Here is a 55,458-nt window from a genome sequence, read left to right as displayed (position 1 = left end):
AGAAATTGCCCCCAAGCCGCCAAATATTGAGATTACCGACGCGGTGGTACTGTATATAGCTAGCCTTTGATTCAAATCCTTGAAAGAAAGGAAATCCACGCTGGAACAATGTTGCGAAATTAGGCCGTAAATAATTACCAGGAATCCAGCGAGCAGGTAGTCAAACCAAGTTTTTTCTGACCAGAGCCCTCTAAGCGTCCTCACAGCATCGAACCACCTGGCCATGCGCTCACCGCCTCAGTCACGCAGCCCCAGGTCACCCAGCCTCAACGTCAGCTGCGCGCCTAAGCTCTGCTTCATGCTGATCTGCTACCTCCAGTATGGCGCCCACCGCTGACAAAATCCGCACGGAGTTGCCGTCCTCATCCACAGCAGGAACACGACGCTTCGCTGTGATGTGGTGCTCCACTAGTTCAACAAGACGTCTTTGTTCAGGACTCCCCTCCTCAGCGTATACCAAGGTAGCTTTTGCCTTCTCTGCCGCCTTCGGCATAACTTCTTCGAGGTCTTGGAGGTCGTTAAGCAGCCGCTGTCGATCTTCGGTTCTCGACTTGCCGCGAGGAACGCTGATTATTAGAGTTACCGATATATCCCCATAGTCTTCCCTGGCCTTCTTTAGCATATTCGCGAGGCGGCCGTTCTTTTTACTCAAAGCTTCGCTTTTGCTTGCACCAATACGAATCTCTATTCGATTTGCGCCGCTTGCTTGCCGAAGACTATCAACTTGAGCCTGAGATACTAGCGGCCGAACAACGACATTTGTCCTTTCGAATACTTTGATTCCATTTATCCATTTTTCGAGCGACTTGTGTGTAGGCGAGGATGTTGCCCCTTGCATTATCCCAACGATGTTCCCATAGGATAGAAAAGAAATTACAGAAGTGTCGAGATATCCCTCGCTGGCTTTTGATTCCAACTCCTTCCATTCTCCTGTTTCCCAATTCATAACCGAAAGCCATTCAGTTTGGCCCTTTACTCGATGCAAAAGCAAGTGGTCCTCTTCGTCGACTGGAACGATACTTCCCACAAAAGTTTCGTCTGCATCCAAAGTGAGCTCGGCAACTTTTGCTCGCGTAGCTTCGGAAAGAAACTCCTTCCAATTCACTTGCTCACCACGAACCTCCTCTCCATTTTTGCGAAACACAATCTCATAAAACGACACTGTACGCTCTCTGTAAGTGTTCTTTTGAGCCATTGTAAGAACTCGATTCGACTGGACGATCGTCTCTAGCGTTGCCGAATTTGGCTATGTGAGATCAAGGCGACGGCGCGGAGCGCCGTCACTGCGGCTTGCTGGGGCGTGCTCGGGCTGCGGGCTGGCGCCCGGTCCCGAGCACGCCCCAGCCGCCGTTGAGCGCATGTCGTGTGCTCGTTCCTATGGTGACGCGCCGAACCGGCGATCCGCTGCCTATTGGAGTAATTCGGGCACCCGACGTCCTAGTCTCCCGAGCCACTCGGTCGCGCGACCCTGTCTGTCTTGGGTTACCGGCCCCAGCGCGACCAAGCACCTCGGCCCGGGACCGTGGCTGAGCGCTACCGTGGTTGCTGGCCCCACGTCGCGTTGGCTTTCAGCCATCCCTTGCGCGTGGCTGAGGCCCGGTGCAGGTAGGTGCCCCGATTCTTGCTAACGCGGGTGCTAACAACGACTGTGGACGGGCCGGGACGCCGAGGGAATTGCGGAGGCCGGAACCGCGCCCGGCAGCGGGTCGACAAGCCACCCCGGACGGAGCTGGACACCCCCACGCCTACTACGGATCAGAAGGTTGGGGGTTCGAATCCTCCCGAGCGCGCAGAGCTGAGACAGCTGAGAAAAGGCCCGACCTGCACAGACAGGCCGGGCCTTCTTCGTTGTGCGGGGACGTGCGGGAGGCTCCTGAGAGGCCGCGTCGCACATGCCTCCGGTACCGAGGTGGGCGGCTACGCCGCCGACGAGCGGCGGGGTTCCGACGGGCTCAGTCAGCAGCGATGCCGAAGGAGAACACCGCCCTCTGCTGCGCAGGGATTCGCCGGCAAGGAGCCGGGGTGGGCATTCCGGCGGACACCGGGTGCGCGACACCGGAACGGACCTCTGGACTTCCGCGCAACACCGCGGCCCTCACGCGGCGCGGTGGGCCCGGATGCCTTCCACGAGCAGATCCAGCACCTGGTCGAAGTAGGAGTCGGGCAGGGTGAGGGCGTTGGGCGCCGCCGTGGACGCGACCACGGCCTCTTCGGCCTGCCCGCCTCGGAACTCCGCCTCGCTCGTCCGCATCGCGACAGCCGATGTGGCCGCGCCGAGGATCTGGTTGGACACCGCCCGGACCGCGACGGCCTGACTCTCCTCGTCGCCGCCGAGCTCCCCTAGCGCGGTGATGATCCGTCTCGCGAGGACGACCGCGTTCGGCCCGACCAGCGGCCGCGCGCCGGCGAACTCCGCCGCCCACGTGTGCGCGGTCAACGCCGCATAGTACCGCCGCGCGGTCTCCCTCACCGCGGTGTCCCAGGGGGCCTCAGGGCCGGGCAGGTCCGCGGCGGCCTCGGCCAGGATCGCGTCGACGGCCAGGTCGACGAGGTCCTCGCGGCGCTCCACGTACCAGTAGAGGCTCGTCGCGTGGACGCCGATCTCGGCGGCGACCTTGCGCATCGTCAGCGCGGTCGAGCCTTCACGGTCGAGCAGCGCGATCGTCGCGGCGACGATGCGCTCGCGGCTCAGCGCGGGCTGGGCCCTGCGCCGGCGCTCCGGCCGGTGGAACACGCTGCCGAACTGCCGGTCGGATCCCTCTTCAGCCATGCCCGACAGCATACAAGGGGACCTACGTTGTTGGTTTCTATCCAACAGTGTATGTTTCGAGTATGAGCAACCCTTCGTCCGCTACGCGGCCCCCCTCTCCAGACTCCGCGAGCGCATCCGCACCCGAATCCGCCTCTGCCGCCGCCGACCCGGCGCGTGCGACGACGCTCCCGCCGCGCGGCCTCGCCGCCTACCTCCTAGTCGCGTTCGCCTTCTCCTGGTCGGTCTGGGGAGGCGGTACCGCCCTCACCGAGGGCGGCAATCCGATGGCGCTCGTGATCATCGGCAGTTTCGGGCCGGCCGTCGCGGCGGTGGCCGTCACCTGGGCCCTCCAGGGATGGTCCGGCGTCGGCGCCCTCTTCCGGCGGTACTCGCCGCGCCGACGGGGCGGAGCAGCGCCCTACGTGATCACCGCGGCCGTCGTTCTGGCCATCGCGGCTTCCGCGGCGATTCCGGTGCTGCTGGCGGAGGCGTCGGTGAACAGCGCAGAACTGGGGGCCGCGGCGGCGCTACTGCCCGCCAACGTCCTGCTCATCGCCTTCGCCGGAGGCGGCAACGAAGAACTGGGCTGGCGCGGATTCATGCTGCCCCGGCTGCAGGGGGCCATGCCCCCGCTGGCCGCGAACGTGATCCTCGGCGCGGTCTGGGCGGTGTGGCACGCTCCTCTGTGGACGATGCCGGGAACCGTCCAGTCCCAGATCGACTTCCACGTCTACACCATGCTCGTCGTCGGCCTCACGGTCGTCTTCGGCTGCGTCTTCAACTCCTCCCGCGGCGGCCTGATCGCCGTGGTGGTCGCCCACACCGCCGTCAACGCGGTCGCGGGACTCAAGGTCGCGGCGTTGGGCGAGGCGAGCGGAATGGGCGAGGCGGTGCTGGTCGCGCTGGTCGCGGTGATCCTCGTCCTCCTCACCCGCGGGCGGCTGGGGCTGCCCCGGGGGACCGGAGCCGACCGCCGGTAGTCCCTGTTCGTCGAAGGGACCCGCCGGGCGCCACCCGCCACCGGACACCCCCGGACGGCTCGGGCGGCCCTGGCCGCCCTCGGCCTTCCGACCATCCTCGGCACGGCCCCATTCGCAGGTGACCGCGTCCTCGGCTCCGCCCTCGACCGGGACCACGTGCACCTTGTCCATGTCGCGGCGCACACCGCTCCCCAAGGGAACCGCCCACGGCCGCCTCGCAGGTACTCGCCGACGATGAACCGGAGTACCTGCGGGGGCCGGAGACCCGTGAACCGTCTCGGTGACCTAGCTAGCGGACCTCGCTGAAGAGAGGCGCCTCCCAGGCTGAGAGGCAAGAGCGGGTCATAGTCGTGTGGCCGTGCGGATCAGCCCGGCCAGGGCGAGGGAGCGGCTGTGCGCGGGCCAGGCGATGTGGGTGACGACGGGGGGCGCGTCGGCCAAGGGGACGGCGGCGTGCTCGGCCCATAGCCATGCGCGGGCGGACTCGGGGAAGACGGCCACGGTGCGTCCGAGGGCGATCAACTGGGCCAGCTGCGTCTGGTCGTGGATCTCGGGGCCCGGGCCGGGTGCGGATGTGCCGTGGCGGGACCAGCGGGCGAGCGGAAGATCGGGAATGTCGCTGACGTCGGCCAGAGACAGAGTCGTGCGCGCGGCGAGGGGGTGATCGGCGGGCAGGATGGCGATCTGCCCCTCGGTCAGCAGTTCCTCGCTGTCGAACCCGGCGAGGGAGTTGAACGGCGCGTGCATGAGCGCCACATCGGCGCGGCCGTCGCGCAGCATCTCCTCCTGCTCACACGTGCCGCTCGGGAGCACCTCGATTTCGGCGGCGTCGGGCTCGGCCGCGTAGGCGTCGAGGAGCTTCTGCAGCAGTTCGTGCGACGCGGCGGCTTTCACCGCCAGTACCAGGCGGTTTCGGGAGCCGCCCGGACCGTCGGCGCCGCCGGCGCGACGGGTGCGGCGCGCGGCAGCGGTGGCCGCGTCGAGGGCTGCGCGGCCTTCGTCCAGCAGCACCTCTCCGGCGCCGGTCAGGGAGATGCCGCGGCGGTCGCGTTCCAGCAAGGAGACGCCGAGGCGCCGCTCAAGCTGCTGGATGGCCCGGGACAACGGAGGTTGGGCCATACCGAGGCGCTCGGCGGCGCGACCGAAGTGCAGTTCCTCGGCGACGGCCGTGAAGTACCTCAACTCGCGGGTTTCCAAGGCGTCCACAGCGACAGCATACCTCCGTGATACCTGCCGGGTATTGCAGTGCACCGCATCGGTGTTGGATGCGCCGCTCGTCCGCGAGCGAGGATCGAGGGCATGAGCGAAACGAAGACCGCACTGGTGACCGGCGCGAACAAGGGAATCGGGTACGAGATCGCGGCCGGGCTGGGCGCCCTCGGGTACCGCGTGGCTGTGGGAGCGCGCGACGAGGCCCGGCTCGAAGCCGCCGTCGGGAAGCTGCGCGCCGCCGGGGCGGAGGCGTTCGGGGTGCCGCTGGACGTGACCGGCGACCAGAGTGTCGCCGATGCCGTGGAACTGGTCGAACGGCAGGCCGGGCGCCTGGACGTGCTGGTCAACAACGCCGGTATCTCAGGAGAGACGGGATCGGGGTGGGGGCAGGACCCGACCACGCTCGACCTCGACGTGGTCCGCACGGTCGTGGAGACCAACGTCATCGGTGTCATCCGGGTGACCAACGCGATGCTGCCGCTGCTGCGGCGCGCGACATCGCCCCGCATCGTCAACGTCTCCAGTTCCGTCGCCTCCCTCACCCGGCAGGCGGACCCGGCCGTCGACGTCGGTCCCGTCATGGCGGCCTACGCGCCGTCGAAGTCCTACCTCAACGCGGTCACCGTGCAGTACGCCCGGCAGTTCGCCGATACGAACATCCTGATCAACGCCGCCTGCCCGGGTCTGGTCGCGACCGACTTCACCGGCTTCCGCGGGCCCCGCACTCCTGAGCAGGGCGCAGCGACAGCGATCCGGCTCGCCACGCTGCCCGACGAGGGCCCGACCGGTTCGTTCGTCGAGGACGCCGGCGCCATCCCCTGGTGACCGGGGACCCGTCGAGAGCATGCTGCGAGGCCCGGCCGCGGCTCGACGCGACCGCGGAGACCGAAGCCGGCGGCGGGGAGGGCGGGGAGGAAGTACCGCTCCCCGAATGGCCGTCCTCCGCACGCCGGCCACCCGATCGCACCGCCAGCGGCGTGCCCGCGCGGGCACGCCGCACGGCTGCGGCCGAAGCCGGCGGCTCCGTCTCGGCCCACGTGCTCGAGCCCCACCGGCCGGAACGGGGCATCCGCGCATACGCGGCCGAGCGAACCGGTGCGGGCGTGCGTAATGTGAAACGATCGTGCGATGGAGTACTCAGAGCTGCGCGGAGATCTCGACGTCGAGTTCCACCGCCTGCGCGAGGTGGCGAGCGGCGCCGACCTCGCAGCGGACGTTCCGAGCTGCCCCGACTGGACGCTGGCGGATCTGGTTCGCCACGTGGCCGAGGTCTACCTGCACAAGGCGCAGTGCATCCGCTTCGCCCGCGAGCCCGACCCGTGGCCGCCGGAGGGCATCGAGGACGAGATGCCGATCGCGCTGCTCGACCGGGCCTACGCCGCGCTGGCCGGCGAGCTGGACACCCACTCGCCGACGGAGCGGTCCTATACCTGGTACGACCCGGACCAGAGCGTCGGCTTCTGGTACCGCCGCATGGCGCACGAGACCGTCGTCCACCGGGTCGACGCCGAACTCGCGGCCGGAGTTCCGCTCACCTCGATTCCCGACGATCTCGCGAACGACGGCGTCGACGAGATCCTGGTCGTCATCGCCGAATTCTCCACGGTCTACTGGCCGGACTACTTCTCGGATGCCCTCGCCGGCGCCGACCGCCGCACGGTGCGTCTCAGCACCCCGCAGCGCTCCTGGGACGTCCTGATGACGCGGGAGAACGTACGGGTGCGGGAGTCCGGTCCGGGCGAGCCGACCGCGACGGTTGCGGGTGCGCCGTCGGACGTGCTGCTGTGGCTGTGGGACCGGCGTCCCGACGCACCGGTTCCGCAGGGCGATGCGGACACCCCTGACACGCTGCGGCGGGTGCTGGCGATCGCGACCCGGTGACATCCCGCTCCCGCGGGCCGACCCGAGGAGAACCTGCATGGCATCGCACCCGCGGCCACGCGGGAGGGTCCGGTACGCGTCGTAGTGGGGGCCGGCCGTCACCGGGTCGATCACCGCATCGCTGCACGGGTCGATCATCCTCGGCCTCGCGCCCGGCGATTCCGACGCCGACTTCTTCACCTGGCTGTGGGTCTTCAACGGGGTCATGTTCGCGAGCTGGGGCATCGCCGGCGTGCGGAACCATCACCGGGCTTCCGCGCGCGGGAAGTCCGCGGATCGCTGAGCGCCCCGGAGCCGGTCGGCCAGGTCGGCATGCGTCCGCCGGAGGACGGCACGGCGTGGTGATCGCGAGGTCGTCGACCGCTGCGGCCCCGGCCGGTGAGCGGGGTATGAGGGGACACGCTCCGGACCGGTCAGGAATCGAGAAGCGGCCGCGCACCGCCGCCGCCTAGCGTCAGTGGCATGAAACTGGAGCTCAGGTACTGCAACATCACCGTCACCGACGTGGACGAATCGCTCGCCTTCTACCCCGACACGCTCGGACTCGAGCAACGCTCGGACGTCGGGGCAGGCGTGAACCGCTGGGCGACTCCCGGCAGCGCGACCCGGCCGGGCCTGGAATACGTGCTCTCCGTACCGCGCGCCGGCCGTTCCGAGGCCGACGGCGACGCCCTGCAGGAACTGCTCACCCAGGGTCTCCTGCCGCAGGTCGTCTTCAGCACCGACGATGTCGGCGCGGCCTTCGAGCGGGTGAAGTCCTCCGGAGCCGAGGTGCTGCAGGAGCCCGTCGACCGCCCGTGGGGCGTCCGCGACTCCGCATTCCGCGATCCCTCGGGCAAAACGGTGCGGATCCAGCAGACGACCGGAGCATAGCGCTCGGCCGTTCGAGCGCTGCGCGGCGCCGCCCGGTGCCGCGAGAGGGATGGACCGACTGGAGGCAAGGCATGACACACGAGCAGCAGGAAAGCGGCCGCGGAGGACGCAAGCCCGGTACGCCGGGACCGGTCTCTCGGTGGATACAGCGGAAGATGAACGCCAGGATGGCCCGCAAGGTCCAGAGCGGCCGCGGCCACTTCATGGGCATGGACGTGCTGATCCTGAACACGGTGGGCCGCCGCAGCGAACAGCCGCGCCAGACGCCCCTGGCGTGGTTCGCCGACAGCGACGACGCCTGGTTGATCGTCGCGTCGGGCGGCGGGAGTCGGCACCCGGACTGGCACGCCAACCTGATGGCGCACCCCGACCGGGCGTCGATCGAAATGCCCGGCCGCGGCGCCGTCCCGGTGACGCCGCACCGGCTCGACGGCGCGGACCGCGAGCAGGCGTGGCAGCGCATCACCGCCGCCCAGCCCCGATACGAGAAGTACCAAGCCAAGTCCGACCGCCGATACCCGGTGATCCGACTCACCCCGCGGTGACCGCACAGCTCCTCAATCGCAGTTCAGCGGATCAACGCCCAGCCACACCGGCGGACCCCGCTCGACGGGTCCGCCTCTGCCGGTTCGCGGGAGGGGTGCCGGCCGCACCGGGCGTCGCTCCGGTGTGGTCGGGTAGGCACTCGACGCCCCCGGCGGTAAGGAGGCCCCGTGGCGCCGAAACGGCGGATCACCACCAGAGGCGAGTACGCCGGTGTCTGGGCCATGGTGGTCCTCACCACGACCGTCGCCCTGTGGCACGCGAGCGTCACCGTGCGCCTGTGGCTCGACGGCTCGAAGGTGGAGATCCTCCACTGGGGGCCCATTGTCAGCATGTCCCTGTTCGCCGTCTGGGGCATCGCCCACGTGCTGCGGTACCACCGGGCCTCTCCGGACCTGCCGGAGGAAGAGGCCTCACCCGCCATATGGGCTCCGCGCGAGCGCTGACCGCTGCATCCCGGTACACGGGTTCCGGGCTGCGTTCCCGCGGAGCCTACGGGCGGCGCATGCGGCGAAGCGTGGATGCCAGTGTCCAGCCGTAGACGACGTGTGCTGCCGCGAGGGTGGTCGTGCGGCCGGGGCTGTCCTGCGTCAGTGGCGGAAGGGCGCCGACCTTGGGAGCCCAGCCCTGGTAGCCGACGAACATGACGGCGAGCGCGTAGGCGACCCCCAGGCTCCGGGCCGGCCTGCGGCGCCCGGTAACGGTTCCGAAAAGGGCTCCCGTTGCGATTCCGAAGCCCAGGTGAGCCGCCCCCGTAGCCGCGTTCTCACCGGTGCGGGGCTTCTCGGAGCGGCCCCGGCCGGGCAGGTGGGCTCGAACCATGTGCTTGGGCGGGTGCCGGTGCGACGCCTGGCGGCTCCCCGCCTCGAAAACCGTCGTCATCGCCCCGGTCGCGAGTGCTCCCGCCACTGCGCCCTGCAAGGCCGGTCGGATCAGCATGGAAACCCCTCTCGGCACTGCGTCCCGTTCCCCGATCACTACCGGTCCCGGACGGCGGCAAACATCCGCCGGGCCATGGCCGCCGTTTCGGGGCGCACGCGTCAGCGGAACGGCTTCGTCGCCGTTTCCGCTTCCTCGACTCCCATGCCCGTGCCCGCGAGGTCCTGGCGGATCGGGAGCACCGGGGTGGAGCGGGCGGCGTCGCCTGGCCTCGAAGGCCGACGACGGGTATTTCCCGGCGACGACTGCAGCCGCATCCGGCATCCCCGCTCGGAGCGCCGCTTCGCCCTGTGTGCGGACGATCGCGCCGATACACTGGCTGCTCCGGCGGCGTCGCCCCTCTCACCGCGGCGCCGGATGCCTGCCTGCGGATCAAGCACGAACCGTCCGCCCTCGCCCCTCTGCACAGGGAGACCACCGCATGCACGACAGCGACTCCGCCGCCGCCGATTCGGCCGCGCCCTTTCCTCCCGAGATCGATCTGACCCGCCCTTCCATCGCGCGGATGTACGACGCCGGGATCGGCGGCAAGGACAACTTCGAAGTGGACCGCGAAGCCGCCATCGCGCTGGAGGAACTGGTACCGGGGACCTTCGCGATGGCCCGCGCCAACCGCGCCTACCTGTCGCGTGCCGTCGACTATGTCGCCCGCTCCGGGGTGCGCCAGTACATCGACCTCGGATCCGGCCTGCCGACCATGGAGAACACCCATGAGATCGCACAGCGCCACCATCCCGATGCCGGTGTGGTCTACGTCGACAACGATCCCATCGTCCTCGCCCACGGCCGGGCGCTGCTCGCCGAGAACGAGTCGACGACGGTGATCACCTCCGACCTGTGCGACGTCGACCGGGTGCTGGACGACGAGGCCACACGGCGCATCGTCGACTTCGACGAACCCGTGTGCGTGATGCTGGTGTCACTGCTGCACTGCATCCCCGACGCCAAGGACCCCTTCGGCGTCGTCCGCGCCTACTTCGAACGGTTGCCGCCCGGGTCCTGCCTGGTCTTCAGCCACATCGTCTCCGACGACGAGGAGGCGGCGCGCTCCTTCACCGACCGCGTGCACTCATCCGGTGCCGAGTGGGGCCGGGTGCGCGCTCCCGAGGAGGCGGCGCAGGCGTTCGAGGGCATGCGCCTGGTCTCACCGGCGGAGAACGACGGTTTTCCCGCGGTCGCCGTCGACTGCTCGACGTGGCGGGCGCCCGGGACGGAGCCCCAGCGCCGCCCGGCCGACCCGCAGGTCCTCATCTGGGAGCACGCCGGAGTCGCCTACACCTGATTCCGGGAGGGTCCGGCGGCGCACGTCGTCTCCTGCTGTCACTCCCGGAATCTGGCGGCCAGGGCGCGCAGCGCGCGGACGCAGCGGGTGTGCCGGGCGGAACTGCCGCGCTTACAGCCGCTCCATGACGTGCGTGAACTCGTCGGGGGTGAGGACTCCGCGGTCGCGCAGGGTGCGCACGAGTTCGGACGAGGGCACCTGCGGCAGCGGATCGGCGGGCGCCTGCGGTTGCGGCGGGTACTGCTCGAAACTCGCCGGCGGGGGCGCGCCGGCCTGCCCCGACGGCGGCGGCCCGCCCGCGATGGCGCTGTCGACCGCGTCCGCCATCGCCTTGCCGTCCTCCTTGATCACCTTGTCGATCCCGGCCTCGGCGCCGGAGGCGCGGACGGTGATCTCACCCGACATGATGCCGCTCTGCCACTGCACCGACGAGATCTCCTGCAGGCGGAACGTCTCCGCGGCCCCGGGCCCCCACGCCTCGCTGATGAACAGCAGCCGCAGGTTCGTCAGGGCGAGCAGCCCTGTGACCTCGGCATACCGCCCTCCCGCGAGGAGGGCGACCTGCTCGCCTTCCCCGAGGTGGTCGGCAAGCGCGCGGATCTCCCAGCTCGGCCGGTAACTCATCCGCTCCCGCGCCGCATGGATGTCCGGGCGCAGTTCCTCGTCGTCCATGGTGTGGCTCCTCATGAAGTGGGGGGATGCGGGCAAGGTTACACACACCGGGCCCGGCCCCCCGCTCGCATCCCCGCGGCCCGCGTGGAAGACGAAGGGCGGCGCCGCCGCGCGCCCCGGCGGCGCCGCGGCCCGCACGCGACCGGGTGGCCCGGTCCAGACGCCCGTCATCTGCGGTTTCACCGGAACATGTGCGCGGCCCCCCGGCGGAATGCCAAGGTTTTCGCATGTCACAGGTCCACATCATCGAACGGTCGGAGTGGGGGGCACGCGCTCCGCGCGGCCGGGACCACGTCTCGTGGGACGCCCGCACGGAGTTCGTCGTCCACCACTCCGCCGGGCCCACCACGCAGACGGTCCGCTCAATCCAGGACTTCCACATGGACGGCCGCGGCTGGTCCGACATCGGCTACAACCTGCTCGTCGACGACGCCGGAAACGCCTATGAGGGGCGCGGGTGGGAGATGGTCGGCGCGCACGCGATCAGCCACAACACCTCGGGGATCGGTGTCTGCTACATCGGCCAGGACAGTCCGACCTCCGCCGCGAAGGCCGCCATCCGCGCGCTCTACGACGAAGCCGGCGCCCGCGCCGGTCGGCGGCTGGAGCCCAAGGGCCACCGCGACGTCAACGAAACCAGCTGCCCGGGCGACAACCTGCACACCTGGGTCCACAACGGCATGCCCGCGGACGGGCTCGGAGGAGACGACGACATGTCCCTGATCAACCTGCGCAAGGGCGACGGCGAGTCCACGGGCAAGAAGGAGCACGTGGTCGCACTGCAGGCCCTGGTCCTCAAGGCGGGCGGCGACCTGCCCGGGTACGGGGCCGACGGCGAGTACGGAGACGAGACCGCCGAGGCGCTGCGCCGGGTCCGCGCCGGTGTGGGTAGCGAGGCCAAACAGGGGTGGGGCGACCGCGTCAGCGGGTGGGCCTACGCCCAGCTGATGCAGGCTGTGGCCCGCCACCAGGACTGATTCCCACCGCGCTGAGGCGCCCGCGGATCGACAGCGCCGCTCCGTCCCCGCCGACCCCCACCGTGCCGCCGGGGGCGGTGCGGTGCGGGCCGACCGGGCGGCGGGAAACACAGCCGTTCCGCGGGTGCCCGGCGGGAGCGCGTGGGAGGACCGGTCCGCTCGCGGTCCCGCGGGCGGACCGGCACGTCCATCGCGCGGGTTTCGCCACGATCCCGGGCCGGATCCGGCAGAATCCGCGCGATAGACAGCCCCGGCGGGCCATACCGGGTACACGGGCGCACTTCCGTAGGCGCACCGACCAACCGGGGCCGAATTACCCGATTCGTACCCGCGCCACCGCCCGTCGTGGCGCTCCGGTCCTGCGAGTATGACGTGCGCTCATCGGCACGCACGGACGACGGGCCGGAGCGAGTCACTCGAACAGCGAGTCGTGGCCCGGTCCCCGCTGCCGGCGCCGCCGCAGGACGACGACGATGTCGATCACGCCCACGACCGCGAGCGCCCACAGGACGATCGCCAGGACGGTGAAGTCGATCGCCCACGCGGTCGCGCCCAGGCCGACGCAGAGGGCGATGCCCAGTGCGGCCAGGACCAGACGCAGGTTCAACGCGCTGTAGGGGCGTTCGAGGCTGCCTTTGGGGGGCTTGTTCTGTCGGCGACGTATCATCGGTTCCTCCTGCACGCGCCGCTACCCGCTGCGACGGCCGCGATACGGGTGCGCGCCCCCTTCGGCGAGCGGTTCACCTCACACGCCGCTGGAGTGGGTATCGGGCTCGCGCGGAGCCGCATCGGTTCGGCGCAGCGGTGTCGGCCCGTTGGTGCGGTCGTCATGGACGAACGCGTCGTAGCGCCGCCCGCGGCCGCGGTCCACCTTCGGCACGGCCCGGCACGACGCTCCTTCCATTGACACCGCCGCCCGCGGTCATGCGTCAGGGGGCGAAAAGGATCGCGGCCGCAGCGCTGCCGCCCAGGCGACCGCCGCGCCGGTCGGCCCGCCGCTCCGGGCGGCTGTGCTTAGAGTGGGTGGCATGCTGCTGGAGGAACTGGCCGCCGAGGCGCAGGGGATGGCGACACGGGCCGCGTCGCGGGAGTTTCTGGGACTCGCCGGCCCGCCGGGGGCCGGCAAGTCGGCACTGGCGCGGTACCTGGTGCACGAGGTCTGCGAAGGGCTGGGGCGGGGCGCTGCGGCGTATCTGCCGATGGACGGGTTCCACCTGTCCAACGCGCAGCTCGACCGGCTCGGCCGCCGCGATCGCAAAGGGGCACCCGACACCTTCGACGTGCGCGGCTACCTGGCGCTGCTGCGCCGCCTGCACTCCGTGGGCGCCAGCTCTGTGTACGCGCCGGACTTCGACCGCACCCTCGACGAGCCCATCGCGGCCCGGCTGGCGATCGCTCCCGGCGTCCGCCTGGTGGTGACCGAGGGCAACTACCTCGCCGAGGACTCCCCGCTGTGGCGCGAGGTCCGCGCGCTGATGACCGACATCTGGTACGTCGAGGCCGACGACGAGATCAGGGAAGCCCGGCTGATCCAGCGCCAGCTCGACGGCGGCCGCACCCCCGAGGACGCACGGGAATGGGTGCGGCGCAGCGACCGCGCCAACGGGGAGATCGTCAAACCCACCCGCGAGAACTGCTCCCGCATCGTGCGGCTGCAGGAGAGCCCGCAGCTGCGGTGAACGCGGACGCCGGCGCACCGCCGGCGTTCCCGTCCCGCTCCGGAGCGGCGCCGAACCGGTCTCCGGAACCGAACCGCTGTCGGCGGTCCAGCGCCGCACCCGTGAACAGCCGCACCGGCCTTTGTGAGCGCCACCTGCGATTTCCCGTCGACGCCATCAGGCGCCACCGCGAGATGGCGGCGTACCCGCACAAGTACGCCCCGCCGCTGTGGACCTGCGAGTACCGGCCCCCGCCGCGCTTCGGCGGCTCGCGTCCCGTGCATCGGGTCTCCTCGGTCCGGTCACTACCGATTTCGGCCAGGCTCCTGAGCCCGGTTCCGGTCGCCGGTATGCCGCACGGTCCGGAGCGCCCGGGCCTGTGCGTCGGCCGGCTTGGCGACGAGGGCTGAACGTTCGGCTGCCAGCCGCTCCAGGCAGGCGTCGACCTAGGCAGGCTTCGGTCGCGCCGTGGCCGCCCCTCGGAGCCGATGACGGGACGTTTCCATCCCTTTACACAGCGCTTCCGCTCCTTTAAGGTCCGTCGGTAAATGGGAGCGCTCCCAGTCCCCCAGGAGCCTCCTTGTCCACGGGGGCCGCTGCAACGCCAAAGGACTTCGTGCAATGTTCCGAAAATCCGTGCGCCCGCTCGTCGGCGCCGCGCTCGTCATGGCCGCGGCGGTGGCGGCCGGCCCAACGCCCGCTTCGGCCGCAGAGTCGGAGTTCTACGTCAATCCGGACATGGCCTCGGCCCAATGGGTCCGCGACAACCCGCAGGACTCGCGTGCCGACGTCATCGCGAACCGCGTCGCCGACGTCCCGCAGGGCACCTGGTTCACCTCATACAACCCGAACGAGGTCCAAGGCCAGGTGGACGCGCTGGTCGGATCCGCCGAATCGGCGGGCAAGACCCCGATCATGGTCGTCTACAACATCCCCAACCGCGACTGCAGCAACCACAGCGGAGGCGGCGCGCCCGACCACTCCTCCTACCGCGACTGGGTCGACCAGGTCGCCGCCGGACTCAACGGCCGCCCGGCCACGATCGTCGTGGAGCCCGACGTCCTGTCGCTGATGGACAGCTGCATGGATCAGAGCCAGCAGAACCATGTCATGGACTCCATCGCCTACGCGGGCAAGACCCTCATGGCCGGCTCCTCGCAGGCGCGGGTCTACTTCGACGCCGGCCACTCCGGCTGGCACTCCCCCGGCGAGATCGCCTCGCGGCTCAACGGCGCCGACATCGCCAACAGCGCCCACGGCATCGCCACCAACACGTCCAACTACAACTGGACCGACGACGAGGTCTCCTACACCCGGCAGATCATCGACGCCACCGGCCACTCCGGCCTGCGCGCGGTCGTCGACACCAGCCGCAACGGCAACGGCCCGCAGGGCTCGGAATGGTGCGACCCCGAGGGTCGCGCGATCGGCACCGAAAGCACCACGAACACGGGCAGCTCCCACGTCGACGCGTTCCTGTGGGTGAAGCTGCCGGGTGAGGCCGACGGCTGCGCCGCGGGCGCCGGCGAATTCGTGCCGCAGCTCGCCTACGACATGGCGGTGGCCGCGGACCCCGAGCCGGACCCGGAGCCCAGCCCCGATCCCGAGCCCACACCCGACCCGGAGCCCACTCCTGAGCCCGGCGAGGGATGCGAGGCCGCGTACTCGGTGGCCAACGAGTGGTCCGACGGCTTCCAGGCCGAGGTCACGGTGACCGCCGGGGCCGATCTCGACGGCTGGGAGGTGGCCATCGACTTCCCGGACGGCCAGGGGATCGAGCAGGCGTGGAACGCGGAGGTCTCCGGCAGCGGAGGGGCCTACACGGCAAGCGACGTCAGCCACAACGGCTCCCTGTCGGCCGGTGAGAGCACCGGGTTCGGGTTCACCGGTACGCACAGCGGCGCCAACGGCGAGCCCGAGCTGACCTGCTCCGCGGCTTAGCCGATACCCGCCCGCGGGGGCACAGGTTCCGCAGAGATGTGGGGAGGGCGCGGTCCGCGCCCTCCCCACATCCGCGTGTGCGGTACAACCGAGCGGGACAGGCCCCGGTCAGCTCTCCTCGAAGTCGTCGCGCTCGGTGCCGGTCTGCTCCATCGCGTCCTCCAGCTCGGCCTCGATCTCCCGCCGAGTGTCGGGCCCCCGCTCGCTCTCGTCTTTCTCGTCCGGAAGGAGCTGGTCGGTGTCCTGAGTCTTCTTTCCGGACTCCTCGGGCATCGTCATAGGACTCTCCTTGGGTGTCGTGCGGCGGGTGAGCCGCTACCCGCGCCCCTACGGGATCACACGGGCGCCGCGCGCTCCCCCGAGCCGCCGCGGCGGCGGCTGACCTGCGCCGACGGGTGCACCGAAGGGAATCACACCCGGGAATCCCGCAGCGGGCGGAGCCAGGAGCCGACGAGGACGATCATGACGAGGACCACCAGCAGCAGCGCTGCGGGCACATGCAGGGCGAGCATGACGTGGCTGCCGAAGTAGGCCTGGGCGAAGCCGGTGCCGAAGGCCGCGGCGCTGACGACGGCGGGCCAGGCGGGGCCGTTGCCCGGGCGCATGAGCAGGACCGCGGCCAGCACCTGCGCACCGCCTGCGACGTGCACCGCGAGGGCCGTACCCGCATGCAGCGGCAGTGCCGAGAGTTCCTCCCCCAGTAGCTCCTGCATCAGCAGGTGGCCCGCAGTGAGGAACTCCACCGCGATCAGCGCCGCCTGAATCAGGGCGGTGATGCGCAGCGCCCACAGGTAGGGCGACGCGGATTGCTGTTGGACCACGCTGCTGCCTCCGGTGCCCGACGACCCCGGGCCGCCGTGCCCGGCGGCCCGGAGCGCATGCTACTCATCCCGCACGCGGTGCCGGACATCCACACCCTGTGGAAAACCCGGCGGGTTCCGGGGGCCAGGTCAGCGGGCGAAGGAGATCTCCACACGGCGGTTCTCGGCGCGCCCGTCCGGGTTGTCCTCGCCGTCGACCTCGTTGGGCGCCACCGTGTCCGCCGAACCGTGCCCGGCCGTCTCGAAGGTGATGTCGGCGCCCTCGATCAGCGAGGCGAGCTCTTGCTCGACCGCCTCGGCCCGGTCCTCGGACAGGGAGCGGTTGTAGGACTCCTCGCCCTTGGAATCGGTGTAGCCGTCGACGCTGACCGTCCTGCCCGGCGCATCGTCCTGAAGGATCTCGGCGGTGTCCTCCAGCGTCTGCTGGGCGTCGCCGCTGAGTTCGGCCTCGTCGAACGCGAAGAGGACGTCGGCGTCCAGAGTGACGATCCGCTCCTCGGCGTTCTCGGAGTCGGTCATGGAGCCGTCCTCGGTGGACGTGCTCAAGGTGAGCTCGTCCACGCCCGCCGCGAGGTCCTGAGCGGGGAGGGTGAGGTCGCGGACCGGGGCGGAGTCGACCTCGGTGCCCGCCTGCTCGGGTACGTACTCCTCCGCGGCGGCCGAAGCCGGGACGGCGGCGAGCGCCGCAGCGAGAGCGCCGGCCGCGGCCGCGGCGCTAGCTGAGCGGGACATCGTTGAAGGTCCCGGCGCGGGGGATGCGCACGCCCATCGTCTCGACGCCCTCCGGAGGGGCCGCGAAGGTCGCACTCAGCAGCGCGGAGTCGTCCGGGTACAGCGTGATGCCCTTGAGACCCGAGGAGCATACGCAGCGGTCGTCCCCGTCGCGGGCGACGGTGTGCACCTTCGCGTTGCCCGGGTCGATCAGTTCCACGGTCGACAACTCGTCGTCGAGCACGGAGGGCGGAGTCAGAAACGCCAGGTTGGGGTCGCTGCCGCTGTCGTTGGTGCGGGTGACGGAGAGGGTGAGTTCGACGGTCTCCCCGCGGCGGGCCAGTTCGTGAATCGCGATGTGCATGTCCGCGCCGCTGGCGCTGATGTCCTGGCTGGCGAGGGTCTCGCGGGACTCGCTCTCGCCGGGCTCGACTTGGCCGGCGTTCACCGGATCCTGGGCCCCGCCCGCGTTTCCGCCGCCGTCCGCGCCGTTCTCCCCACCGCCGAACAGCCCGCAGCCCGTGAGGAGGAGCACGCCGACGACAGCGACGAGCGGAATACGTATCGCCCTGGGGGGATAAGCCATATCCCGCACCGTAGCGATGCGGCCCCGAGTTGGGGGGCGTCGCCGCCGACGCGGGGTGGCCGGGTCCGGCCTGATTCACCGCGTCCGGATCTCCGCGCAGGTATTCGACTACTCGATCCGAATCCGGACCCCGCCGCCGACGGCCGATGCACGACCGAATCTCCTCCCGAGCGCCCGGCGTCCGGGGCTCGACTCGGTTATCTCCTCCCCCTGCCGGAGGCGGACCCGGCACCCTTCGGCCCCGCGTCCGCGGGGCGGCGGGACCAGAAGGAGGCGACCGCGGCACCGGAGATGTTGTGCCAGACGGAGAACAGCGCCGCAGGCAGTGCGGCCAGCGGCGCGAAGTGCGCGGTGGCCAGCGCGGCGGACAGCCCCGAATTCTGCATGCCGACCTCGATGGAGGCCGCGCGCCGCGACGACTCCGGCAGCCGCAGCACCTTGCCCGCCGTGTACCCCAGGGTCAGACCGAAGAGGTTGTGCAGGATCACGGCGAGCACCACCAGGGCGCCGGTGGACATCAGCGCGTCGGCGTTGGCGCCCACCACGGCGAACACCACGATCATGATCCCCGCGACCGAGATGAGCGGCAGCAGCGGAAGCACCTTCTCCACGGCACGGGACAGCAGGGCCCGCACCACGATGCCCAGCACGACCGGCACCAGCACCACCTGCAGGATCGACACCAGCAGGTCGCCGGCGTCGACCGGCAGCGTGGGACCGGCCAGCCACAGCACCAGCAGCGGGGTGAGGAAGGGGGCCAGCAGGGTGGAGACCGACGTCATGGCCACCGACAGCGCGACATCGCCGCGGGCCAGATAGACGATGACGTTGGAGGCCGTGCCTCCGGGCGCGGCGCCGACCAGCACCATGCCGACCAGCAGCAGCGGGGGCAGTTGCAGCAGCTCCGCCAGCGCCCAGCCGGCCACCGGCATGATCGTGAACTGGGCGACCAGTCCGAGCAGGACCGCCTGCGGCCGGACCAGGACGAGCTTGAAGTCGGCGGGCCGCAGGGTGAGGCCCATGCCGAACATGATGACCCCGAGCAGCGCGCTGATCCAGGGGGTGAGCTGGGCCGCCTGGTCGGGGACGAGCAGGCCCAGCAGCGCACTCGCGAGAATGAACAGGCCGAACCAGCGTCCCGCGAACGCCGCGGCCGTGGCCAGAGTTCTCATGGCCGACATTCCAGCACCCCGGGCCCCGAACGCCAACACCGGGGCCGCCGCAGCGGGTGGCGGCGAGAACGCGGTCGGTACCGCACGCGGCTGCGAAACCGCAGCCGGTCGGTCCCGGTTCAGCCGATCTCGGCGGCCGCCTCGCGCAGCGTGGAGAGCGCTGCCGTGATGGCAGGGCGGCGTGCGGCGTCCGTGCGCCAGAACGCGAACACCTGGCGGGCCAGCGCCGGCTGCACCGGCACCAGCCGCACCCCCTCGGGCACCGGGCCCAACCCGAGCCGCGGTATCACCGCCGCGCCCAGCCCCACGGTGATCATGGCCAGCTTGGTCTGGTGCTCCTCGACGCTGTGGGCGATCGTCGGCTCGACGCCGCGGGCACGCAGCACCCCGTGCAGCCAGTCGTGGCAGATGGACCCCTTGCCCCAGCTGATCCACGGTTCGCCGACGACCTCGTCGAGCTCCAGCAGCTCCCGGTGGGCCAGCGGGTGGTTCACCGGCAGCGCGACGTCGGCGACGTCCTGCATGATCGGGGCTTTGACCATGGACTTGGGCAGTTCGATGGGAGCGCCCTCCCAGTCGACGGCCAGCGCCATGTCCGCGTCGCCGCGGGCCACGGCCGGGATGCTGTCGTCGGGCTCCAGCTCGCTCAGCTGCACCCGCAGCTTCGGGTGCTGCTGCGCCAGGAGGCCCAGCGCAGGGGTGACCAGGCCGCGCGCACCCGAGGCGAACGACGCGAGCTCCAGCGTCCCGCTGATCTCGCCGCGGTGGGACTCCAGCGCCGCCTCGGCCTGCTGCACCAGGGAGAGGATCTGCCCGGTGTGCTCGACGAGGATCTGCGCCGCCTCGGTCAGCCGCACGCCGCGGCCGTTGCGCTCCACCAGCGCCTGACCGACCTCGCGCTCCAGCTTCGACAGCTGCTGGGAGACGGCCGAGCTGGTGACGTGCAGCGCTTCGGCGGCCCCGTTGAGGGACCCGTTGGCCGCGATCGCGTGCAGGATCCGCATCCGGTCGACGCTCAGCATGTAAGGAAGCCTAATAGGCGCCCGAATCCTCTATGAAGCCGCGCTAACACCCGGGTCCGCGACCGCACGCCGGGAGGCGGGCGGCGATGGCGGGCGCCGACCGGCGCGCCCGGCCCCTATCCGGAGCTGAACGGCAGGTTCCGGTAGGTGTGCTGGACGCTGACCCAATGGTCGCGGGTGAACTCCTCGATGGCCCACTCCCCGCCGAACCGGCCGATGCCCGACGCCTTCTCACCGCCGAACGCGGTGTTGGGCTCGTCGTTGACCGTCGTGTCGTTGACGTGGGTCATGCCCGCCTCCACACGCTGCGCGAAGCGGACGCCCCGTTCGGCATCACCGGTGTAGACGGCGCTGGAGAGGCCGTACTCGGTCGCGTCGGCCAACTGGAGCGCGTGCTCCTCGCCGCGTGCCCGCACCACCGTGGACACCGGACCGAACACCTCCTCCGCGGCCGTGGCGACGTCGTTGCCGCCCAGCACCAGGTGCGGAGGGATCACCCGCCCGGCCGGCCCTGTCGGCTCCCCCGACAGCACCAGTTCGGCGCCGTCGTCCACGGCCCGGGAGATCTTGTCGAGGATGTCGTCGCGCTGGCTGTCGTTGACGACCGGACCGATCTGCGTCTGCGGGTCGGAGGGATCGCCGACGCGCAGACCGCGGACGCGCTCGGTCAGCCTGTCCACGAAATCGTCGTGGACCGCGTCGTCGACGATCACCCTGTTGGTTGCCATGCAGATCTGGCCCTGGTGATAGTAGGACCCGAACAGGGCGGCCTCGACGGCGCGCTCCACATCGGCGTCGTCGAGGACCACCAGCGGCCCGTTGCCGCCCAGTTCCAGCGCCCGCCGCTTCAGCGGCGCCTTGGCGGCGATGCTCTCGCCCACGGGAGTCGACCCGGTGAACGAGATGAGCCGGGATGTCTCGTGGGTCACGAGGGGGTCGCCGATCTCGCTGCTCTTGCCGATGACGACGCTGAGCAGGCCGGGCGGCAGACCCGCCTCCTCATAGATCCGGGCGAGCAGGGTCCCGCCCGTCACCGGCGTGTCGCCGGCGGGCTTGAGCACTACAGCGTTGCCCAGTGCGAGCGCGGGCGCCAGCGAGCGGTGCGAGAGCTGCATCGGAAAGTTCCACGGGCTGATGACCGATACGACGCCCAGCGGTTGGCGGTACACCCGGTTCTCCTTGCCGGGCACCGTGCCGGGCAGGATGCGCCCGGACACCCGCGCGGGGTAGGAGACCACCTCGGCCATGCCCGCGCGCACCAGCCCCCATTCGAACTCGGCACGCTCGCGGATGCCGCCGGTCTCGGCCACCAGCCAGTCGACGATCTCGTCCTTGCGCGCGTCCATGACCGCCATCGCGCGCAGGAACAGCTCCGCGCGCTCGGGCGCCGGGGTGTCGGCCCAGGAGCGCTGCGCCTCCTGCGCGGCGCCGAAGGAGCGTTCGACGTCGCCGGCGTCGGCGAGCCCGAACTCGGCCACGGGCCGGTCGTCGTAGGGATTCACATCGGTGGCCGTGGTGCCGGAGCTCCCGGGGCGCCATGCGCCGCCGAGCGGCATCCGGTCCGACACGGTATAGGGATCCGGCAGCTGACCTGCGGGCATGAGGTGCTCCTCGGAGCGATGCAGAGGCTGTCGAGGCCGCGCCTACCCCCGTCTGGAGGCTGAAAACGAGCCGGAAACGCGCCGAAGCGTCCGCCGTACCGGGAAGCTCAGCGGCGGTCCGCCGGAGGCGTCGGTCCCGCCCGGGTGAAGGCTGTGGGAAAGGCGGCCCAGGTGACCATCGGTCCGAACGACGCATCACCGGGCCTCGGGGAATCGAAGCCGGCGCTAACGGGGGGACTCATGTCATCGCGCAGGGACGATGAGGGGGCTTCGGCAGGCAGGCGGCCCCACTCCTTGCTCAGTGCCGCGGCCAGGAAGAGGCCGCGGCCGCGGTCCCACCGGCAGTCCGCTCCGGGCGCCATCACACGCGCGACGGTCTCGGGCCGGGCTGCGAGAGGGCCGTCGTCGACCACTTCCAGGTGGATCGTGCCGTAGACGAGCCCGACCAGGCTGACGAACACCGAACCGCCGGGGCGCCCCGAAGCCGAGTGCCGGATCGCGTTGCTGAAGAACTCGCTCAGCACGAGCTCGACCGCGTCGGCCGCGTCGGGGAACGACCGCAGCAGCACGCGCGCCCAGATCCGGGCCTCGCGGCACTGGTCGGCCCGGCCGGGAAAGGTGTGTCCGGCGGTGAGCGTGTACAGGTTCGTCTCGCCCCGCCCCATCAGGCCACCGCCGAGAGGCGGGCGCCGGCACCGGGTTCGGCCCGGGGCCCACGGGCGCGCGGGCGACGGTCGAGCAGGGCGGTCACCGTCGCGCGGGCCCCGCACAGAAACCGCGCGGCGAGGTCGGGGCGCTCAGCCGGGGCGTGCTCGTGCCCGCCCCACAGCAGGCACCAGCGCTCGCCGACCTGCACGGCGACCACGGCGACGCGGCGCCCGCCGCGGACGGTGTAGAGAACGGGGTGGTCGGACTCGGCGAGCGCGATGAGAGCCGGAGCACCGAGCTTGCGCAGCTCGGCAGCGAGGGAGGCGAGGAGGGAGCGGCGCGTCGCCCCTGTGTGTGTACTGAAAGGCATGGTGGAGACCTCCGGTCGGATTCCCGAGCACACCGTCGTCTCGGCGTGCCAGACTCCAGTCACACACAGTTATACCTAAACTTGAACTATTTCATAATGCATTATTGCAAAGTAAGGTCCATGCAGCTCTTCAGTAAGGACAGATAGGGGGCAGGGACGTGAACCGACGCAGCCCGACGGCCCGCCACCGCAGGCTCATCAGCGAACTCAACCGCCTACGCGAAGGCAGCGGGCTGTCCCGCGCAGAGGTCGCCAAGCGTGTCGGCACTACCGATACGACCATCTGGCGCTATGAGACCGGTCTGACGCGCCCCAAGGTCTCCGACGTCAACACGCTGCTGGAGGTCTACGGCGTGACGGGCGCGGCGCGCGACGAGTTACTGGAGGTCGCCAAGGACGCGCGCAAGCGCGGCTGGTGGCACCGCTACCGCCAGACGCTCAAGCCCGGATTCGACTCCTACATCGGCCTGGAGGCCGAAGCATCGGTTGTGCGCACATATCAGGCACAGGTGGTGCCCGGACTGCTCCAGACGGCTGAGTACACACGTGCTGTGATCGAAGAGACCGCAGTCGACAGTGAGTCCGCTGGTGTGGACGAAAAGGTTGCAGTACGGCTATCGCGGCAGGCGCTACTCACTCGTGAGACCGACCCCCTCAGCGTGGTGGCGGTCCTGGACGAAGCGGTCCTCCACCGCCGGGTGGGCGGCGCATCGGTCATGGCGGAGCAGCTCCGGTACTTGGTCAGGTTGAGCGAGCTCAGCCATGTGACGATACGCGTCCTGCCGTTTTCCGCGGGGGCGCACGCCGGGCTCGATGGCGCGTTCTACCTCCTGGAGTTTCCCGATCAGGAAGATCCCGACGTCGTCTACCTGGAGCAAGCGACCAGCGGACTTGTCCCGGAGGCTCCCGAAGAGGTTCGCCGCTATACGCTCATGTTCGGCAACCTGCTCGCCAAGGCGCTTCCGACAGCGGAGTCGACCGCGCTGCTGTCCTCGATGGCAGAATGAATGTCGACGTATCCCCTCAAGAGAGGAAGCGCGGGATGAGCGAGCCCAGAGCCCGCGCCGGTTGGCGCACGAGCAGCTACAGCACCAACGGTGGTGAATGCGTCGAATGCGCCGTGCTCGACGAGTCCGCAGCCCTCCGTGACTCCAAGCACCCCCACGACGGGCACCTCTCGTTCACTCGGACGGAGTGGGCCGCCTTCCTCACCGCCGTGAAGCACTCCGCGCTCGGGGCCTGACCCGCGACAACCGCCTGAACTCCGGCCCCGTGCCTGACCTGGCGCGGGGCCGCCACCGCTGTGGCGCAGTGGTGCGGTGCCGATCCGCGACTCCGACCCGGGACCGCGCGCAACGGTGTGCGGTGGGTCTTTTGCCCGCCACCACGGTGCTGGAACCGGCAGCCCTGACGCACACTCGCCCCAGCGGAACCCGCCGACACGGGCATCGGGCGGCGCTGGCTATGCTGTCGCGAAAGCCGGTGCACCGGCCGCCCGGTGCCGATCGCTCGCCCGTCCGGACCGTGCGCCCCTCCCCTCCCCCTCCGCGGCGCCCCGGAAGGATCCGCGCGGCGGTCGCGGGAGCCCTCTGCCGCCGGCCGGACGGCGCCGGAACCGGCCGCCCTGACGCACACTCGCGCGCACAGCGCGGCGGCCCTCCCCGGCCGCACGATCACGTGAACGAGATCCGACTCTGCCAGACTCGCGTGGGTTCAGTGCTGTGTGCCCTGATTCGGGAGTTGAGACCTGATGCCTGCGTGGACCTCCCAAGTGCCGTGGTGGGTGATCGCCGCGGCCGCGCTGCTGCTGGTGATCCTCGCGATCTCCGGCCTTCGCACCCTGCTCTCCCGGCGGCCCCCCGGGACCGCCACCGGCTCGGGCCTGCACAGCGGCTACGTCGTGGCCACCGTCCTCATCGCCACCTCAGCGCTGCTGCTCATCACCGTCGCCTTCACGATGAGCTACGCCGCCCTGTACGAGTCGGCGACCTGGCTGGCCGACACCCAGCTCACCGCGATCAACGGCGGCGACCTGCGCTTCCTCTTCCCGCTGGGCATCGACGCCGTCATCGTCTACTTCCTGGCGATGGACCTGGTCATGGAGTGGCAGGGGCGCCGCCACCCGCTGAACCGCTGGTCGGCCTACGGGCTCTCGGCGATCACCATCGTGCTCAACGTCTCCCAGGGAGAGGGGACCACGTCCTCCTACCTCGGCCACGCAGGGCCGCCGGTGGTCATCATCCTCATCGCCGAAGGGGTGGCCGCCTGGGTCCGCCACTTGGCCGGGCTCGCCCACGGCAAGACCGCCGACCGCATCCCCGCCGGGCGCTGGATCGCCCACCCGGTGTCCACGCTCAAGGTCGCCCGGCTCATGCTCGGCTCGGGCATCACCTCCTACCCGGATGCGCTGGAACGCGAGCAGCAGCGGCAACTGGCCTACGCGATGCTGCGCGAGCAGCACGCGCGCCGCTGGCGGCGTGCCACCCCGCGCCATTTGAAGTGGATGCTGGACAACGGCTACGACCTGCCCACCGCATTCCGGATCATCCGCGCGATGACGGCCTCCAGCGTGGCCATGACCGCCGAGGAGGCCCGCGCCCTGCAGGGCGATGCGCCCGCACCCGTTCCGGCCGCGCCGCCGGCCGACGGCGGGCGGTGGCGGGCCGTGGCCGTTTCCGAGCACGAACACTCGATCGCCGACAGCCGCCCTGGCGGTGACCGCTCCGCGGAGGGCGACGCCCCCGCCGACCGAGAACAGGACAGCGGCGTCGAGGACGGCGCCGCAGCCGGTGAGGCACGCGGCGAGCGCGCCCACACCCCGGTGTTCCAAGAGCCGGGACCGGTGCGGTCCGAGCGGCCGGAGGGCGGGGACACGGCGGCCACGACGCCCGCGGACGAGGCGCCCGACGAGTCCGGACGCGCGGCAAGCGCCGGTCCCGAGGAGCAGGCCGAGCAGCCCGGGCGCGGCGAGGCACAGCGCGGTGGGGAGTCGGTTCAGCACCGCGGAGGACCGCAGCCGGAGGGACCCGCGGACGCGGCGGAGCAGGCCGCCGAACCGGCCCGCGCGGCCGGTGCCGAACCGGCCACCGAGCCCGAGGACCCGGCCCAGCCCGTACCGCGGCGCACCTCCCGCCCGCTGTCGCGTCCCACCGCTCAGGAGCGCAAGCAGCAGGTGCGCAACCTCATGGAGACGGTCCCCGACATCAGCGAGGAGGAGATCGCGGGTTACCTGGGCGTGGGCACGCGGACGGTGCGAAAGTACCGGAACGAGATCCTCGCCACCGCCTCGGACAACGGCTACCGCGTAGAGGAAGGCGAGGACGGACATCCGCGGCTGGTGCAGACCGCTTACGAGGGCTGAGGATCGATCCGGCCGGTCCCGGTCAGCGCCGGGGCTGCGTGCCACCGCGCTCCCCGCGGCGTGCGCTCCGGCGCCGTCCGCCCGCGCCCCTGCACCCGCCGAGTAAGAGGCACTAATCCAACGGTTAAGCAGAACCAAGTAGACCTAACGGCGGGCGCGGCGATACCCCTTGAGGCATGAGCCTCGACCCGTCCCAGCGCGACGCCGCCGGAACCGCCCCCGCCCCCGACTCGCCCTCCTCCGCCGCGCCCGCTCCGCAATCTCCGGTCGAGGAGGCCGCGACGCGTCCCGCGATCGACTGGCGGCTGAAGTTCCTGCTGCTCGCGCTGGTCTGGGGCACCAGCTTCATGTTCATCGGCATCTCCGGGCAGTACCTGGCGCCCGTCCAGATCACCCTGGGCCGGATGCTCACCGGCCTCATCCCGCTCGTCGGCCTCCTGCTGCTCAGCGGCGGGCGCCTGCCGCGCGGCGGGCGGATGTGGTTCCACCTCTCCGTCACCGCCTTCATCGTCAACCTGGTGCCGTTCACCTTCTACGGCTACGCCGGGCAGCTGATCCCCTCGGCGGTCAGCGGGATCGTGAACGCGGCCACGCCGCTGTTCGTCGTGCTCTTCTCGCTCCTGCTGCTGCCCGACGAGCGCCCGACGCGCACCCGTATGGCCGGACTCCTCGTCGGATTCCTCGGCGTGCTCGTGGTCTTCGGGGTGTGGACCGGATTCGCCGGCGCGAGCGCCGTCGGCATGCTCATGGCGCTGGGCGCCACCGTCGGATACGGGATCGGCACCCCCTACCTGCGGCGCTTCGTAGCGGGCAGCGGGTACTCGTCGCTGGAACTGGTCACCGCCCAACTGCTGACGGGGACCGTGCAGATCGCGATCGCCGCTCTGCTGTTCACCGAGGCGCCGCAAGAGCTGCCGCCGCACGCCTTCGCCGCACTCGTGGCCCTGGGCGTGCTGGGCACCGGCCTCGCGTTCCTGCTGCAGTACGGAGTCATCCGCGAGGCTGGGGCGACGGTGGCCTCCACCGTCACCTACGTGGCCCCGATCGTGGCCATCGGCGCGGGTGTGCTGTTCCTCGACGAGATGCTGACCTGGAACGAGCCGGTCGGCGTCCTGCTCATCATCGCCGGCGCCGCGCTCGCCCAGCACCACCGCCGCACCGCCGCACGGCGGCCGGCCGCGTCGGGAGAGGCGGCGCTCGGCTCCCGGGCGCCGGGACGCTGACGCACCGCGCCTACAGGTCCTCGGAGCCGTCGCCGACCTCGCCGACCTCGCCGTCCTCGACATCCTCGCTGTCCCGGCCGTCCCGGGTGCCTTCGCGCTCCTGGCGCTCAAAGGACTCGCGCAAGGCGTCGCGGCGGATGCGTTCGCGGTAGCTGAAGGCGGCTTCGCGGACGGTGTCCTCGGTCTCGAACCCGGACCCGATGGCTCCGGCGACCGTGCCCGCCGCGGTCACCAGCAGCGGCACCATCAGGTAGTCGGTGGGGTCGAGGGACCCTCCGACGTAGTTGGACAGGACTTGGGGAGCGAGCACGACAGCGCCCGCGACCAGGTTGACGGCGTAGAGTCCGACGAACATGCAGCCGACCCCGATTCCCAGGGTCAGCACGGTCGAGGCGTTGAACAGCACCGCCTGTTCGCGTTCGCCCGACCGGCGGTTGCGGGTCGGCTCCCACAATCTGTGGTAGATGATCAGCCACGCGACCATGACCACCACGGACCCGACCGCGGCGGCGATCAGCCGCGGCAGGCCCATGGCGGTCGCCAGTTCCCACACCGTGGCGTTGATCGTGTAGAACGCGCTGAAGGCGAAGGCGCCGACCAGCGGCCCCGTCAGGCCGAACACCAACTGCCAGGGGCGGTTGGTACGCACCATGCCCACCAGCAGCCGCGCATCGCCCCGGGAGGCCAGGATGCGCGTATCGATGCCGGGCTGCTCGGGTACGACGCGGCTGAACCGGCGCGACAGCGCGGACAGCCGGTGCTCCTTGGGCGGATACCGCCGGTGGAGCTTGACGCGGGTGTCCGCGTTGATCATGTCGGCGATGAGCTGGGCGATCACACCGCGCACGTTGCGGCGCAGCGACATGCCGCCGAGGGCCGGGAGCGAGACCACGATGACGCAGCGGTCGTGGCTCGCGTCGGCCACGATCGGATGGCCTTCCGAACGCAGTACCACGTCGGTGATGCACACGGCGATGTCCCAACCGTGCTCCTGTATCCGCTCAGAGGCCACCTCCATCATCGCGGTGTGGGACTCGTCGCTGGGCGGCAGCTGCTCGCGCCGCACGTCGACCTGCCAGTCGCGGTCCGGATCGACCTGCTCGGACAGCAAATCCGGAAGCGTGCGCGCCACATGCCCGGCCACCTGGGCGGGGGCGGCCACAGGATCGGCCACGACGCCGACGGTGGCCGCCGTCTTCGCGCCGGTCCGTTCGGGCCCGTCAGCTGCCATGCGCGACTCCCCTTCCGCTGCGCCCCCGCCTCGCGGCCTGTTCCGCGCGGCAGTCCCCGTCCCGCTCCGTGGCGGCATCGGACTCGTCCCTCGACTAACCGCCCCCGCGGCCCGTATGTGTCGAGTTCCGAGCGCCGCGCAGCGTCGTCCTCGGGTCGGCGATCGGGCTCGGAGCAGGGCACCACCGCGTCGGATGAAGCGGATTCGCTCCGGTGGACTCCGTGCCGGGTTTCCGGGTTCGTCCCCCACAGCATGCGAGGCACATGAAGCGGCCGCCGTCCGCTGCAGTGCAGGCGCGGACGGCGGCCGGACACGAGACCTCGTTCACGCTTTCCGCGGCGAGCGCCGGGCTCAGCTTCCTTCGGCCTGAAGGCGCTGGAGGAGCATGCGCTTGCCCTGGTCGCCGGCCTTCTGGTTGTTCTCCTGGATGCGGCGCAGCCAGGCGGCGACCTCCTCGTCGCCGTCGCGCTCAGCGTCCTCGATGTAGGTCTGCAGCCGGAAGACGTTCTCCAGAGACTGCTGCACGGCCCACACCAGGTTGTAGTTCTTGTCCTTCATCGGTGCGTTCGGCGTGCTCTCCGCCATGATGTCTCTCCTCCCGTCGAAACGGCGTCCTTGTGCCCAACCGGCCCGCTGCCCGAAGACCCCGCGAACATGCCGACTCCTCGGGCGCCGAACGCGGACCGGTCGGCCGACGCTCGCTGTGCGCGGGCACGGCGGGCGGCCGCGGCGATCACGACGGCGGGTGTGAGCCACGCCGTGGCGCCGCGCGGGGGGCGAGGCTAGGGTTCCTCGCGGCCTGAGGGCGGTCGGAGCACTCGGGCGCCAGGCGAGGGGCAACCGGGAGGAACGCCGTGACCGGGGTCGTGATCGGGTTCGGCGTCATCGCCAGCATCGTCGCCCTCGGCTACATCCTCGGCAGGTTGGACGTGCTCGGCGACAACGGCCGCCACGTCCTGACCAGCCTCGCCTTCTACGTCGCCACCCCCGCTCTGCTGTTCGAGATCCTGTCCGACGCCGACCTGTCGGTGCTGGTGAACGCCCCGCTGCTGGTGAGCGCGCTGAGCATGGCGGCCGTCGCCGCGGTGTTCGTCACCGTGGCGGCACTGCGGCGCTGGGACGCGGGCACGACCACGATGGGCGCGCTGTGTGCGACCTACGTCAACTCCGGCAACCTGGGGATCCCGATCTCGGCCTACGTGCTGGGCGACGCCTCGCTGATCGCGCCCGTGCTGCTGTTCCAGCTGGTGGTGCTCGGGCCGATCGGGGTGACAGTGCTCGACCTGCGGGGACGCGCGCCGGGTACCCGGGCCCGACCGCTGGGCATCCTGGCCGCGCCGCTGCGCAACCCCGTGGTGATCGGGTGCCTGGCGGGCGTCGCGGTCGCCGCGAGCGGCTGGACGGTGCCCGAGGCCCTCATGCAGCCGTTCGAGCTGGTGGGCTCGATGTCGGTGCCCTCGGTACTGCTGGCGTTCGGGATCTCGCTGCACGGCAGCCCGATGCCCGGGCGCGGCCCGCAGCGGGGCGCCGTGGCGCTGGCTGTGCTGTTGAAGTGCCTGGTCCACCCCGCGGCAGCGTGGGCGATGGGCGCCTACTGGTTCGGTCTGGACGGCGCCGACCTGTTCACTGTCGTGGTGATCGCCGCGCTCCCGACCGCGCAGAACATGTTCACCTACGCCGTGCAGTACCGCGCGGCGACGGAGATGACGCGCGAGACGGTGCTGCTGACCACGTTGGTGACCCTGCCGGTGCTGGTGGCGATCGCCTTCCTGCTGGGCTGACCGGCAGGTCCGGCGGCGACGTGCTCGCCCGACTCCCTGACCGCGGCGACGCGGCGGACGCGAGTCGGCCCCCGCCGCGGGGCGGCGGGGGCCGGGGCCGGGACGGCCGGAATGGGGGATGCGGACCGGCCGGCCCGGCGGTCTCCGTGCCCGGCCCGGGCGCCGGTCACCACCGGTGCCCGTGTGGCCTGGAAGGGGTCGAGGCTAGGAGACCGAGCAGGATTCCCCGTTGAGGGCGAAGGAGCCGGGTTCGGGGTTGCTGCCGCTGTGGGAGGCGTTGAAGCCGATGTCCACCGAGCCGCCGGCCGGCACGCTGCCGTTCCACTCCGTGTTGGAGGCCGTCACGGTGGAGCCCGACTGGGACCAGTCGGCGTTCCAGCCGTTGGTGATCTGCTGGCCGCCGGAGAAGTCGAACTGCAGGTCCCAGCCGTTCAGCGCGGAGCTTCCGCCGTTGGTGACGGTGACCTGGCCGGTGAATCCGGAGTTCCACTCGTTGGCGACGGAGTAGGAGACCTCACACGGTCCCGTGGGCGGTGGATCCTCGCCTCCTCCGTTGTCGTCGTCGTCATCATCGTCGCTGCTTCCGCCCAGCGCCTCGTGGACGGCGTCATAGGCGGGCTTTGGCTGATAGTCGTCGTTGAACAGCAGCGGGGCGCCCTCGCCCTCGAAGGTGTCGGGCACCCAGGAGTACTTGTCGACGATTCCCCACACGGTCACGCCGACGCAGCCGTTCACGGCCAGGCAGGCGTCCATCACCGCGCGGTAGTCCTGCGCCTGCTGCTGCAGTTCGCTCTGGCTGGCCGGCATGTCGATGCGGACATCCAGTTCGGTGATGGCCACCTTGATGCCGAGGTCGGCGAAGCGCTGGATGTTCTGCTGCAGGTCGCCGGGCACCTGGCCGTTGATCAGGTGCGCCTGGAGGCCGATGCCGTCGATCGGGACACCCTGGGCCTGCAGATCCTGGATCAGGTTGTAGTAGGCGTCGCTCTTGGCGTTGATCCCGTCGATGCTGTAGTCGTTCAGCCACAGCTCCGCGTTGGGGTCGGCCTCGGCGGTCATGCGCAGTGCGTCGGCCACGAAGTCCGGGCCGAGCGTGTCGTAGAAGACCGAGTTCCGCCAGGAGCCGTCGCCCTCGAAGATCTCGTTGGCGACATCCCAGTAGGCGACCTCGCCGGCGTAGCGGCCGGCCACCTCGTCGATGTGGTCCTCCATCACCGAGCGCAGCTCGCTCTGGCTGAAGTTGCCGTTCTCCACCCAGGACGGGAGCTGGCTGTGCCACACCAGCGTGTGCCCGCGCACCTTCTGGTTGTTCTGCTGGGCGAAGTCCATGAAGGCGTCGGCGCCGGAGAAGTCGAACTGGCCGCGGGAGGGCTCGGTGGACTCCCACTTCATCGAGTTCTCGGCCGTGGCGGCGTTGAACTCGGTGGCCGCCAGGTCGGCGAACTGACTGTCGTTCTGCAGATGGTCGACGCCGAGCGCGGCGCCGATCTCGAAGCCTTGCTGGGCGGCGTGGTCACGGAGCGGGGAGTCGGCAGCCGCCGGTCCCGCCGGCGCCAGGACCGCCGCGCCCAGGAACGTCGCGAGCGCCGCGCCGGCGACCCGCCGGGCACTGCCCGCTCGGGTACGGCGCGGGGTCTCGTGACCCCCGTGTCTTACGAGTCTCACGTCAGGCACCTCCAGGTGCGCGAGTCCGATGGAAACTGAAGGTGGGAGCGCTCCCGCTCATGAGCGTGATGAACGTAACACCGGTTCTGACGGCTCGAAAAGAAGAGGTTGCGGACCAATCTGACGCCCTGACGAACGCGAGTCGCACACCAGGAAACTCATTTGGTCTCGGTTGAAAATTCGAAACTATCGGCCCGTCGCACCCCAATAAGGTCTAACCGAAACAGCACGAAAGTCCGGACCCTTACTTGTGAACGCGCAAGCACATCCCATCGAGACGGCTCCTGCACGGGCCGTCACCCCGACTGCATTTCGATAGTTTCGGATTGGTAATCGCAATAGAGGCGAACCCAATCGCGACCTCATCGAACGACCCGGGAAGTCGCTGCGCGCCACTCCGGTTCAGCGGGGCGGCGTCGGACCGCGGACCTGGGCGGCGAGGCGCTCCAGAGCGTCCAGATGGCGCATCAGCGCGGCGCTGCCCTCCTCGGTCAACCGGATCCAGGTGCGGCGCCGATGGCGCTCGGTCATTTTGCACACCTCGGTATAGCCGGCCGCCTGCAGCGCACTGACCTGCTTGGACAGCGCCGAGTCGCTGCATCCGACGCTCTGGCGTACCTGGATGAACTCCACCCAGCCCGAACGCGCCAGCCGGACCAGGATCGCCAGGCGCGGCCGGACGTGGATGAAATCGTCGAACAGGGTGTCGGTCATCGGCACGTGCTGCCTCCCTGGCGTGGGAGCCGCCCTCCCGCCTGCCCGAGCCGGTCGGGTGCGACCGGTGCCCCGGGATCGAGCGGCCGACCTGCTCGTCCTCCTCCAGCCGAACACGCCGCGGGACGAAGCGGTGGGTGCCACGCCGGAACCACGGGAGCACCGCCCCCGCTCACCGGACGGCGGCGTCACGGGCGCAGCAGCGTGCGCTCCCAGGTGCCGGCGGAGGTCACCGCGTAGCGGAGCCGGACGTGGTTGCGGTCCTTGGCGCCCTGCCAGAACTCCACGTAGTCGGGGCACAGCGTATAGAGCGTCCACTCGGGCGCCACGAGCGAGGGGTCGGCGGCGATGCGCTCGCGGGCCTCGGCCAGCTCGCCCTCGTGCTGGTCGACCGACCCCATAGGAGCGCTCTGCCCGCCCACCAGCGCCTCGGCGCGCGCTTCGGCGGAGCGGGCCAGGAAGTCGGCGGCGCTGGTGCGCGGGCTCTCCGGCGCCGCGACGCCGCTGACGCGGATCTGGCGGCCCACACCCGGCCAGTAGCACGCCAGGGCGGCATGGGCGTTCGCCTGGAGGTCGCGCCCCTTGGGACTGGCCGCACTGGTGGCGAACGACCAGCCCCGCGGGCCGATGTCCTTGAGGATGAGGAAGCGCGAGGCGACCCGGTTGGCCCCGTCGGAGGTCGCCAGGTTCATCACGTGCGGCTCGGGGACCCCGTTCTCCACAGCATGGTCGAGCCACTGCGCGAACAGCTCGACCGGGTCCTCGGGCGCCGAAGCGGGGTCGAAGGAGGGGATCTCGCCGGCGAACACCGGGATCGTCCGCAGCCTCTCGCGCATGGGACCGCCGACGGAGCCGTCCGCCTGCGCCGATTCCCCGCCGCTGGGAATGGGTTCCACCTGAACTCCCCTTCTTCGTCGGCCACCGGCCGCTGAATCCCGCCCGCCGAAACCGGCGAACCCGCGCATCAGCATAGGCGCCGACCGAATCCCTCGGCGATTCGCCGAGTGGTCCGCAGACGGGCGACCGCGGCGGAACGGTCACCGAAATGCCCGCTGTACTGGGGAAACGCACGCATCCGGGAACACCCTCGGAAAGCTCGGGACCGCTCCCGTAAATTGTCGGGACCGCTGTGCACAACTGTCTATGGTCCCTTGCCGCATTTGACGGGCGGGCAGTACGTTCCTCGAAGTTCCCGCGAATTCGCCGACGCGAAGCGGCCCGCCCCGCCCTTCCGGCCGCCGCGTGATGCATCCGCGGCCCGTGTCCCCTTGGAGTCCTGATGTCCGATTCCGTGTCGATCCCCGCCTTCCCGGTCCCGCTGCGCCGACTCAACGCGCCCGACCCGTGCGAGGTCGAGGGCTACGACAGGCTGGTTCTGGGCGCGCGCGGAGGGACCGACCTGTTCGTCGACCCCGCCGACGGTGCGCGCCGCGACAGCGCTCCCGCGCTCGTGGGCGGCCTGGAGGGGGACTTCCGCGTCAGCGCGCTCGTGAGTGTCGGCCTGTCCGCCGCCTTCGACGCCGCCGTGCTGCTGGTCTACGCCTCCCCCGACGCCTGGGCGAAGCTGTGCCTGGAGTCCTCCCCGCAGGGCAGGCCCACCATCGTCTCGGTGGTCAACCGCGGGGTCAGCGACGACTGCAACTCCTTCGCGGCGGACCCCCGGACCGAGGACGTGCGGCTGCGCGTCAGCCGGCTCGGCTCGGCATACGCCTTCCATGCGCGGGTGGGCGAGAGTCCCTGGGAGCTGATCCGCTACTTCGCGCTGCGTGAGACGGCGGAGGTCGGCTTCTGCGCCCAGAGCCCCACCGGCGAGGGCGCCACCGCCCGCTTCGAGCAGATCACCTACTCCGCCGAGCGCCTCGCCGACGTGCGCGACGGCACCTGAGGCCGGACGCGCCGACCGGTCCCTCGCCGCTCCGGCTCGCCTCCCCGGGGCGCATGCCCGGTGAACACCGCGGGTAGCGGAGCGCCGGACATCCGTGTCAGTCGGTGGAGGAATCATGCAGATCGGCTACAAGCTCTTCGCCGAGGGCTACTCGCCCCAGGAGATGGTGCGCCAGGCGGAACGCGCCGAGGCGGCGGGATTCGACTTCGTGGAGATCAGCGACCACTACCACCCGTGGCTGAAGGACCAGGGCCACTCCGGCTTCGTCTGGTCGATCCTGGGAGCCATCGCCGCACGCACCCGGCGCATCGGCCTGGCCACCGGGGTGACCTGCCCGTTCATTCGCTACCATCCCGCTCTCATCGCCCAGGCCGCGGCCACCACGGCGCTGCTGTCCGACGGGCGCTTCGTGCTGGGCGTGGGCGCCGGAGAGCAACTCAACGAGCACGTGGTCGGCAAGCCGTGGCCTTCGGTCACCGAACGCCACGAAATGCTGCGGGAGTCGCTGGAGATGATCCGGCTGCTGTGGCGGGGCGGCTACCACTCCTACGAAGGCAAGCACCTGAGGCTTGTGGACGCGCAGGTCTTCGACCTGCCCGAGACTCCGCCGCTGATCGCTGTGGCCGGCGGCGGGACGTCGGCGGCCAAACTCGCCGCCGAACTGGGCGACGCGATCTTCGCCACCGAACCCCTGCCGGAGCTGGTGCGCACCTACCGCCAGGCGGGCGGCAGCGGACCGCGCTACGCCGAGGTTCCGCTGTCCTGGGCGCCCGACGAGGATACGGCCCTGAAATCCGCCCACCGCATGTTCCGCTTCGCCGCCACCGGCTGGAAGGTGCAGGCCGAACTGCCCAACGTGACCAACTTCGAGGCGGCGACCGCGCATGTGCGCGAGGAGGACATGGCCTCGTCCTTCGGCTACGGCCCCGATCCCGAGCGCCACATCGCCGCCGTGCAGCAGTTCACCGACGCCGGCTTCGACCGCCTGACGCTGGTCAACGCCGGCCCCGATCCCGACGGCTTCTTCGACTTCTACGCCAAGGAGCTCAGTCGGCGCCTGAGCCGGATCGCTCCTGCCGGCTGACCTCCGGGGGGGCCGGCCCGGCCGGGCGGCCGTTCCGCGCCGTCCGCGGGAAGGCCGCCGGGCTGCCGCGCCGCGGGAATCAGCCGCGCTCGGCCCACACCTCGGCGTCCTCGCCGTTGCGGTCCTCGCTCTTCCACAGATTGCGGCCGTACCAGGGCCACCAGTAGACGGTCCGCCCTTCGGGGATCATCCGATCCAGCCGGATGGTCAGCACCAGCGCGAGGCCGCCGGCGATCATCCCGGCCATCAGGTCGGTGAACCAGTGGAAGTGCAGGTACACCGACACCATCGCCTGCAGCACCGCGATGCCCACGATGCAGTACGCCAGGCGGCGCACGATGTGCGGCCGCGCCGCCCGGTAGCGGATGATCAAGAACAGCACCAGGCCGTAGATCAGGATGGCGTTGGCGCCGTGCCCGGAGGGGAAGGAGACCCCGGCGTCGCTGAAGAACGCGGGGTCACCGGTGCGCGGGTGGCTGCGGGTGAACAGCAGCTTCATCGACGCCACCAGGCAGACCATGCCGAAGGGGCCGACGGCGCCGAGAATGATCGGCCGCCAGGAGCGGTTCCAGTAGGCCAGCTGCACACACGTCACGCCCAGCACCGGCAGGGCGACGAAACGCGAGGCGACGGTGTCGGGCCCGAGGATGAGCGCCATACGCGCCTCCTGCCAGAACGGCCGAGGTGCGTTGTTGATCAGATTGTCGATAGGGTGGAGCGGGCCGGCTGAGAGAACGGTCATTATGATCAGTGCCACAGCCAGCACGATCGCCGTCTTATCGGAGGCCAGCCCCCACGCGATCTCGCTCACGCTCGGCCAGGAGACCTGGGACTCGTCCGGCCGCCGTCTTGATGCGGCGCCGTCGTTGGAGGTCCGGGAACCGGTGGCGAGCGGACGTCGGGTGGTCCGCGCCAGCGGCCTGGATGTCCCGGCGTTCAGCGGCGGGTTCGACCGGATCCGCAGTGTATGCATCATGTGCTCAGTGCTGTCTCACGATTCGTGGGCTGGCCTGCGGCACGTTTGTGCGTTGGGGGACGGGCTCGCCGCTCGGATTGGATCGGTTGGGGACAGATGCGCTAAGTCGCCGGGGTCGCCATGGTCAGGGCCTCCCCGGTAACTGGGACGTTTGGACCGCGGGGACGGTGCACACGGTCACGCTACCCAGCTTTCAAGGAACATTTCCGACAGTCGAGCATAGCGTCCCGCCACCTGAGGCGGCACTGACATTCCCCCAGCGCCGCGCCGACGACCTCCGTATTCATCGGCTCGTCAGCGTGTTCCCCGACACTGTTCACCCCGCCGCCGGGCACCGGTGGCCGCGCAGCGGAGGGGAGCCCGGCGGGGGTACCGCGGGCGCCGTGTATGGCACGCTTCGTAAGGGAATCCCCCGACGACGTTCGATCGCGCGACGCCCTGACCGGGGCCCTGAGCAGAAAGGCCGTTGATGGTCGACCTCCCCCAGTGGCCGGAGGACCCCGCCCGCCTGGCCCGGAACCCGCTGCGGGAGCAGATCCGGCGCATGCTGGTGGAGGGTCTGCTCTCGGGCCGCTGGCAACCGGGCGAGCGCATCGTCGAGCGCCGCGTGGCGACCGAGTTCAACGTCAGCCAGGCGCCCGTACGCGAGGCGCTGCGGGAACTGGAGAACCTGCGCCTGATCGAGTCGGTGCCCAACAAGGGCGCGCGAGTGCGCGACTTCGGTGTCGCCGACATGGCCGAGATATATCCGGTACGCGCCGGTCTGGAGCTGGTCGCGGCCGAGTTGGCGGCGCCGCGGCTGTCGGTCGATCCGAGTCCGCTGGAGCGCGAGGTCGAGGCGCTGCGGCGGGCCACCGCCGACGGCGACGTCGAGGAGCAGATCAAGCACAGCGTGGAGTTCCACCGCGAGATCGTCCGTGCGGCGGACAACAGTGTGTTGTCCCACACCTGGGAGTCGCTGGGGGTGGACGTGTGGACACGGCTGTCGGTGCGGTGGCTGAACATGGAGCTGCACGCCAAGGCCGTCGACCACGCCCAGATCACCGACGCGTTCCGCAGAGGCGACCCGGACGTGGGTCGGATGGTGCGCGAACATGTCCTGAACTACGTCGACGCCGCCGTCAAGACCTTCGGCCGCGCCGAGTGACCACGGGAGCGGACACCGCCTCGCCTGCCCGATCCGCCGCGTACGTCCCTTAAAGTCGTATTGATCGATCATCGATCAATACGTAGAGTGTGCCACGACACACGTCACACGGTATGTGGGTCGACGGAGCTACGCGAGCCGACCGAAACGGGTGACCCGAGCCCGGAACCGGGGAAGGGTGACTCGGGAGGCGGGCGGACCGCGAGTCCAGCCACGAACAGCTAACAGCCACTTGCGCGCCCCGCCGATCGAGCCCGGCGTCGGCGCACCCTCTCCCGGGCCCGGTTCCGACCGCGAACCCGGGTAGTGGCCTCCTGGGCCTACCGGCCCGGGTCGGCCGCCTCCGCACGTAGAAAGGCACCAGCATGGCTGACACGGCCAAGGCGAAGGGCGGCGGCACCGCCAAGAGCACGGGGGGCCGCCGGCGGAGCCGGAAAGACAGCACCACCTCGGCCACCGGCGGCACCACCTCCGGTGTCGCCGACGAGAAACCCGACGTCCTGCTCGACTACTACCGGCGGATGGTCCTCGTCCGCCGGTTCGAGGAGCGTACGGGACAGGCCTACACCCAGGCCCGCATCGGCGGCTACTGCCACCTGAACCTGGGCGAGGAGGCCACGGTCGTGGGTCTCATGGACTCCCTCAAGGAGCGCGACTACCTCTACACCAACTACCGCGACCACGGCTACGCCATCCACAAGGGCATGAGCCCGCGGCGGGTCATGGCCGAGCTCTACGGCCGCAGCGACGGCGTGGCCAAGGGCTGGGGCGGTTCCATGCACATGTACGACACCGAGACGCGCATGCTCGGGGGCTACGGCATCGTCGGCGGCCAGCTGCCCCTGGCCACCGGCGCCGCGCTGGCCGTGACCTACCGCGGCGGCGACGAGGTCGTCATGTGCCAGATGGGTGACGGCACCACCAACATCGGCGCCTGGCACGAGTCCCTCAACCTCGCGTCGCTGTGGAACCTGCCCATCGTCTACGCCATCGTGAACAACTTCACCGGCATGGGCACCTCGGTCGAGCGCTCCTCCGCCGAACCCGACCTGTACAAGCGCGGCTCCGCCTTCCGTATCGAGGGCGTGCGCGTCGACGGCCGCGACGTCCTCGCGGTGCGCGACGCGGCCGTCGACCTCGTCGAGAAGGCCCGCTCCGAGAAGCGGCCCTACATCCTGGAGTGCACGAGCTACCGCCTCAAGGGCCACTCGGTGGTCGACCCCGCCAAGTACCGCACCGAGGATCAGGTGGCCGAGGCCCGGGCCAACGACCCCGTGGCCGCGTTCGAGGAACAGCTGGAGAAGGCCGGCGTGCTGACCGAGGAGAAGAAGAAGGAGATCGCCGACGCGGTCAAGGAGGAGGTCGCCGACGCCGCCGACTTCGCGGAGAACAGTCCTTCTCCCGACGTCTCCACGTTGTTCGACTACACCTACGCCACCCCCGTGGCGAACGAGTCGCGCCGCATGCCCGCCGACCCGGTGTTCGCCGAATAGACCTCAAGGAGCGGGTACATGTCTGTGATCACTTACCGCCAGGCCCTGCGCGACACGCTGCGGGCGGAGATGCTCCGCGACGACAACGTGCTGCTTCTCGGCGAGGAGATCGGGCTCTTCGAGGGCTCCTACAAGATCACCGAAGGGCTGCTGAACGAGTTCGGCGAGCAGCGGGTGCGCGACACCCCGATCTCGGAGGAGGGCTTCGTCGGGGCCGCCGTAGGCACGGCGATGCTGGGGCTGCGGCCCGTCGTCGAGCTGATGACGATCAACTTCTCGCTGATCGCCGTCGACCAGATCATCAACCACGCCGCCAAGGTCTACGGCATGTTCGGCGGCCAGACCAGTGTGCCGATGGTGATCCGCACGCCGGGCGGCGGCGGGCAGCAGCTCGGCGCCACGCACTCCCAGAACATCGAGCTCTTCTACGCCTTCGTCCCCGGGCTGAAGGTCATCGCCCCCAGCTCCCCCGCCGACGCCGCCGCGATGCTGCGCGCCGCCATCCGCGACGACGACCCGGTGATGCTGCTGGAGAACCTGGGCCTGTACAACTCCAAGGGCGAGGTTCCCGACGGCGACGAGACGGTCGCCGAGATCGGCCGGGCCGCCGTGACCCGCGAAGGCAGCGACATCACCCTCATCGGCTACTCGCGCATGGCCGCCATGAGCCTGCGGGTCGCCGAGGAGCTTGCCGAGCAGGACGTCAGCGTCGAGGTCGTGGACCTGCGCAGCCTGCGGCCCCTCGACCGGCAGACCGTCGTCGACTCGGTCCGCAAGACCGGGTGCGCGGTGATCGCCGAGGACGACTGGCTGACTTACGGGATCGGCGCCGAGATCGCCGCATCCATCCAGGAGGGCGCCTTCGACTACCTCGACGCTCCGGTGCGCCGCGTGGCCATGGCCGAGGTTCCCCTCCCCTACGCCAAGCCGCTGGAGAACGCGGCGCTGCCGTCGGCCGAGTCGATCACCACCGCCGTCAAGGAGACCCTGAGCGCTGTGGGCAAGCGAGTCGGGTGAAGGGGAACCACACGATGACAGAGATCTACATGCCGCGCCTCTCCGACACCATGGAGGAAGGCGTCATCAGCTCCTGGGTCAAGAACGTCGGCGACAAGGTCACCTCGGGCGACGTCCTGGTCGAGATCGAGACCGACAAGGCCGTCATGGAGTACGAGGCCTATGAGGACGGCTACCTGGTCAAGCAGGCGGTCTCGGAGGGCGACACGGTCCCCATCGGCGAGGTGATCGGCCACCTCGGCGACAGTCCTGACGCGGTGCCCGAGGAGTCCTCCTCCGGCGGCGCGGCGGCACCCGCCGAGCAGGAGCCCGCCGAGGGCGGGGGCGAGCAGGAGCCGGCGGCCCAGGAGCAGGAGCAGCAGCCCGCCGAGCAGGCTCCGCAGCAGCCCGCCGCCTCCGGCCCCGACGGCGAGGAAGGCACGCGCCCGCGCAGTTCCCCGCTGGCGCGCCGACTGGCCCGCGAGTACGGGGTGGACATCGAGTCCATCAGCGGATCGGGGCCCAAGGGCCGGATCGTGCGCGCCGACATCGAGGCGGCGGCCAAGCAGGGCCAACCCCAGCCCGAGACCCCGGCGACCGCCACTGCGCCGCAGGCCGCGGCACCGGCGGCGTCCGCAGGCCAGGAAGGCTACGACGACGGCCGGGACTCCTCCGAGCTGCAGGTGAGCAACGTGCGCAAGGTGATCGCGCGCCGCCTCACCCAGAGCAAGCAGGAGGCCCCGCACTTCTACCTGCGGCGCACGATCGACGCCGAGCCGCTCAAGGGCTTCCGGTCCCAGATCAACGCCCGGTTGGAGAGCGCCGGAACCAAGGTCAGTTTCAACGACCTGATCGTCAAGGCCTGCGCCACGGCACTGCGCGCCCACCCCGAGGTCAACCGCTCGTGGGTGGACGAGAAGCTGCTGCAGCACGGCCGCGTCAACGTGGGCGTCGCGGTGGCGGTGGAGGCCGGGTTGATCGTGCCGGTGCTGCACGAGGCCGACAGGATGCCGCTCTCGGAGATCGCCCAGCGCAGCCGCGAGCTCGCCGAGCGCGCCCGCGAGGGCAAGCTGAAGCCGCAGGAGATGAGCGGCGGCACCTTCAGCGTCAGCAACCTCGGCATGTACGGGATGGACAGCTTCTCGGCGGTCATCAACCCGCCGGAAGCGGCGATCCTGGCCGTGGGGGCGATGAAGCAGCAGCCGGTGGTGCACGAGGGCGAGGTCGTGGCCCGCAACACCATGGCCCTGGAGCTGTCGGTGGACCACCGCGCGGTCGACGGCGCGGTCGGCGCGGCCTTCCTGAAAGACCTCGCCGAGGTGCTGGAGAACCCGATGCGGATCGTCGTCTAGGCGGTTCCCGCATCCCGGCGGCGCCCGTCCCGTGCGCGGGGCGGGCGCCGCCGTGTATCCGGAGCCGGTGCGCACACTTGCGACCCGGGCGTTCCCGGTTCCTTCGCGCCTGGCGGAACCCCCTGCCGGTTTCACGGGAAACCCTTCGTGCCTGCACGGACACGGGGACGCGCCCAACGGTGCCGCGGACCGCGGCGCGGTCCCCGCCGTTTCGGACCGGCCCCGCGGTGGCGCCGACGGCCGCGCATGCGCAAGGCTGGTCTGCGCACCCGACCGGAGGCCCCCGGGCGGCGGTGCGGCGACCTCCCTCCGGCCGCCGGCGTCCCGACGCGCCGGAGTCCGCCTCGTCGCACCCGCGGCCGGGCGCACCGGCAGCCATCCCCCGGCGTCGACCAGGAGACCCCCGTATGACGACCCCCGCTCGCCCTTCGACCGGCCCCGCCCCGTTGATGACCGCCGCCGCCATCGCCCCCGGACCCGAGCGGACCCTCACCTTCGTGTTGCAGAACCGAGGCGTGTTCGCGGGCCACTGGCTGCTTCCGGGCGGGCGCATCCAGGAGGGCGAGAGCGCCGAGCAGGCCGCACGCCGTGAGGCGGCCGAGGAGTCGGGGGTGAGCCTGGGACCGCTGGCGCCCACGGGGATCTACGACATCCGCGGCCGCACCGAGGAGGCCGGGCCGTTCTGGTTCCGCATGCACATCTACCGGGCCCTGCGGCCCTGCGTGGTGCCCGAGGGCTTCGCCCCCGATCCGGCGGAGATCGGCGGCGTCTGCCAGGGGCACCCGCGCGACGTCCTGCCCCACCCCACCGACATGGTCGTGCTCAACGAGGCGGGGCTGGCCGACTACGACCCCGCGCTGGTGGACCGGCTGCTGACGGCCGACGGTGTCGCGATGTCGCCGGTGGACACGGCACTGCCGCGCTGATCGCCTCCTCAGGCCCGTCCTACTGATCGATTCGCCCACATCAGGGGCATCCAGGCTGCTTTACTGGAGATCATGGGTGAGCGTTGGCAGGAGCGGTTCCGCGCGGGCAGGGTCAGTCTTCCCTCGTGGGCGAGGAAGGCGCCGGACCGCTCGCTTTTCCGCAGCAACATCAGCGGCACGTGGGAGCTGCACGCCTGGGACCGCGCTACGGGCGAGCGGCGGCAGCTGACCAAGCGCCCTAACGGCACCGAGACCGGGGCGCTCGATCCCGAGGGCGCCTGGGTCTGGTGGTTCGACGACACCGACGGCGACGAGTTCGGCGTATGGCGGCGGCAGCCGTTCGCCGGGGGCGCCGACGATACCCCGCTGCCCGGCCTGGGCCCCTCCTACATCGGCGGACTGGCGCTCGGATCGGAGGGGTTCGCCGTGGTGGGCCGCTCCACCGACGCGGGCTTCAGCGCGCACGCGGGTGCGGCCGGCCGGGCCGCGCGCACCGTGTACGCGCACCGCTGCGAGGGCTGGGTGGCCGACCTGTCCGACGACGGCTCGCTGCTGGCGCTGGCCCACAGCGAGCACGGCGACAGTCGGCACATGGCGGTGCGCGTACTTCGCCTGCACGAGGGCTCCTCGGACGGACCGCAGGCCCCGGGCCCCGACTCCGGCGACGGCACCGCGGGTCCCGCCGATACCGTGGGCGACCTGTGGGACGGTCCCGGCCGGGACCTGACCCCTGTGGCCTTCGAGCCCGGCGGCCGTCGGCTGCTGGTGCTGCACGAGCGCGGCGGCCGCCGCGCGCCCCTGATCTGGGACCCGGTCACCGGTGCCGAACACGACCTCGACACCGGACTGTCCGGTGAACTCTCGGCCGAGTGGACGCCCGACGCCGCAGCGCTCCTGATCACTCAGGAGAGCCAGGGCCGCGTCATGCTGCACCGCTACGCACCGGCCGACGGCACCCTCACCTCCCTCGACGTCCCGCCCGGGGTGGTCTCGGCCGCTACAGCGCGGCCCGATGGCACAGTCGAGTACTCCTGGTCGGACTCCCAGCATCCGCCCGCCGTGCGCTCCACCGCCGGCACCGTGGTGCTCGAACCCGAGGGACCGGCGGCGCCTCCGTCGGTGCCGGTCCACGACGTGCACGTCGACGGCCCCGGCGGATCGGTCCACGCGCTGGTCTCCCTGCCGGAGGACGGCCGACGCCCCCATCCCGCGGTCTTCGTCGTCCACGGCGGCCCGCAGGCGCAGGACTACGACGCTTTCAGGCCCGACGTGGCCGCATGGGTCGACCACGGCTTCGCGGTGGTGCGCGTCAACTACCGGGGATCCACCGGCTACGGCACCGCCTGGCGCGACGCCCTGGAGGGCCGTGTGGGCGTCACCGAGTTGGAGGACATCACCGCGGTGCGCGACTGGGCCGTCGAGACCGGCCTGGCCGACCCCGACCGGCTGATCGTCGAAGGCGGCTCGTGGGGCGGCTACCTGGCCCTGCTCGCGCTCGGCCGCAGGCCCGACGACTGGAGCGCCGGCATCGCGGCGGTTCCGGTCGCCGACTTCGAGGCCGCCTACGCCGACGAGATGGAGGCGCTGCGCGCCTTCGACAGGTCGATGTTCGGAGGATCGCCCGAGGACGTGCCCGAGCGGTACCGGACCTCCTCGCCCATCACCTACGTCGCCGACGTCCGGGCACCCGTGCTGGTGCTGGCCGGAGAGAACGACCCGCGCTGCCCCATCCGCCAGATCGACAACTACCTCGCCCGGCTCGCCGAGCTCGGCAAACCCCACGAGGTCTACCGCTTCGACGCCGGGCACGGCTCCTTCGTCGTGGAGGAGGGCATCCGCCAGATGGCGGCCGAGCTCGACTTCGCGCTGAGAATCACCGGTCGGCGGGAGGGCGCGGCACCGGGAGCGTCCTAGCCATGGAAGGGCGACCGCGCTACCTGTGGGTGGCAGACGTGTTGCGCAGACCCATCCTCAACGGCGAGCTCGAACCCGGTTCGCGCCTGCCCTCGCGCTCCCGGCTGGCCCGCTCCCACGGGGTCAGCGAGCAGGTTTCCCGCCACGCGCTGCGGCTGCTGGTCAGCGAAGGGCTCGTGGAGGCCCGTCCCGGGTCGGGCTACTACGTGCGGTCGGTACCGCAGATCCACCGGTTCTCCCGCACCGACCGCGCCTCGGGCTCCGGAGTCGACCCGCTGCGGCACGAGGACCTGGGCACCTGCACGGAGACCGCCTGCGGCCTCGTCGCCCGGCGGCTGGGCGTGCGCGACGGTGTGCGGGTCTTTCGCACGCGCTGCCTGGGCACTGCCGACGGCGTACCCGTCGCGCTGCACACCGCCTGGGAGCCGGCTTCGCTCACCCAGGGCACGCTGCGCACCCCCGCCGACACCGAGCCGGGCACCGGCGTGCTCCAGCGGCTGGGGGCCGCGGGGGTGGCCGTCGACAGGGTGGTCGAAGAGGTGGGCGTACGACCGCTGCGCGAACCCGAGTCCAGCCTGCTGAAGCTGGCGCCGGGACTGCCCGTGCTCGTCGTGGAGCGGACCCACTACCAGGGGCAGCGCCCCGTCGAGACCTCCGACCTGGTCGGTTCGGTCGACCACTGCCGCCTGCTCTACCGGCTCAGCCTGGCACGCTCGCCCACGCGGCGGGCCTGAGACCGCCCGTGCCGACGATGGGCACCGGACCGGCGACGGGCCCGCGGACATGCGAAGGGCGGTCGGGCCGCACGGCCCGACCGCCCCGAGCGGAAGCGTCTCCGCCGCGGGCCGGGGTCAGGAGCCGGCGAACTCCTCGGCCACGACCTCGGCGATCTGCGCGGTGTTCAGCGCAGCGCCCTTGCGCAGGTTGTCGCCGCACATGAACAGCTCCAGCGACGCGGGGTCGTCCAGAGAGCGGCGGATGCGGCCCACCCAGGTGGGGTCGGTGCCCACGACGTCGGCCGGCGTGGGGAACTCGCCGCGGGCCGGGTCGTCCTGGACCACGACGCCCGGTGCCGACGCGAGCACCTCGCGGGCGCGGTCGGCGCTGACCTCGGTCTCGAACGACGCGTGCACCACCAGCGAGTGGGTGGTGACGACGGGGACCCGCACGCAGGTGGCGGCAACCGGCAGATCGGGCATGCCCAGGATCTTGCGGGACTCGTTGCGGACCTTCAGCTCCTCGGAGGCGTAGCCGTCCTCCTTCAGCGAGCCGGCCCAGGGCACGACGTTCAGCGCCAGCGGCGCCGGGAAGGGGCCCTGCTCGCCCACCGCGGCGCGCACGTCGCCGGCGCGGCTGCCCAGCGTGCGGTCGGTGGCCGCCTTCTCGATCTGGTCGTGCAGGGTGTCGATGCCCTCCTGCCCGGAGCCCGAAGCCGCCTGGTAGGAGGCCACCACGAGGGAGGCCAGGCCGTAGGCGCGGTGCAGCGCACCCATGGCCACGATCATCGACAGGGTGGTGCAGTTGGGGTTGCTGATGATGCCGCGCGGGCGGTTGCGCGTCTGGTCGGCGTTGACCTCGGGCACCACAAGGGGCACATCCGGGTCCATCCGGTAGGCGCCGGAGTTGTCCACGGCCACAGCGCCGCGCTCGACGGCGACGGGCGCCCACTGCTTGGAGACCTCGTCGGGCACGTCGAACATCGCGACGTCGACCCCGTCGAAGACCTCCGGCGCCAGCGCCTGGACCTCGACCTCCTCGCCGCGGACGGTGAGCCGCTTGCCCGCCGAGCGCGGGGAGGCGACAAGGCGGATCTCGCCCCAGACGTCCTCGCGGGTGGAGAGGATGTCGAGCATCACGGTGCCGACGGCGCCGGTGGCGCCGACGACGGCCAGGGTGGGACGGCGTGCACTCATCGTCCGGTACCTCCGTACACAACGGCTTCGACCTGCTCGGCGTCGAGCTGGAACTCGGAGTGGGCGGCCGCAACGGCCGTGTCGACCTGGTCCTGCTCCACGACCACGGAGATGCGGATCTCCGAGGTGGAGATCATCTCGATGTTGGTGCCCGACTTGGCGATGGAGTCGAAGAAGCGCGCGGTGACACCGGGGTAGGAGCGCATGCCGGCCCCGATCAGCGAAACCTTGCCGATCTGGTCGTCGTAGCGCAGCGACTCGAAGCCGACCTTCTCCTGGACCTTCTTCAGGGCGGCCAAAGCGGTCTGGCCGGAGTCCATCGGCACGGTGAAGGAGATGTCGGTGCGCGACGTGGAGGCGGCCGACACGTTCTGCACGATCATGTCGATGTTGATCTCGGCGTCGGCGAGGACCGAGAAGAGCGTGGCCGCCTCGCCGATCCTGTCGGGGACGCCCACGACCGTGATCTTGGCCTCGCTCCGGTCGTGTGCGACACCGGAGATGATCGGTTGTTCCATGCCTTCGGATTCCTCAACTTCTGAGACGACCCAGGTGCCGGGCTTCTGACTGAACGACGAGCGGACATGCAGCGGGATCTGGTACCGGCGGGCGTACTCGACGCAGCGCAGGTGCAGGATCTTGGTTCCGCAGGCGGCCATCTCCAGCATCTCCTCATATGAGATGCGCGGGATGCGCCGGGCGTTGGGCGCGATCCGCGGATCGGCGGTGAACACGCCGTCGACGTCGCTGTAGATCTCGCAGGCGTCGGCGTTCAGCGCCGCCGCGAGAGCGACGGCGGTGGTGTCGGAGCCGCCGCGGCCCAGCGTGGTGATGTCCTTGCTGTCCTCGGACACGCCCTGGAAGCCGGCGACGATGCAGATGGAGCCCTCGTCCAGGGCCTCCTGGATGCGTCCGGGGGTGACATCTATGATCTTGGCGTTGCCGTGCAGGGACGTGGTTATGACGCCGGCCTGCGAACCGGTGAACGAGCGGGCCTCGTAGCCGAGGTTGCCGATCGCCATGGCCACCAGGGCCATGGACATGCGCTCACCGGAGGTCATCAGCATGTCCAGCTCGCGCCCGGGAGGCAGCGGCGAGACCTGCTCGGCGAGGTCGAGGAGCTCGTCGGTGGTGTCGCCCATGGCCGAGACCACGACGACGACGTCGTAACCCGCCTTTTTCTGAGCGACGATCCGTTGGGCCACTCGCTTGATGGCTTCCGCGTCTGCGACGGAAGACCCACCGTACTTCTGCACGATCAGAGCCACGGTCGTTGCTCCTGAGAGTTCGGGATCACGGTAATCAACTCGAAAGTGTAGCTAGTGGGATGTCGGGGGACGCCGTCTCACCTGCGAAGCCCTCGGGTCCGGCAGGCGGCGGGCCGCACGGTACCGGCGCCGTGGCATACCCCGTCTGCGGGCGGATACTCATGGATTCCGCGAAGTCGTGCCGTCATCTCGGCAAACGCCGAGCACCCTGCGGAACCTTCCCGCCGAGCACCCGGTCGCGGATTGTGAGCTAAAACTCCAAGCTCCGCCGGCCCTCGAAGGCCCGGCCCAGCGTCACCTCGTCGGCGTATTCGAGATCGCCGCCGACGGGCAGCCCGCTGGCCAGCCGGGTGACTTTCAGCCCCATGGGTTTGACCATCCGCGCCAGGTAGGTGGCGGTGGCCTCCCCTTCGAGGTTGGGGTCGGTGGCCAGGATCAGCTCGGTGATCTGGCCGTCGGAGAGCCGGGACATCAGCTCTTTGATGCGCAGGTCGTCGGGACCGACTCCCTCGATCGGGCTGATGGCGCCGCCGAGGACGTGGTAGCGGCCGCGGAACTCGCGGGTGCGCTCGATGGCCACGACGTCCTTGGACTCCTCGACCACGCAGATGACGGCGGAGTCGCGGCGGGCGTCGCGGCAGATGCCGCACTGGGTCTCCTCGGAGACGTTGCCGCACACCTCGCAGAACCGCACGCGGTCCTTGACCTCGATCAGCGCGTCGGCGAGGCGCCGGACATCGGCGGTCTCGGAGGCGAGCAAATGGAAGGCGATACGCTGCGCGCTTTTGGGACCGACGCCGGGAAGCCGCCCGAGCTCGTCGATCAGATTCTGAACCGCGCCTTCGTACATAGCCCTTCCACGTGTGTCGTCGCCGCGCCTACCACGGTAGCCCAGTCGGCGACGGCCTTCCGCCACCGGCGGCGGACGTCGCATGCGACAGGGCTCGGCGCCGCGGCTCCCGACGCTGCGCCGGGACCGCCGCGGGCGGCCGCGCGTGCGCATACACCCGCCGCCCGCGGCGGGTGGTGCCCGGTCCCGCCCGCGAACTCGCGCGGGCGGAGCCGGATTCTAAAAGCCCGGGAGCCCCGGCATTCCGCCGCCCGGCATGCCACCGGGCATACCGCCGCCGAGGCCTTCGGCGAGGGGGCCCATCTTCTCCTGCTGCAGCTCCTCCACCGAGGACTCGGCGTCGCGGATGGCGGCCAGCACCATGTCCGCGACGGTCTGCGCGGTCTCATCGGCGTCCTCGGCGTCGATGGTCTGGGGATCGATCTTGATCTCCTCCACCGAGCCGCGGCCGTTCACCGTGACCTTGACCAGCCCTCCGCCCGAGGTGCCCTCGACCTTGGCCTCGTCGAGCTGCTGCTGGGCCTCCATGAGCTGCTGCTGCATCTGCTGGGCCTGCTGCAGGAGGGCCTGCATGTCCATTCCGCCGCCAGCGTTCACTGCATCTCTCCTTGCCTGCGCTGTCCGTGCTTGCGAGCGTATCCGCTATGCGCGCCGCGGTCCGCGTCTCGGCCTGGCCCGGCGTCGGACCCGTGCTCGGCCGCGGCGGCGGCACGCGGCGCAGCCTCTGGCCTGCCCCCGGGGACGGGTCGGCATGCGGGCGAAACGTCAGGTCGGCCAGGCGCCATGTCGACACGGCGACTCCCGCCCCGGCGGGCCCGGCGGCGTGCGGCCCGCGCTCACTCGGCGGTGTGGTCGACCTCGCTGACGATCTTGCCGCCGAGCTCGGACTCGATCAGCGCGAAGCCCGAAATCCCGGCAAGGCCGGCGTTCCCGCCGTTGGAAGGGCCCGCGGACGGGCGGCCGCCGGACGGCGGCTCAGGTCCCGGCTCCGGCGCCGCCGGCTCCGGACCCGGCGCGGGGCCGCCGTCGGCCCGCGGCCCCGGCCCGGGGACCGACTCGGGCGGCGGAGCCGGGGCCGGACTCTCAAAAGGGTCGGGCGGCGGAGCCTCTGCGTCCTCATAGGGGTCGGGCGGCGGCTCCTGCTGGTGCGCCATCGCGGGCGGGCCCGGTGCGGACGCTCGGGGCCCGCCGCCGTCCCGGTGCGCGTCGGGTTCCTCCGCTGCGGGCGCCGCGGGGGCCGCCGGCGCCGGTGTGCTCGGCGCCTCCGACCGCTGCGGAGTCGGAGACGTGTCCCAGTCGGCGGGCTCGGGGGGCGCCGGCGGTGCCGGCGGTGCCGGCGGGCGCTGCGGCGCCTGGTTGGCCGCCACCCCGCTCACGCGCACATCGACGCCCAGGACCTGGCGGATCGCCTGGACGACCACCTGGTCGTTGCCGCTGCTGGTGAGTGCCTTGGCGTCGTTGGCTCGGGAGAACCCGAGCTGGACGTTGCCGTTCTCGGCCGCGACCGGCTTCACGTCCATGCCGCTGAGCCATATCCACACGGCCTTCCGGAGGCCGTAGACCGTCTGCATGATCCGGCCCCAGGACTCCTGGACCGTCGCGAGCTCGACGGCGTCGCCCTGGCGCGACGCAGCCGCCGGGCCTGCGTCCGCCGCGGGCGCCGGGCTCGCCTGCGGCTCCGACGGCGTCGCCTCGCCGGGGCCGCCGGACGCGGGACCCGAGCCGTCGGGCTCGCCCCAGTCCGCGTCCGCGGGCGCCGCGGGCCGGGACGCCTCGGCCCGCGGGCGTTCTGCGGCGGCCGGGGCAGGGGCCTCCTGCCTCGGGGGTTCGGGCTCCCGGCGCGGCGCGGGCGACGGCACCGGCGCGGCGGGCGCGGCGGGCTGGGCCGCCGGTGCGGCGGCCTGCCCGGAGGCCATCCGCTGCTCCAGCTGCTCCAGGCGGGCCAGCAGCGCGCCCGAGTCGCCGCCGCCGTCGGCGTCGGCACCCGGCAGCAGGATCCGCGCGCACGTCAGCTCCAGCAGCAGGCGCGGCGAGGTGGCGCCGCGCATGTCGGTCAACCCCTGGTTGAGGATGTCGGCGGCCCTGGTGAGTCGCGCCGATCCGATGCTCCGGGCCTGCTCGCGCATGCGCTCCACCGCGTCGGGCGCGACGTTGATTAGCCCCTTGTCCAGGGCGTCGGGCACGGCGGCCAGCACCACCAGGTCCCGGACGCGCTCCAGCAGGTCGGCGGTGAACCGGCGGGGGTCGTGGCCGCCTTCCATCATGCGGTCGATCAGTCCGAAGGCGGCGGCGCCGTCGGCCCCGCCCAGCGCGTCGACCATGTCGCCGAGCAGGCCGGAGTCGGTGAAGCCCAACAGCCCCACTGCGCCGTCGCGGGTGATGCCGTTCTCGTCGGAACCGGCCCTCAGCTGGTCCAGGATGGACAGCGAGTCGCGCGCTGACCCCGCGCCGGCGCGCACCACCAGCGGCAGCGCGGCTGGCTCGAAGGCCACGCCCTCGTCGGTGAGGATCTCCTCGATGAGCTCGCGCAGCGTGTTCGGCGGGATCAGCCGGAACGGGTAATGGTGGGTGCGCGAGCGGATGGTGCCGATGACCTTGTCCGGCTCGGTGGTGGCGAAGACGAACTTCAGGTGCGGCGGGGGCTCCTCGACGAGCTTGAGCAGCGCGTTGAAGCCCTCGCGGGTCACCATGTGCGCCTCGTCGATGATGTAGACCTTGTAGCGCGAGTTCACGGGCGCGAAGAACGCGCGCTCGCGCAGGTCGCGGGCGTCGTCGACGCCTCCGTGGGACGCGGCGTCGATCTCGATGACGTCGATGCTGCCGGGACCGTCGGGTGCCAGCGCCACGCAGGCTTCGCACACGCCGCAGGGATCGGGCGTGGGGCCCTGGTCGCAGTTGAGCGACCGGGCCAGGATGCGCGCGCTGGAGGTCTTGCCGCAGCCCCGGGGGCCGCTGAACAGATAGGCGTGGTTGACGCGGCCGTTGCGCAGCGCCTGGCGCAGCGGTTCGGTGACGTGCTCCTGCCCGCGAACCTCGCCGAACGTCGCAGGTCGGTACTTGCGATACAGCGCGATGCTCACGGCGCGCTCACTGCTCCCTCCGCGGACCGGCACGGTGCGGTCGTCCGGGGCGACCGATCGCCCCCGGCCTTGTCCACGGGTCCATTCAACCCTGTACCTGCGACAGTTCGCACGGGGCGGCGCCGAAGAGGCGGGGGCGGAAAAGGCCTCCCGAGAAAGAGAAGGACCCCCCGCGCACCCGCCAGAGCTTACTTATCCTTGCTGCCTTCCGGCCCTGGGGAGGTTCATAAGGTGACGCCGCACGAGGGGTCTGCCCCCTACTCTATCGGACACACGCGCCCTGGCGAACCGCTGCGGCCCGCCGTCCGGTGAGGGTGCTCACGCGCGCTCGCCAGCGGGCTGTGCGGAGGTGGCGTGTACCGACTCCGCTCGCGCCGCGGGTGCGGCAGCGCCAGCGTGGCGGCGCCGGGCACGCAGCCGGTCCAGCCAGAGCTCGGCGGCGATCAGGTTCACCACCCAGCTCAGCCAGAGCGACACCCCCACCGCCTGCCTGAGCATCTCCATGTCGGGTCGGGCGCCCGTGAGGACCTCCGGCGCGAAGACCGCCAGGCACAGCGTCAACCAGGGCCGGTTGACGACGATGGCGAACGCCAGCGCGAAGCTGCGCACCATCCATTCGCGGTGCCGAGTGAAGTCGCGCCGGCGGGCGGCACGGTAGCCGAGCACTGTCGCCGCCATCCACAGCACGGCCAGCAGGCCGCTGCCGACCTGCTGGTTGGGCCCCATGGCCAAGTACGGGGCGATGGCCAACACGGCGGCTCCCGCCGGTAGGACCGCCATGACGTAGAGCCGTCCGCTCCACCGGTGCACGGCAGGGCGGCGGGCGCGCAGTCGGGGCCAGACCTGCAGGCACGCGGTGGTCAGCGCGATCGCGCCGAGGAAGATGTGGACGACCAGCAGGGGGTAGTAGAACGGCGGCGCCCGGTCCGGGACGGGAATACGGGCTTCGGCGGGGTCGAGCCCGAGGTAGGGCGGCAACGCATGCACCAGGAATACGACGGTCACCAACGCCGGCAGGCCGAGCCACGGGCGGGCGAGCAGGGAGCGGACGCGGGACCGAGCAGCGCTCGGAAGCGGGTGGTGGCTCATGACGGTCCTTCGGCCGGTTGGTCGGAACCTCATCGTCGCCGCGCACCGCCTGCGCGTCTGGAGTGCGGAGCCGACACCGGGGGTGGTGCGCCCACCCCGGCGCCCCGTGGGATGCACTCCCCGGGGGCCGCCCGGCGCATGGTCACAGCACTTCGCCGAATCCTGTAGAGTCGTCCGCGGAGGATTCGCTCAGAGGCCTAGAGCGCGCGCTTGGAAAGCGCGTTGGGGGCAACCCCTCACGAGTTCGAATCTCGTATCCTCCGCCGCCTCTACGCAGGCAGCACGAAGGCCCCGACCGGGTGCGCGGTCGGGGCCTTCGTCGTTTCCGGGCCTCGGTCAGCGGCGTGACGGCGAACGTGCCCGCCGGCGGCGGGACGGCGGCCCCCACGAGCGGCAGGCCTTCGTCGTCGAATCGGCCTGTCGACACAGCGCTACGTCGGACCTCCCCGACCGGAACCGGTCCTCCCGTTTCGCTCCGCGTCCTGCCACGGGCAGAGTGGAGTCACCGCAGCGGCTTCTCGAACCTGCGGCCGCACGTCCCCCAATCCTGCGAGGAGGACCCCGTATGCACGGCGGTGGCAGTCTTGTGCTCGACCGCTTGACGCGGTACTACAAGCGGGTCCGGGCACTGGATCAGCTGTCGATGTCGGTCGGTCCCGGCGAGCTCTTCGGGTTCGTCGGCGGCAACGGTGCCGGGAAGACCACGGCCATGCGCATCGTGCTCGGCGTGCTCGCCGCCGACGGCGGGACCGTGTCCTGGCACGGACGCCCGCTGGATCTGCCGATGCGCCGCCGGATCGGCTACATGCCCGAGGAACGCGGGCTCTACCCCAAGATGGGCGTGCGCGAGCAGCTGATCCACCTCGCGCGGCTGCACGGTATCGACCCCGTCGGCGCCCGGCGCCGCTCCGACCACTGGATCGAGCGGTTCGGCATCGCCGACCGCGCCAAGGACGAGGTGAGCAACCTCAGCCTGGGCAACCAGCAGCGGGTCCAGCTCGCCGCCGCCCTGGTGCACGACCCGGTGCTGCTGGTGCTCGACGAGCCGTTCTCCGGACTGGACCCGGAGGCGGTCGACATGATGAGCGGGGTGCTGCGGGAACGCGCCGCCGAAGGAGTACCCGTCCTGTTCTCCAGCCATCAACTGGAGCTCGTCGAGCGACTGTGCGACCGCGTCGGGATCATCAAGGAGGGAGCGCTGATCGCCGAGGGCAGCGTGGACGGGCTGCGCGACCGCGGCCCCCGGCGCTACGCCGTGCGCGTCGACGCCGACGGCGCCGCCGAGGGCGACTGGCTCTCCGGTGTCACGGGCGCACGCACGGCCGGAACCGACGACGACGGCGCCCTCCTCGTCGAGCTGCCCGACAACGCCGACGACCAGGACCTGCTGCACGCCGCGCTGAGTGCCGGCCCCGTGCGCGCGTTCGCTCCGCACCGGCCGCGGCTGGCCGAGCTCTACCGCGAGACCGTCGAACCGGCCCGCGACGCCGCCGAGGCCGAAGGTCCCACCCCCGAGAGGAGCACGGTATGAGCAGCGAGGACGCCCGCGAGTCCGCGTCCGCCCCCGCCGGGGACGGCTCCGGCGCCGGCGCCGCGCTCAGCGCCGGCCAGGCCGTGTGGCTGGTCGCCCGTCGGGAGATCCTGGCCCGCGTGCGCAACAAGGCGTTCATCTTCGGCACCCTGGGGCTGGTCGTCGCGATCGCGCTGATGGGAGCGATCCCGGTGGTGATGAACCTGCTGTTCGCGGACGACGGGGCCGCGCGGGTGACCGCCGCGCCCCAGAACCAGGAGATCCTGGAAAGGGCCGAAGCCGACGCCGGCCGCTCCCCCGGAACACGCATCGAGACGGTCTCGTGGCCGGGGCGCGGCCAGGCCGAGAAGGCCGTGCACGACGGCGACATGGACGCGGCGCTGGTGTCCGAGGACGGCGAGACCGTGATGCTGGTCGCGGACACCCGCGCGAGCGACCTCAGCCGCCTGCTGGACGAGTCCTACTCCGAGCACAGGGTGCTGGAGGCGCTGGAGGGCTCCGGTGCCGATACTCAGGCCGTCGACGAGGCCATGGACGCGTCCCTGTCCGTGCAGCCGGTCGACGGCGGCGACGGCGGGGATGCGGTCTTCTTCGGGCGCATGGTGATCGGCTTCGTGGCGACCTTCCTGCTCTACATGTCCATCCTGGTCTTCGGCGTCTACGTGGCCCAGGGCGTGGTCGAGGAGAAGGCGAGCCGGGTCGTGGAGCTGCTGCTGGCCACCGTGCGGCCCTGGCAGCTGCTCTTCGGCAAGATCGTGGGAATCGGCGCGCTGGGGCTGATCCAGGTGGGCCTCGTGCTGGCGGCGGGGGTCGGCGCCGCCGTGGCGACGGACTTCTTCACCGAACTGCCCGTCTCCTTCACCCTGCTCGCGATCAGTCTCGTGGCCTGGTTCGTCCTGGGCTACCTGTTCTTCGCCTCCTTGCTGGCGGCGTCGGCGTCGCTGGTCTCCCGCCAAGAGGACGTGCAGTCGGCGATCCAGCCGGTGATCATCCTCATCGCGATCCCGCTGGTCGTGACGTTCACGACGTTCACAGTGAACAGCGTGATCATCGACGTGCTGGCGATGCTGCCGCCCTTCTCCCCGTTCATGATGCCGATGCGCCTGGCGATGGGAGAAACCGCGCACTGGCAGAACCTTGTCGCCTTGGCGCTGCTGGCCGCCGCGCTGATCGGAGCGGTCTGGCTGGCGGGCCGCATCTACACCGGGGCCGTCCTCGGCACGGGGACCAAGGTCAAGGCTTCCGAGGCGTTCCGCGCCGCGTCGCGTTAGGGAAGCCCGCCTGCTCTGCGGGTTGCCCGAAAACGCCCGATCGACTCCGCGGCAGTGAACTGAACCG

55 protein-coding genes, 1 tRNA gene and 1 other RNA gene (1 of these 57 only partly in view) are annotated in these 55,458 nt (G+C 70.9%); 27 read left to right on the top strand and 30 right to left on the bottom strand.

The window, feature by feature from the left end:
- The 3 genes from LP52_RS27370 to LP52_RS15975 form a co-directional block, all read right to left on the bottom strand.
- On the bottom strand, positions 1-225 hold the beginning of the coding sequence (locus tag LP52_RS27370; protein WP_157036353.1) for a hypothetical protein. Its footprint begins 330 nt before the window's first position; the window shows 225 of its 555 coding nt (coding positions 1-225); its start codon is at positions 223-225; its stop codon lies beyond the left edge, outside the window.
- Between the two features lie 31 nt (positions 226-256).
- Positions 257-1,195: a DUF6731 family protein gene (locus tag LP52_RS26705; protein ID WP_202966128.1), complete on the bottom strand. Its 939-nt coding sequence runs from the start codon at positions 1,193-1,195 to the stop codon at positions 257-259.
- A 900-nt stretch (positions 1,196-2,095) separates the two neighbouring features.
- Positions 2,096-2,770 carry a TetR/AcrR family transcriptional regulator C-terminal domain-containing protein gene (locus LP52_RS15975; RefSeq protein WP_040274609.1) on the bottom strand — a complete coding sequence of 225 codons (675 nt, stop codon included), beginning with the start codon at positions 2,768-2,770 and terminating at the stop codon, positions 2,096-2,098.
- A gap of 62 nt (positions 2,771-2,832) precedes the next feature.
- On the opposite strand from LP52_RS15975, the gene LP52_RS15970 reads away from it, so the two are divergent.
- Positions 2,833-3,732, top strand: a complete 900-nt coding sequence (locus LP52_RS15970; protein WP_040274577.1) for a CPBP family intramembrane glutamic endopeptidase — start codon at positions 2,833-2,835, stop codon at positions 3,730-3,732.
- A gap of 342 nt (positions 3,733-4,074) precedes the next feature.
- On the opposite strand, the gene LP52_RS15965 is transcribed toward LP52_RS15970, so the two are convergent.
- Positions 4,075-4,938 (bottom strand): LysR family transcriptional regulator, encoded by an 864-nt coding sequence (locus tag LP52_RS15965; RefSeq protein ID WP_040274575.1) that lies wholly within the window; start codon positions 4,936-4,938, stop codon positions 4,075-4,077.
- Positions 4,939-5,031: 93 nt separating this feature from the next.
- On the opposite strand from LP52_RS15965, the gene LP52_RS15960 reads away from it, so the two are divergent.
- The 5 genes from LP52_RS15960 (at position 5,032) to LP52_RS15940 (ending at position 8,687) form a co-directional block, all read left to right on the top strand.
- Positions 5,032-5,769: an SDR family oxidoreductase gene (locus tag LP52_RS15960; RefSeq protein WP_040274573.1), complete on the top strand. Its 738-nt coding sequence runs from the start codon at positions 5,032-5,034 to the stop codon at positions 5,767-5,769.
- A gap of 303 nt (positions 5,770-6,072) precedes the next feature.
- A complete protein-coding gene (locus LP52_RS15955; protein WP_040274571.1) occupies positions 6,073-6,825 on the top strand; it encodes a maleylpyruvate isomerase family mycothiol-dependent enzyme in 753 nt (250 codons plus the stop codon).
- Between the two features lie 462 nt (positions 6,826-7,287).
- Positions 7,288-7,698, top strand: coding sequence for a VOC family protein (locus tag LP52_RS15950; protein ID WP_040274570.1), 411 nt, complete (start codon positions 7,288-7,290; stop codon positions 7,696-7,698).
- Between the two features lie 155 nt (positions 7,699-7,853).
- A complete protein-coding gene (locus tag LP52_RS15945; protein WP_238580943.1) occupies positions 7,854-8,243 on the top strand; it encodes a nitroreductase family deazaflavin-dependent oxidoreductase in 390 nt (129 codons plus the stop codon).
- Between the two features lie 168 nt (positions 8,244-8,411).
- A complete protein-coding gene (locus LP52_RS15940) occupies positions 8,412-8,687 on the top strand; it encodes a hypothetical protein (RefSeq protein ID WP_040274566.1) in 276 nt (91 codons plus the stop codon).
- Positions 8,688-8,733: 46 nt separating this feature from the next.
- Here the strand turns inward: LP52_RS15940 and LP52_RS15935 are convergent, their stop codons facing one another.
- Entirely contained in the window at positions 8,734-9,180 is a 447-nt protein-coding gene (locus LP52_RS15935) for a hypothetical protein (RefSeq protein ID WP_040274565.1), read from the bottom strand.
- Positions 9,181-9,601: 421 nt separating this feature from the next.
- Here LP52_RS15935 and LP52_RS15930 point away from each other — a divergent pair, with 421 nt between their 5' ends.
- Entirely contained in the window at positions 9,602-10,462 is an 861-nt protein-coding gene (locus LP52_RS15930) for an SAM-dependent methyltransferase (RefSeq protein ID WP_052809914.1), read from the top strand.
- Positions 10,463-10,573: 111 nt separating this feature from the next.
- Here the strand turns inward: LP52_RS15930 and LP52_RS25845 are convergent, their stop codons facing one another.
- Positions 10,574-11,134: a PH domain-containing protein gene (locus LP52_RS25845; protein WP_052809913.1), complete on the bottom strand. Its 561-nt coding sequence runs from the start codon at positions 11,132-11,134 to the stop codon at positions 10,574-10,576.
- Positions 11,135-11,361: 227 nt separating this feature from the next.
- Between LP52_RS25845 and LP52_RS15920 the strand changes: the two genes are divergently transcribed.
- Positions 11,362-12,111 carry an N-acetylmuramoyl-L-alanine amidase gene (locus LP52_RS15920; protein ID WP_040274563.1) on the top strand — a complete coding sequence of 250 codons (750 nt, stop codon included), beginning with the start codon at positions 11,362-11,364 and terminating at the stop codon, positions 12,109-12,111.
- Positions 12,112-12,523: 412 nt separating this feature from the next.
- On the opposite strand, the gene LP52_RS15915 is transcribed toward LP52_RS15920, so the two are convergent.
- Together LP52_RS15915 and LP52_RS28770 are read right to left on the bottom strand one after the other, a co-directional pair.
- Positions 12,524-12,778: a DUF6343 family protein gene (locus LP52_RS15915; RefSeq protein WP_052809912.1), complete on the bottom strand. Its 255-nt coding sequence runs from the start codon at positions 12,776-12,778 to the stop codon at positions 12,524-12,526.
- A 78-nt stretch (positions 12,779-12,856) separates the two neighbouring features.
- Positions 12,857-12,991, bottom strand: a complete 135-nt coding sequence (locus tag LP52_RS28770; RefSeq protein ID WP_274518821.1) for a hypothetical protein — start codon at positions 12,989-12,991, stop codon at positions 12,857-12,859.
- Positions 12,992-13,142: 151 nt separating this feature from the next.
- On the opposite strand from LP52_RS28770, the gene LP52_RS15910 reads away from it, so the two are divergent.
- Positions 13,143-13,790 carry a nucleoside/nucleotide kinase family protein gene (locus LP52_RS15910; RefSeq protein WP_040274604.1) on the top strand — a complete coding sequence of 216 codons (648 nt, stop codon included), beginning with the start codon at positions 13,143-13,145 and terminating at the stop codon, positions 13,788-13,790.
- 600 nt (positions 13,791-14,390) lie between these two features.
- Entirely contained in the window at positions 14,391-15,710 is a 1,320-nt protein-coding gene (locus LP52_RS15905; RefSeq protein WP_040274562.1) for a glycoside hydrolase family 6 protein, read from the top strand.
- 108 nt (positions 15,711-15,818) lie between these two features.
- On the opposite strand, the gene LP52_RS27780 is transcribed toward LP52_RS15905, so the two are convergent.
- From LP52_RS27780 to LP52_RS15865, 9 genes are all read right to left on the bottom strand, one after another.
- Positions 15,819-15,989, bottom strand: coding sequence for a hypothetical protein (locus tag LP52_RS27780; RefSeq protein ID WP_169775377.1), 171 nt, complete (start codon positions 15,987-15,989; stop codon positions 15,819-15,821).
- Between the two features lie 131 nt (positions 15,990-16,120).
- Complete coding sequence (locus LP52_RS15900; protein WP_040274561.1) at positions 16,121-16,531, bottom strand: hypothetical protein; 411 nt, start codon at positions 16,529-16,531, stop codon at positions 16,121-16,123.
- Between the two features lie 129 nt (positions 16,532-16,660).
- Complete coding sequence (locus LP52_RS15895; RefSeq protein WP_040274559.1) at positions 16,661-17,263, bottom strand: OmpA family protein; 603 nt, start codon at positions 17,261-17,263, stop codon at positions 16,661-16,663.
- Entirely contained in the window at positions 17,247-17,828 is a 582-nt protein-coding gene (locus LP52_RS15890; RefSeq protein ID WP_040274558.1) for a hypothetical protein, read from the bottom strand. Before LP52_RS15890 ends, LP52_RS15895 begins: the two co-directional genes overlap by 17 nt.
- A gap of 197 nt (positions 17,829-18,025) precedes the next feature.
- Positions 18,026-19,000: a bile acid:sodium symporter family protein gene (locus LP52_RS15885; protein WP_040274556.1), complete on the bottom strand. Its 975-nt coding sequence runs from the start codon at positions 18,998-19,000 to the stop codon at positions 18,026-18,028.
- 119 nt (positions 19,001-19,119) lie between these two features.
- Positions 19,120-20,022, bottom strand: coding sequence for a LysR family transcriptional regulator (locus LP52_RS15880; protein WP_040274554.1), 903 nt, complete (start codon positions 20,020-20,022; stop codon positions 19,120-19,122).
- A gap of 116 nt (positions 20,023-20,138) precedes the next feature.
- Complete coding sequence (locus LP52_RS15875; protein ID WP_040274552.1) at positions 20,139-21,623, bottom strand: aldehyde dehydrogenase family protein; 1,485 nt, start codon at positions 21,621-21,623, stop codon at positions 20,139-20,141.
- Positions 21,624-21,730: 107 nt separating this feature from the next.
- Positions 21,731-22,288 carry an ATP-binding protein gene (locus tag LP52_RS15870; RefSeq protein WP_084723242.1) on the bottom strand — a complete coding sequence of 186 codons (558 nt, stop codon included), beginning with the start codon at positions 22,286-22,288 and terminating at the stop codon, positions 21,731-21,733.
- Positions 22,288-22,641, bottom strand: coding sequence for a hypothetical protein (locus LP52_RS15865; protein ID WP_040274550.1), 354 nt, complete (start codon positions 22,639-22,641; stop codon positions 22,288-22,290). The genes LP52_RS15870 and LP52_RS15865 overlap by 1 nt, the downstream gene beginning before the upstream one ends.
- 158 nt (positions 22,642-22,799) lie before the next feature.
- Here LP52_RS15865 and LP52_RS15860 point away from each other — a divergent pair, with 158 nt between their 5' ends.
- From LP52_RS15860 to LP52_RS15845, 4 genes are all read left to right on the top strand, one after another.
- Positions 22,800-23,648, top strand: coding sequence for a helix-turn-helix domain-containing protein (locus LP52_RS15860; RefSeq protein WP_040274549.1), 849 nt, complete (start codon positions 22,800-22,802; stop codon positions 23,646-23,648).
- 35 nt (positions 23,649-23,683) lie between these two features.
- Complete coding sequence (locus LP52_RS15855) at positions 23,684-23,884, top strand: DUF397 domain-containing protein (RefSeq protein WP_040274547.1); 201 nt, start codon at positions 23,684-23,686, stop codon at positions 23,882-23,884.
- Between the two features lie 507 nt (positions 23,885-24,391).
- Positions 24,392-26,002, top strand: a complete 1,611-nt coding sequence (locus tag LP52_RS15850; protein ID WP_084723241.1) for a DUF2637 domain-containing protein — start codon at positions 24,392-24,394, stop codon at positions 26,000-26,002.
- Between the two features lie 176 nt (positions 26,003-26,178).
- Positions 26,179-27,225 carry a DMT family transporter gene (locus tag LP52_RS15845; protein ID WP_052809911.1) on the top strand — a complete coding sequence of 349 codons (1,047 nt, stop codon included), beginning with the start codon at positions 26,179-26,181 and terminating at the stop codon, positions 27,223-27,225.
- A 10-nt stretch (positions 27,226-27,235) separates the two neighbouring features.
- Here the strand turns inward: LP52_RS15845 and LP52_RS15840 are convergent, their stop codons facing one another.
- Together LP52_RS15840 and LP52_RS15835 are read right to left on the bottom strand one after the other, a co-directional pair.
- Positions 27,236-28,456 (bottom strand): GtrA domain-containing protein, encoded by a 1,221-nt coding sequence (locus LP52_RS15840; protein ID WP_052809910.1) that lies wholly within the window; start codon positions 28,454-28,456, stop codon positions 27,236-27,238.
- 351 nt (positions 28,457-28,807) lie between these two features.
- A complete protein-coding gene (locus LP52_RS15835; protein ID WP_040274544.1) occupies positions 28,808-29,041 on the bottom strand; it encodes a hypothetical protein in 234 nt (77 codons plus the stop codon).
- A gap of 269 nt (positions 29,042-29,310) precedes the next feature.
- On the opposite strand from LP52_RS15835, the gene LP52_RS15830 reads away from it, so the two are divergent.
- A complete protein-coding gene (locus LP52_RS15830; protein ID WP_040274542.1) occupies positions 29,311-30,237 on the top strand; it encodes an AEC family transporter in 927 nt (308 codons plus the stop codon).
- Positions 30,238-30,441: 204 nt separating this feature from the next.
- On the opposite strand, the gene LP52_RS15825 is transcribed toward LP52_RS15830, so the two are convergent.
- The 3 genes from LP52_RS15825 to LP52_RS15815 all read right to left on the bottom strand — a co-directional run bounded on the left by LP52_RS15825 (position 30,442) and on the right by LP52_RS15815 (position 33,512).
- Positions 30,442-31,902, bottom strand: a complete 1,461-nt coding sequence (locus LP52_RS15825) for an endo-1,4-beta-xylanase (protein WP_040274541.1) — start codon at positions 31,900-31,902, stop codon at positions 30,442-30,444.
- Between the two features lie 402 nt (positions 31,903-32,304).
- Entirely contained in the window at positions 32,305-32,616 is a 312-nt protein-coding gene (locus tag LP52_RS15820; RefSeq protein WP_040274539.1) for a transcriptional regulator, read from the bottom strand.
- Between the two features lie 188 nt (positions 32,617-32,804).
- On the bottom strand, positions 32,805-33,512 hold the full coding sequence (locus tag LP52_RS15815) for a pyridoxine/pyridoxamine 5'-phosphate oxidase (protein ID WP_238580942.1): 708 nt from the start codon (positions 33,510-33,512) through the stop codon (positions 32,805-32,807).
- A gap of 383 nt (positions 33,513-33,895) precedes the next feature.
- Between LP52_RS15815 and LP52_RS15810 the strand changes: the two genes are divergently transcribed.
- Entirely contained in the window at positions 33,896-34,501 is a 606-nt protein-coding gene (locus tag LP52_RS15810) for a DUF1349 domain-containing protein (protein WP_040274537.1), read from the top strand.
- A gap of 115 nt (positions 34,502-34,616) precedes the next feature.
- Positions 34,617-35,585, top strand: coding sequence for a TIGR03557 family F420-dependent LLM class oxidoreductase (locus LP52_RS15805; protein WP_040274535.1), 969 nt, complete (start codon positions 34,617-34,619; stop codon positions 35,583-35,585).
- A gap of 79 nt (positions 35,586-35,664) precedes the next feature.
- Here the strand turns inward: LP52_RS15805 and LP52_RS15800 are convergent, their stop codons facing one another.
- Positions 35,665-36,396, bottom strand: coding sequence for a phosphatase PAP2 family protein (locus LP52_RS15800; RefSeq protein ID WP_040274534.1), 732 nt, complete (start codon positions 36,394-36,396; stop codon positions 35,665-35,667).
- Positions 36,397-37,030: 634 nt separating this feature from the next.
- Here LP52_RS15800 and LP52_RS15795 point away from each other — a divergent pair.
- From LP52_RS15795 to LP52_RS15765, 7 genes are all read left to right on the top strand, one after another.
- Positions 37,031-37,708, top strand: a complete 678-nt coding sequence (locus tag LP52_RS15795; RefSeq protein WP_040274532.1) for a GntR family transcriptional regulator — start codon at positions 37,031-37,033, stop codon at positions 37,706-37,708.
- Between the two features lie 365 nt (positions 37,709-38,073).
- A complete protein-coding gene (pdhA, locus tag LP52_RS15790) occupies positions 38,074-39,201 on the top strand; it encodes a pyruvate dehydrogenase (acetyl-transferring) E1 component subunit alpha (RefSeq protein WP_040274531.1) in 1,128 nt (375 codons plus the stop codon).
- 18 nt (positions 39,202-39,219) lie between these two features.
- Positions 39,220-40,218 carry an alpha-ketoacid dehydrogenase subunit beta gene (locus LP52_RS15785; RefSeq protein WP_040274529.1) on the top strand — a complete coding sequence of 333 codons (999 nt, stop codon included), beginning with the start codon at positions 39,220-39,222 and terminating at the stop codon, positions 40,216-40,218.
- A gap of 14 nt (positions 40,219-40,232) precedes the next feature.
- Complete coding sequence (locus tag LP52_RS15780) at positions 40,233-41,549, top strand: dihydrolipoamide acetyltransferase family protein (RefSeq protein ID WP_040274599.1); 1,317 nt, start codon at positions 40,233-40,235, stop codon at positions 41,547-41,549.
- 407 nt (positions 41,550-41,956) lie between these two features.
- Positions 41,957-42,475 (top strand): NUDIX domain-containing protein, encoded by a 519-nt coding sequence (locus LP52_RS15775; RefSeq protein ID WP_040274527.1) that lies wholly within the window; start codon positions 41,957-41,959, stop codon positions 42,473-42,475.
- Between the two features lie 72 nt (positions 42,476-42,547).
- Entirely contained in the window at positions 42,548-44,389 is a 1,842-nt protein-coding gene (locus LP52_RS15770) for a S9 family peptidase (RefSeq protein WP_040274526.1), read from the top strand.
- A 2-nt stretch (positions 44,390-44,391) separates the two neighbouring features.
- A complete protein-coding gene (locus LP52_RS15765) occupies positions 44,392-45,123 on the top strand; it encodes a GntR family transcriptional regulator (RefSeq protein WP_040274525.1) in 732 nt (243 codons plus the stop codon).
- 117 nt (positions 45,124-45,240) lie between these two features.
- Here the strand turns inward: LP52_RS15765 and LP52_RS15760 are convergent, their stop codons facing one another.
- From LP52_RS15760 to LP52_RS15735, 7 genes are all read right to left on the bottom strand, one after another.
- Complete coding sequence (locus LP52_RS15760) at positions 45,241-46,302, bottom strand: aspartate-semialdehyde dehydrogenase (protein ID WP_040274523.1); 1,062 nt, start codon at positions 46,300-46,302, stop codon at positions 45,241-45,243.
- Positions 46,299-47,570 (bottom strand): aspartate kinase, encoded by a 1,272-nt coding sequence (locus tag LP52_RS15755; protein WP_040274521.1) that lies wholly within the window; start codon positions 47,568-47,570, stop codon positions 46,299-46,301. The genes LP52_RS15760 and LP52_RS15755 overlap by 4 nt, the downstream gene beginning before the upstream one ends.
- Positions 47,571-47,820: 250 nt before the next feature.
- On the bottom strand, positions 47,821-48,420 hold the full coding sequence (gene recR / locus LP52_RS15750; protein ID WP_040274519.1) for a recombination mediator RecR: 600 nt from the start codon (positions 48,418-48,420) through the stop codon (positions 47,821-47,823).
- Between the two features lie 219 nt (positions 48,421-48,639).
- Positions 48,640-48,999, bottom strand: a complete 360-nt coding sequence (locus tag LP52_RS15745) for a YbaB/EbfC family nucleoid-associated protein (protein ID WP_040274518.1) — start codon at positions 48,997-48,999, stop codon at positions 48,640-48,642.
- A 257-nt stretch (positions 49,000-49,256) separates the two neighbouring features.
- The gene (locus tag LP52_RS15740) at positions 49,257-51,500 is read right to left on the bottom strand and encodes a DNA polymerase III subunit gamma and tau (protein ID WP_040274516.1); all 2,244 of its coding nucleotides are present in this window, start codon (positions 51,498-51,500) and stop codon (positions 49,257-49,259) included.
- Positions 51,501-51,658: 158 nt separating this feature from the next.
- An RNA gene (ffs, locus tag LP52_RS26700) (signal recognition particle sRNA small type) lies at positions 51,659-51,754 on the bottom strand.
- Positions 51,755-51,818: 64 nt separating this feature from the next.
- Entirely contained in the window at positions 51,819-52,589 is a 771-nt protein-coding gene (locus LP52_RS15735) for a DUF2306 domain-containing protein (RefSeq protein WP_052809909.1), read from the bottom strand.
- A 178-nt stretch (positions 52,590-52,767) separates the two neighbouring features.
- On the opposite strand from LP52_RS15735, the gene LP52_RS15730 reads away from it, so the two are divergent.
- The 3 genes from LP52_RS15730 (at position 52,768) to LP52_RS15720 (ending at position 55,391) form a co-directional block, all read left to right on the top strand.
- Positions 52,768-52,852 (top strand) — tRNA-Ser (locus LP52_RS15730).
- Between the two features lie 302 nt (positions 52,853-53,154).
- Complete coding sequence (locus LP52_RS15725) at positions 53,155-54,120, top strand: ABC transporter ATP-binding protein (protein ID WP_052809908.1); 966 nt, start codon at positions 53,155-53,157, stop codon at positions 54,118-54,120.
- Complete coding sequence (locus tag LP52_RS15720; protein WP_040274514.1) at positions 54,117-55,391, top strand: ABC transporter permease; 1,275 nt, start codon at positions 54,117-54,119, stop codon at positions 55,389-55,391. The genes LP52_RS15725 and LP52_RS15720 overlap by 4 nt, the downstream gene beginning before the upstream one ends.
- The last annotated feature ends 67 nt before the right edge of the window (positions 55,392-55,458 follow it).

The sequence above is a fragment of the Streptomonospora alba genome (assembly GCF_000826685.1).
Taxonomy (GTDB): Bacteria; Actinomycetota; Actinomycetes; order Streptosporangiales; family Streptosporangiaceae; genus Streptomonospora; species Streptomonospora alba.
This window is presented reverse-complemented; position numbering and strand designations above follow the sequence as displayed.

Bases quoted from the DNA above. Each gene is read 5' to 3' on its own strand.
- LP52_RS15845 (WP_052809911.1), top strand. From the start codon at position 26,179: ATGAGCCTCGACCCGTCCCAGCGCGACGCCGCCGGAACCGCCCCCGCC.
- LP52_RS15850 (WP_084723241.1), top strand. From the start codon at position 24,392: ATGCCTGCGTGGACCTCCCAAGTGCCGTGGTGGGTGATCGCCGCGGCC.
- LP52_RS15885 (WP_040274556.1), bottom strand. From the start codon at position 19,000: ATGAGAACTCTGGCCACGGCCGCGGCGTTCGCGGGACGCTGGTTCGGC.
- LP52_RS15935 (WP_040274565.1), bottom strand. From the start codon at position 9,180: ATGCTGATCCGACCGGCCTTGCAGGGCGCAGTGGCGGGAGCACTCGCG.
- pdhA (WP_040274531.1), top strand. From the start codon at position 38,074: ATGGCTGACACGGCCAAGGCGAAGGGCGGCGGCACCGCCAAGAGCACG.
- LP52_RS15760 (WP_040274523.1), bottom strand. From the start codon at position 46,302: ATGAGTGCACGCCGTCCCACCCTGGCCGTCGTCGGCGCCACCGGCGCC.
- LP52_RS15920 (WP_040274563.1), top strand. From the start codon at position 11,362: ATGTCACAGGTCCACATCATCGAACGGTCGGAGTGGGGGGCACGCGCT.
- LP52_RS15770 (WP_040274526.1), top strand. From the start codon at position 42,548: ATGGGTGAGCGTTGGCAGGAGCGGTTCCGCGCGGGCAGGGTCAGTCTT.
- LP52_RS15950 (WP_040274570.1), top strand. From the start codon at position 7,288: ATGAAACTGGAGCTCAGGTACTGCAACATCACCGTCACCGACGTGGAC.
- LP52_RS15765 (WP_040274525.1), top strand. From the start codon at position 44,392: ATGGAAGGGCGACCGCGCTACCTGTGGGTGGCAGACGTGTTGCGCAGA.
- LP52_RS15870 (WP_084723242.1), bottom strand. From the start codon at position 22,288: ATGGGGCGGGGCGAGACGAACCTGTACACGCTCACCGCCGGACACACC.
- LP52_RS15905 (WP_040274562.1), top strand. From the start codon at position 14,391: ATGTTCCGAAAATCCGTGCGCCCGCTCGTCGGCGCCGCGCTCGTCATG.
- LP52_RS15805 (WP_040274535.1), top strand. From the start codon at position 34,617: ATGCAGATCGGCTACAAGCTCTTCGCCGAGGGCTACTCGCCCCAGGAG.
- LP52_RS15930 (WP_052809914.1), top strand. From the start codon at position 9,602: ATGCACGACAGCGACTCCGCCGCCGCCGATTCGGCCGCGCCCTTTCCT.
- LP52_RS15720 (WP_040274514.1), top strand. From the start codon at position 54,117: ATGAGCAGCGAGGACGCCCGCGAGTCCGCGTCCGCCCCCGCCGGGGAC.
- LP52_RS15945 (WP_238580943.1), top strand. From the start codon at position 7,854: ATGAACGCCAGGATGGCCCGCAAGGTCCAGAGCGGCCGCGGCCACTTC.
- LP52_RS15975 (WP_040274609.1), bottom strand. From the start codon at position 2,770: ATGGCTGAAGAGGGATCCGACCGGCAGTTCGGCAGCGTGTTCCACCGG.
- LP52_RS15970 (WP_040274577.1), top strand. From the start codon at position 2,833: ATGAGCAACCCTTCGTCCGCTACGCGGCCCCCCTCTCCAGACTCCGCG.
- LP52_RS15890 (WP_040274558.1), bottom strand. From the start codon at position 17,828: ATGGCTTATCCCCCCAGGGCGATACGTATTCCGCTCGTCGCTGTCGTC.
- LP52_RS15880 (WP_040274554.1), bottom strand. From the start codon at position 20,022: ATGCTGAGCGTCGACCGGATGCGGATCCTGCACGCGATCGCGGCCAAC.
- LP52_RS15865 (WP_040274550.1), bottom strand. From the start codon at position 22,641: ATGCCTTTCAGTACACACACAGGGGCGACGCGCCGCTCCCTCCTCGCC.
- LP52_RS15775 (WP_040274527.1), top strand. From the start codon at position 41,957: ATGACGACCCCCGCTCGCCCTTCGACCGGCCCCGCCCCGTTGATGACC.
- LP52_RS15915 (WP_052809912.1), bottom strand. From the start codon at position 12,778: ATGATACGTCGCCGACAGAACAAGCCCCCCAAAGGCAGCCTCGAACGC.
- LP52_RS15895 (WP_040274559.1), bottom strand. From the start codon at position 17,263: ATGTCCCGCTCAGCTAGCGCCGCGGCCGCGGCCGGCGCTCTCGCTGCG.
- LP52_RS15725 (WP_052809908.1), top strand. From the start codon at position 53,155: ATGCACGGCGGTGGCAGTCTTGTGCTCGACCGCTTGACGCGGTACTAC.
- LP52_RS15735 (WP_052809909.1), bottom strand. From the start codon at position 52,589: ATGAGCCACCACCCGCTTCCGAGCGCTGCTCGGTCCCGCGTCCGCTCC.
- recR (WP_040274519.1), bottom strand. From the start codon at position 48,420: ATGTACGAAGGCGCGGTTCAGAATCTGATCGACGAGCTCGGGCGGCTT.
- LP52_RS15855 (WP_040274547.1), top strand. From the start codon at position 23,684: ATGAGCGAGCCCAGAGCCCGCGCCGGTTGGCGCACGAGCAGCTACAGC.
- LP52_RS15820 (WP_040274539.1), bottom strand. From the start codon at position 32,616: ATGACCGACACCCTGTTCGACGATTTCATCCACGTCCGGCCGCGCCTG.
- LP52_RS15785 (WP_040274529.1), top strand. From the start codon at position 39,220: ATGTCTGTGATCACTTACCGCCAGGCCCTGCGCGACACGCTGCGGGCG.
- LP52_RS15955 (WP_040274571.1), top strand. From the start codon at position 6,073: ATGGAGTACTCAGAGCTGCGCGGAGATCTCGACGTCGAGTTCCACCGC.
- LP52_RS15835 (WP_040274544.1), bottom strand. From the start codon at position 29,041: ATGGCGGAGAGCACGCCGAACGCACCGATGAAGGACAAGAACTACAAC.
- LP52_RS25845 (WP_052809913.1), bottom strand. From the start codon at position 11,134: ATGGACGACGAGGAACTGCGCCCGGACATCCATGCGGCGCGGGAGCGG.
- LP52_RS15810 (WP_040274537.1), top strand. From the start codon at position 33,896: ATGTCCGATTCCGTGTCGATCCCCGCCTTCCCGGTCCCGCTGCGCCGA.
- LP52_RS15795 (WP_040274532.1), top strand. From the start codon at position 37,031: ATGGTCGACCTCCCCCAGTGGCCGGAGGACCCCGCCCGCCTGGCCCGG.
- LP52_RS15840 (WP_052809910.1), bottom strand. From the start codon at position 28,456: ATGGCAGCTGACGGGCCCGAACGGACCGGCGCGAAGACGGCGGCCACC.
- LP52_RS15745 (WP_040274518.1), bottom strand. From the start codon at position 48,999: ATGGACATGCAGGCCCTCCTGCAGCAGGCCCAGCAGATGCAGCAGCAG.
- LP52_RS15960 (WP_040274573.1), top strand. From the start codon at position 5,032: ATGAGCGAAACGAAGACCGCACTGGTGACCGGCGCGAACAAGGGAATC.
- LP52_RS27780 (WP_169775377.1), bottom strand. From the start codon at position 15,989: ATGACGATGCCCGAGGAGTCCGGAAAGAAGACTCAGGACACCGACCAG.
- LP52_RS26705 (WP_202966128.1), bottom strand. From the start codon at position 1,195: ATGGCTCAAAAGAACACTTACAGAGAGCGTACAGTGTCGTTTTATGAG.
- LP52_RS15875 (WP_040274552.1), bottom strand. From the start codon at position 21,623: ATGCCCGCAGGTCAGCTGCCGGATCCCTATACCGTGTCGGACCGGATG.
- LP52_RS15780 (WP_040274599.1), top strand. From the start codon at position 40,233: ATGACAGAGATCTACATGCCGCGCCTCTCCGACACCATGGAGGAAGGC.